The sequence below is a fragment of the Pandoraea oxalativorans genome (genome assembly GCF_000972785.3).
GTDB classification, from domain to species: Bacteria; Pseudomonadota; Gammaproteobacteria; order Burkholderiales; family Burkholderiaceae; genus Pandoraea; species Pandoraea oxalativorans.
This window is the reverse complement of sequence record NZ_CP011253.3, coordinates 2,585,647-2,643,317: the sequence shown is the minus strand read 5'-3', so window position 1 is coordinate 2,643,317 and position 57,671 is coordinate 2,585,647. Positions and strand designations below refer to the sequence as shown.

45 protein-coding genes (1 of these 45 running past the window's edge) are annotated in these 57,671 nt (G+C 64.2%); 23 read left to right on the top strand and 22 right to left on the bottom strand.

Annotation, left to right across the window (positions count from 1 at the left end; translation table 11 throughout):
* Positions 1–72: 72 nt before the first annotated feature.
* The 3 genes from chrA to MB84_RS11825 all read right to left on the bottom strand — a co-directional run bounded on the left by chrA (position 73) and on the right by MB84_RS11825 (position 3,518).
* Positions 73–1,494, bottom strand: coding sequence for a chromate efflux transporter (gene chrA, locus MB84_RS11835; protein WP_046293705.1), 1,422 nt, complete (start codon positions 1,492–1,494; stop codon positions 73–75).
* 101 nt (positions 1,495–1,595) lie between these two features.
* Positions 1,596–2,549 carry a chromate resistance protein ChrB domain-containing protein gene (locus MB84_RS11830; RefSeq protein WP_046291921.1) on the bottom strand — a complete coding sequence of 318 codons (954 nt, stop codon included), beginning with the start codon at positions 2,547–2,549 and terminating at the stop codon, positions 1,596–1,598.
* 318 nt (positions 2,550–2,867) lie between these two features.
* A complete protein-coding gene (locus MB84_RS11825; protein ID WP_046291920.1) occupies positions 2,868–3,518 on the bottom strand; it encodes a carbonic anhydrase in 651 nt (216 codons plus the stop codon).
* 348 nt (positions 3,519–3,866) lie between these two features.
* Between MB84_RS11825 and MB84_RS11820 the strand changes: the two genes are divergently transcribed.
* Positions 3,867–4,835 carry a MerR family transcriptional regulator gene (locus MB84_RS11820; RefSeq protein WP_169835001.1) on the top strand — a complete coding sequence of 323 codons (969 nt, stop codon included), beginning with the start codon at positions 3,867–3,869 and terminating at the stop codon, positions 4,833–4,835.
* A gap of 168 nt (positions 4,836–5,003) precedes the next feature.
* A complete protein-coding gene (locus MB84_RS11815) occupies positions 5,004–5,861 on the top strand; it encodes a class I SAM-dependent methyltransferase (RefSeq protein WP_046291919.1) in 858 nt (285 codons plus the stop codon).
* Here MB84_RS11815 and maiA read toward each other — a convergent pair.
* Positions 5,858–6,511, bottom strand: a complete 654-nt coding sequence (gene maiA, locus MB84_RS11810) for a maleylacetoacetate isomerase (protein WP_052653224.1) — start codon at positions 6,509–6,511, stop codon at positions 5,858–5,860. The two genes, MB84_RS11815 and maiA, sit on opposite strands and share 4 nt — an antisense overlap.
* Positions 6,512–6,617: 106 nt before the next feature.
* On the opposite strand from maiA, the gene MB84_RS11805 reads away from it, so the two are divergent.
* Both MB84_RS11805 and MB84_RS29875 read left to right on the top strand, forming a co-directional pair.
* Entirely contained in the window at positions 6,618–6,812 is a 195-nt protein-coding gene (locus tag MB84_RS11805) for a hypothetical protein (protein WP_052653222.1), read from the top strand.
* Positions 6,809–6,958 carry a hypothetical protein gene (locus MB84_RS29875; RefSeq protein ID WP_157122701.1) on the top strand — a complete coding sequence of 50 codons (150 nt, stop codon included), beginning with the start codon at positions 6,809–6,811 and terminating at the stop codon, positions 6,956–6,958. Before MB84_RS11805 ends, MB84_RS29875 begins: the two co-directional genes overlap by 4 nt.
* On the opposite strand, the gene MB84_RS11800 is transcribed toward MB84_RS29875, so the two are convergent.
* From MB84_RS11800 to MB84_RS11770, 7 genes are all read right to left on the bottom strand, one after another.
* Positions 6,949–7,611: a hypothetical protein gene (locus tag MB84_RS11800; protein WP_046291918.1), complete on the bottom strand. Its 663-nt coding sequence runs from the start codon at positions 7,609–7,611 to the stop codon at positions 6,949–6,951. The genes MB84_RS29875 and MB84_RS11800 overlap by 10 nt on opposite strands.
* Positions 7,612–7,623: 12 nt before the next feature.
* Entirely contained in the window at positions 7,624–9,051 is a 1,428-nt protein-coding gene (locus tag MB84_RS11795) for a BatD family protein (protein ID WP_052653220.1), read from the bottom strand.
* Positions 9,048–10,718 carry a vWA domain-containing protein gene (locus MB84_RS11790; RefSeq protein WP_046291917.1) on the bottom strand — a complete coding sequence of 557 codons (1,671 nt, stop codon included), beginning with the start codon at positions 10,716–10,718 and terminating at the stop codon, positions 9,048–9,050. Before MB84_RS11790 ends, MB84_RS11795 begins: the two co-directional genes overlap by 4 nt.
* Entirely contained in the window at positions 10,708–11,817 is a 1,110-nt protein-coding gene (locus MB84_RS11785) for a vWA domain-containing protein (RefSeq protein ID WP_169835000.1), read from the bottom strand. Before MB84_RS11785 ends, MB84_RS11790 begins: the two co-directional genes overlap by 11 nt.
* Positions 11,804–12,379: a DUF4381 domain-containing protein gene (locus MB84_RS11780; protein ID WP_052653218.1), complete on the bottom strand. Its 576-nt coding sequence runs from the start codon at positions 12,377–12,379 to the stop codon at positions 11,804–11,806. The genes MB84_RS11785 and MB84_RS11780 overlap by 14 nt, the downstream gene beginning before the upstream one ends.
* Complete coding sequence (locus tag MB84_RS11775; protein WP_425415911.1) at positions 12,376–13,281, bottom strand: DUF58 domain-containing protein; 906 nt, start codon at positions 13,279–13,281, stop codon at positions 12,376–12,378. The genes MB84_RS11780 and MB84_RS11775 overlap by 4 nt, the downstream gene beginning before the upstream one ends.
* 165 nt (positions 13,282–13,446) lie before the next feature.
* A complete protein-coding gene (locus MB84_RS11770; RefSeq protein WP_046291915.1) occupies positions 13,447–14,406 on the bottom strand; it encodes an AAA family ATPase in 960 nt (319 codons plus the stop codon).
* A gap of 272 nt (positions 14,407–14,678) precedes the next feature.
* Between MB84_RS11770 and MB84_RS11765 the strand changes: the two genes are divergently transcribed.
* The 5 genes from MB84_RS11765 to MB84_RS11745 all read left to right on the top strand — a co-directional run bounded on the left by MB84_RS11765 (position 14,679) and on the right by MB84_RS11745 (position 22,491).
* The gene (locus MB84_RS11765) at positions 14,679–15,932 is read left to right on the top strand and encodes a formylglycine-generating enzyme family protein (RefSeq protein WP_046291914.1); all 1,254 of its coding nucleotides are present in this window, start codon (positions 14,679–14,681) and stop codon (positions 15,930–15,932) included.
* A gap of 278 nt (positions 15,933–16,210) precedes the next feature.
* Positions 16,211–17,074: an HAD family hydrolase gene (locus MB84_RS11760; protein ID WP_425415896.1), complete on the top strand. Its 864-nt coding sequence runs from the start codon at positions 16,211–16,213 to the stop codon at positions 17,072–17,074.
* 17 nt (positions 17,075–17,091) lie between these two features.
* Complete coding sequence (locus MB84_RS11755; protein WP_046291913.1) at positions 17,092–18,708, top strand: arylsulfatase; 1,617 nt, start codon at positions 17,092–17,094, stop codon at positions 18,706–18,708.
* Positions 18,709–18,793: 85 nt separating this feature from the next.
* Positions 18,794–21,424 (top strand): fused MFS/spermidine synthase, encoded by a 2,631-nt coding sequence (locus tag MB84_RS11750; RefSeq protein ID WP_245725538.1) that lies wholly within the window; start codon positions 18,794–18,796, stop codon positions 21,422–21,424.
* 95 nt (positions 21,425–21,519) lie between these two features.
* On the top strand, positions 21,520–22,491 hold the full coding sequence (locus tag MB84_RS11745; protein ID WP_046293697.1) for a SphA family protein: 972 nt from the start codon (positions 21,520–21,522) through the stop codon (positions 22,489–22,491).
* Positions 22,492–22,556: 65 nt separating this feature from the next.
* Here the strand turns inward: MB84_RS11745 and MB84_RS11740 are convergent, their stop codons facing one another.
* Together MB84_RS11740 and MB84_RS11735 are read right to left on the bottom strand one after the other, a co-directional pair.
* Positions 22,557–23,594 carry an alpha/beta fold hydrolase gene (locus MB84_RS11740; protein WP_046291912.1) on the bottom strand — a complete coding sequence of 346 codons (1,038 nt, stop codon included), beginning with the start codon at positions 23,592–23,594 and terminating at the stop codon, positions 22,557–22,559.
* Positions 23,595–23,826: 232 nt separating this feature from the next.
* Positions 23,827–24,018, bottom strand: a complete 192-nt coding sequence (locus MB84_RS11735; protein WP_046291911.1) for a hypothetical protein — start codon at positions 24,016–24,018, stop codon at positions 23,827–23,829.
* Between MB84_RS11735 and MB84_RS11730 the strand changes: the two genes are divergently transcribed.
* Positions 24,017–24,451 carry a DUF2946 domain-containing protein gene (locus MB84_RS11730; protein WP_052653216.1) on the top strand — a complete coding sequence of 145 codons (435 nt, stop codon included), beginning with the start codon at positions 24,017–24,019 and terminating at the stop codon, positions 24,449–24,451. The two genes, MB84_RS11735 and MB84_RS11730, sit on opposite strands and share 2 nt — an antisense overlap.
* A gap of 141 nt (positions 24,452–24,592) precedes the next feature.
* Complete coding sequence (locus MB84_RS11725) at positions 24,593–26,161, top strand: PepSY-associated TM helix domain-containing protein (RefSeq protein WP_046291910.1); 1,569 nt, start codon at positions 24,593–24,595, stop codon at positions 26,159–26,161.
* Positions 26,162–26,185: 24 nt separating this feature from the next.
* On the opposite strand, the gene MB84_RS11720 is transcribed toward MB84_RS11725, so the two are convergent.
* Complete coding sequence (locus MB84_RS11720) at positions 26,186–27,403, bottom strand: citrate synthase family protein (protein ID WP_046291909.1); 1,218 nt, start codon at positions 27,401–27,403, stop codon at positions 26,186–26,188.
* A gap of 239 nt (positions 27,404–27,642) precedes the next feature.
* On the opposite strand from MB84_RS11720, the gene MB84_RS11715 reads away from it, so the two are divergent.
* Positions 27,643–29,025: a CoA transferase gene (locus MB84_RS11715; protein WP_157122895.1), complete on the top strand. Its 1,383-nt coding sequence runs from the start codon at positions 27,643–27,645 to the stop codon at positions 29,023–29,025.
* A gap of 33 nt (positions 29,026–29,058) precedes the next feature.
* Here MB84_RS11715 and MB84_RS11710 read toward each other — a convergent pair whose 3' ends face one another.
* Both MB84_RS11710 and MB84_RS11705 read right to left on the bottom strand, forming a co-directional pair.
* Positions 29,059–30,834: a GGDEF domain-containing protein gene (locus MB84_RS11710; protein WP_169834999.1), complete on the bottom strand. Its 1,776-nt coding sequence runs from the start codon at positions 30,832–30,834 to the stop codon at positions 29,059–29,061.
* A 212-nt stretch (positions 30,835–31,046) separates the two neighbouring features.
* A complete protein-coding gene (locus tag MB84_RS11705) occupies positions 31,047–33,077 on the bottom strand; it encodes an NADPH-dependent 2,4-dienoyl-CoA reductase (RefSeq protein WP_046291907.1) in 2,031 nt (676 codons plus the stop codon).
* Positions 33,078–33,254: 177 nt separating this feature from the next.
* Between MB84_RS11705 and MB84_RS11700 the strand changes: the two genes are divergently transcribed.
* The 6 genes from MB84_RS11700 to MB84_RS11675 all read left to right on the top strand — a co-directional run bounded on the left by MB84_RS11700 (position 33,255) and on the right by MB84_RS11675 (position 42,289).
* Positions 33,255–33,824 carry a PadR family transcriptional regulator gene (locus MB84_RS11700; protein ID WP_046291906.1) on the top strand — a complete coding sequence of 190 codons (570 nt, stop codon included), beginning with the start codon at positions 33,255–33,257 and terminating at the stop codon, positions 33,822–33,824.
* Positions 33,825–33,963: 139 nt separating this feature from the next.
* Positions 33,964–34,998 carry a YVTN family beta-propeller repeat protein gene (locus MB84_RS11695; protein ID WP_046291905.1) on the top strand — a complete coding sequence of 345 codons (1,035 nt, stop codon included), beginning with the start codon at positions 33,964–33,966 and terminating at the stop codon, positions 34,996–34,998.
* 12 nt (positions 34,999–35,010) lie between these two features.
* Positions 35,011–36,015 carry a sterol desaturase family protein gene (locus tag MB84_RS11690; RefSeq protein WP_046291904.1) on the top strand — a complete coding sequence of 335 codons (1,005 nt, stop codon included), beginning with the start codon at positions 35,011–35,013 and terminating at the stop codon, positions 36,013–36,015.
* Positions 36,016–36,233: 218 nt separating this feature from the next.
* Complete coding sequence (locus tag MB84_RS11685) at positions 36,234–39,011, top strand: cation-transporting P-type ATPase (RefSeq protein ID WP_046291903.1); 2,778 nt, start codon at positions 36,234–36,236, stop codon at positions 39,009–39,011.
* Positions 39,012–39,086: 75 nt separating this feature from the next.
* Positions 39,087–40,160 (top strand): lipoprotein N-acyltransferase Lnb domain-containing protein, encoded by a 1,074-nt coding sequence (locus MB84_RS11680; protein ID WP_084009732.1) that lies wholly within the window; start codon positions 39,087–39,089, stop codon positions 40,158–40,160.
* Positions 40,157–42,289, top strand: coding sequence for an esterase/lipase family protein (locus MB84_RS11675; RefSeq protein ID WP_065225779.1), 2,133 nt, complete (start codon positions 40,157–40,159; stop codon positions 42,287–42,289). Before MB84_RS11680 ends, MB84_RS11675 begins: the two co-directional genes overlap by 4 nt.
* Before the next feature lie 16 nt (positions 42,290–42,305).
* Here MB84_RS11675 and MB84_RS11670 read toward each other — a convergent pair whose 3' ends face one another.
* Both MB84_RS11670 and MB84_RS11665 read right to left on the bottom strand, forming a co-directional pair.
* Positions 42,306–42,950: a putative pterin-binding protein gene (locus tag MB84_RS11670; protein WP_245725536.1), complete on the bottom strand. Its 645-nt coding sequence runs from the start codon at positions 42,948–42,950 to the stop codon at positions 42,306–42,308.
* 133 nt (positions 42,951–43,083) lie between these two features.
* The gene (locus tag MB84_RS11665) at positions 43,084–44,976 is read right to left on the bottom strand and encodes a sulfatase family protein (protein WP_084009731.1); all 1,893 of its coding nucleotides are present in this window, start codon (positions 44,974–44,976) and stop codon (positions 43,084–43,086) included.
* Positions 44,977–45,185: 209 nt separating this feature from the next.
* On the opposite strand from MB84_RS11665, the gene MB84_RS11660 reads away from it, so the two are divergent.
* The 4 genes from MB84_RS11660 (at position 45,186) to MB84_RS11645 (ending at position 50,326) form a co-directional block, all read left to right on the top strand.
* Complete coding sequence (locus tag MB84_RS11660; RefSeq protein WP_169834998.1) at positions 45,186–46,178, top strand: LysR family transcriptional regulator; 993 nt, start codon at positions 45,186–45,188, stop codon at positions 46,176–46,178.
* 277 nt (positions 46,179–46,455) lie between these two features.
* On the top strand, positions 46,456–47,115 hold the full coding sequence (locus MB84_RS11655; protein ID WP_039398505.1) for a response regulator transcription factor: 660 nt from the start codon (positions 46,456–46,458) through the stop codon (positions 47,113–47,115).
* The gene (locus tag MB84_RS11650) at positions 47,094–48,533 is read left to right on the top strand and encodes a sensor histidine kinase (protein ID WP_065225777.1); all 1,440 of its coding nucleotides are present in this window, start codon (positions 47,094–47,096) and stop codon (positions 48,531–48,533) included. The genes MB84_RS11655 and MB84_RS11650 overlap by 22 nt, the downstream gene beginning before the upstream one ends.
* A gap of 65 nt (positions 48,534–48,598) precedes the next feature.
* Positions 48,599–50,326, top strand: coding sequence for a glycosyltransferase family 39 protein (locus tag MB84_RS11645; RefSeq protein ID WP_046291901.1), 1,728 nt, complete (start codon positions 48,599–48,601; stop codon positions 50,324–50,326).
* A 28-nt stretch (positions 50,327–50,354) separates the two neighbouring features.
* On the opposite strand, the gene MB84_RS11640 is transcribed toward MB84_RS11645, so the two are convergent.
* The 4 genes from MB84_RS11640 to MB84_RS11625 form a co-directional block, all read right to left on the bottom strand.
* Positions 50,355–51,692, bottom strand: a complete 1,338-nt coding sequence (locus MB84_RS11640; protein ID WP_046291900.1) for a type II toxin-antitoxin system HipA family toxin — start codon at positions 51,690–51,692, stop codon at positions 50,355–50,357.
* A 3-nt stretch (positions 51,693–51,695) separates the two neighbouring features.
* Positions 51,696–51,944, bottom strand: a complete 249-nt coding sequence (locus MB84_RS11635; RefSeq protein ID WP_046291899.1) for a helix-turn-helix domain-containing protein — start codon at positions 51,942–51,944, stop codon at positions 51,696–51,698.
* A 238-nt stretch (positions 51,945–52,182) separates the two neighbouring features.
* Entirely contained in the window at positions 52,183–53,010 is an 828-nt protein-coding gene (locus MB84_RS11630; protein ID WP_046291898.1) for a family 1 encapsulin nanocompartment shell protein, read from the bottom strand.
* On the bottom strand, positions 53,007–54,128 hold the full coding sequence (locus MB84_RS11625; RefSeq protein WP_046291897.1) for a Dyp-type peroxidase: 1,122 nt from the start codon (positions 54,126–54,128) through the stop codon (positions 53,007–53,009). Before MB84_RS11625 ends, MB84_RS11630 begins: the two co-directional genes overlap by 4 nt.
* Positions 54,129–54,477: 349 nt before the next feature.
* Between MB84_RS11625 and MB84_RS11620 the strand changes: the two genes are divergently transcribed.
* Positions 54,478–57,671, top strand: the 5' portion of a protein-coding gene (locus tag MB84_RS11620; protein ID WP_046291896.1) for an efflux RND transporter permease subunit. It continues 31 nt past the right edge of the window; only the first 3,194 of its 3,225 coding nucleotides appear in the window; its start codon is at positions 54,478–54,480; its stop codon lies off the right edge, out of view.

Below are 57,671 nucleotides of genomic sequence, written 5' to 3'. Positions count from 1 at the left end.
GAAAATAGCCTAGACCTGACATTTGAAAATAGCCTAGACCTCTCAGAGTCCAAAACGGCGCTCAGACGCAGTTCAAGTCGCCCATCCCAGCAAATAGATCGCAACCCCCGCCGCACAACACACGACAAGCGTCGTGATCATTCCTGCCTTCAGACGAAACAACATAAACGTCGCGACGGTAGCGAGTAACAGCGACCACGGGTCAAGGCTCGCGAGATACGGCACCTGAAGCGTGAGACCGTAGGCGTGCCGCACGTCGACCTTCGCAAACAAGGTGTGCAACGCGAACCAGATGGCGAGATTGAGAATGACGCCAACCACCGCTGCCGTGATTGTCGATAGCGTGGCGCTGAGCGCTTTGTTAGTGCGCAAAGCCTCCATGTACGGCGCACCCACGAAAATCAGCAGGAAGGACGGCGCGAAAGTCGCCCACTTGGCGGTGATGCCGCCGAGCGTGCCTGCAAGCACGGGATCCAGCGCCCCCGGTTGACGATAGGCCGCCATGAAACCCACGAACTGCACCACGCTGATGAGCGGCCCCGGCGTGGTTTCCGCCATACCCAAGCCCGCCAGCATCTCGCCGGGCGCGAGCCAATGAAAGTGCTCTACGGCCTGCTGTGCGACGTAGGACAGAATCGCGTACGCGCCGCCAAACGTAACCACCGCCATCTTGCTGAAGAACGCAGCAATGTGCGTATAGACGTTTTCGCCCCCGAGTGTGAGGTACAGGACGACCAATGGCCCCAGCCAGATCGTCAGGCTGATCGCAGCGATCCGGAGCGCTCGCGTATGCGACGGCCTGACGTGCTCCGGAACCTCGACGGCAAACGCTGCGTCGATGGCAGCCGGCGGCCCGTCGTCCTGCGCGCCTGCGCCATGCCCTGCACCGACCTTGATCCCCTTCCACCCCAACGCATTGCCAGCGAGGCCAATGACTGCGGCAGCCGCAATGATTAGCGGAAAAGGTACGCCGACGAAGAAGATGGCGATGAACGAAAGTGCAGCCACACCGACCATCGTGCGAGTCTTCAATGCGCGGCGGCCGACGCGTTGCACGGCCTCCAGTACGACAGCCAGCACTGCCGCCTTCAAACCAAAGAAAAGCGCCTGTACGATCCCGACATTGCCGTAACTGGCATAGATCCAACTCAATACGCCCAAGGCAAGCAGCCCGGGCAAAATAAACAGAAGGCCCGCAACCAGACCACCGCGTGTCCGATGCAGCAGCCACCCTACATAAACCACAAGCTTGTGTGCCTCCGGCCCGGGGACCAGCGTGCAATAGTTCAACGCGTGCAGAAAGCGCGTCTCGCTGATCCAACGCTTTTCTTCGACCAGGATGCGATGCATCACCGCAATCTGCCCCGCCGGGCCACCGAAACTCAGTGCTGCAACGCGTACCCACACCCAAAACGCGTCGCGAAACGAGACCCCGTGGCGCTCATGCGCGGGCACGTCCGCAATAGGTGAAGTGGATGATTTGGTCGGATCCATCGCCTGCGTTTCCATCGGTTTTTCCCGGCGTCGATAATCGTTGTACGCTTCCTGCTCAGCTAAGCGCCGTGGCACGGCGATCGAGAAGTCGCATAGCAGCCCTACGCCGACGCGGGCGCGTCTTCCTTTGCCGAGAACGCCGTCAGCAAACCGTCAAAAATGTGCGCTGCGGCCGCCACCAACTTGTCGTCGTCATCCAGCGCGTGCCGCAATCCGGCAAGCACCTGTTCCACACCCGCCGCTTCCGGCGGCTGGATGCCGCCGATGTCGAGGTAATGCACGAGCGCACCGATACGGTCGAGCGCGGAACTGCCCAACCCGAAGCTCTCGACCAGCACCTCAAAGCTCACCTTGGCGCCTACGTGCGTAAATCGGGCGCCATCGAAATCAAATCCGAGCGCGTCCGGCGGGCAGTCTTCCGGACTTTCTAGCCAGAGCATTCGCGCCTTGCGGTCGATGAACCGACGGATCAGCCATGCACATGCCAGACGATCCACCCAAGGGCGTCGACGGGTTGCCCACGTGCGCCCCTGAAAGTCACCCACCGCAACGCTTGCGATCAGCGCGTCGGCTTTTGCACGCGGCTCGTTGGGCGAGAGCACTTGATTGGCCAACGCTTCGCGCGACTGGAGCGCTGAGTCCGCTTGCCGTCGAGCCTCTCCCGGGAAAAAGTCCAGATCGGAAATCGTCTGAAATCCCTTCCGTAGCTTGCGACACTGCTTCAGCGAGTCGAGTGCGGTTTCGGCGCTCAACGTGCTGCGGGCCTGCGCGACCTCCCCCATCAGCGCCGCGTAGTGATCGCTACGGTCGAACATCGGGATGAAATCGATGCTCTGCGGCGCCTGAACGTCGAGCAGGTAGGCCGTGCCGCCGGACGTCAGGACATCGTTCTCCACCGCCTGAAGCGCCGCACGGCATGACGGCACCCCCGGCAACAGATAGACGCCGTCGCGGAGCACCGCCGCACCGGACGCCTTGAGGGCACGCCATGCACGCATGCGGGCCGTCGCATTCTCAGTCGGCAAGCTGGTGATGAAGACAATCCACGTATTCATGTCGCTTACTCTACCGAGCAGTATCTATCGTTACAAATAATCTTGTGTTATATGGGGAGACGCAATTTCATCTACTTTTCGGGCAGTCTCTTCAAGACAACATCATTCGACAAAACGCCGGTCGGCCCGCATTCCCCTTTTTGGCTGCGGGCCTTTTCTACTTAGTGATTGGTTTGGGCCTCAGCATCGGATGACTTGCCCGGCGAGTTAGGCAGATGGCGTGCGAACCCAGGCAAGAAAGCCACGTCCGGCCTGTCAAGCTTCCGCGATATGGGGGTTGCGCAGCGTCGCACGACGGACGCTGCGCAACCCCCCTCGTTATCGAACGCGAGAGGCGACGGCCACCGTGGTCGGCGAGTCAGCCAGCGGGACGAACTTGCGCGTCTCCCCGTCCAGCGCGTCGATGCCGCCGGTTTCGATGTCGTACACCCATCCATGCAGGTTCATACGGCCCTGCTCAAGCGCCAGGGCCACCGACGGATGCGTGCGAATGTTCGCCAGCTGAGCGATCACATTTTCTCTGACCAGCCCGTCGAGCTTTGCGGCGGGCGTCTCGTAAGAATGCGCTGCATTGATTGCCTTCGCGGCGTCGGCGTGACGCAACCAGTTGGCCACTGCGGGCATATGGTCGAGGCAGGTGCAGCGTGAAATCGCGGCCATCGCGCCGCAGTCCGAGTGGCCGCAGATCACAATGTCCTGGACGCCCAGCACCGACACTGCATACTCGACCGTAGCGGAAACACCCCCCGGCTCCGGTCCGTATGACGGAACGATGTTTCCGGCATTGCGAATGACGAATAGCTCGCCGGGCTCGCGCTGCGTGAGCAGTTCCGGAACGACCCGGCTATCCGAACAGGTCACGAAGAGGGCTTTGGGGTTCTGACTCGTGGCGAGCCGCTTGAAGAGCTCGACGCGCTGAGGAAAGGCCTCCCGCTGGAAACGCAGAAAGCCGTCAATGATGTCACGCATAGCAAATCTCTGAGTTAAGACGTCGGTGCGCGGGCGAGCGTTTTGCATAGCGATGATTCGCCCCCGACCGACGCCCATTATCCCTTATCCGCCACAACAAGCCCAACGGCCGGTCGGGCGAACTCGGCATGGCCGCAGGCTGCGACATCGCACGAAGCGACGCGAATGACGTGCCTTCCCGTGCGACGCGCCCGAACATCCAGTGAGTTACGAGCGAATCGTAATGCACACTCATAATTATCGATAACAGTAATTTTGAGTCCGATTATTGACCCAATCGAATTCATGAACTACGGTTTGAGTCAAAGAATCGATTCGAATCGCAACATCATTGGGAGGAAACGCTCGGTGAGTTCAGCTCGACGTTATCGAAGCGGCGAGGCCGCAAAACTTGTCGGCATGCCCGCCGCGACATTACGGATATGGGAGCAGCGATATGGCGTGATCTCCCCGCCTACCAGCGCCTCGGGACAGCGCCTTTATTCCGACGAGGACGTGAGTCGGCTGAGAACGATCAAGGTGCTGGTGGACAATGGGCGTCCCATCGGTGTCATCGCACGCCTGGATAACGAGCAACTGAAGCGACTGGCGAGCGGCGCTGGCAGCGCGCCTCCTGCCGATGACACTCACGGCGCAACGCTTTTCGTCGTCGGCTTCGGGGGCAGCATGACGTCGGATTTGCCCGCAGGTGTCAGGTACGAGTCGTTCGATAGCATCGAAGAGATTCCGCCCCTTGCCGACAAGGCGGGGGCAGCGAGCGGGCTGGCCGTACGGGTCGAGGCGCTGCGTGAGGACACGGTCCTGTCCATCGTCGCAGTTGCGCAGTCAGCCCATTGCGACCGTATTCTCGTCGTCTACGCATTCGGCACGCGTCAGGCCATCGAACTGGCTCGCCTTGCGGGGATACGACTGGCGCGCACTTTCGATGCCCTGATCCACACATGCGCATTGCTTTCCGATTTCGTGCAGTCGTTAACGCATGAGGATGATGCGTCGTCGGCGGGCCGCCGGCTTCGGTCACGATCACCCCATCGGTTCGATGAAAAGACGTTGAGCAAACTGGCGCGTCAGTCTTCAACCCTTGCCTGCGAATGTCCCAAGCATCTCGTCGAACTCGTACTCCAAATCGCAGCCTTTGAGCGTTATAGCGACGAATGCATGTCCCGCTCCCCGGCTGACGCTCTGCTGCATCGACATCTGGGCGATGCAGCCAACATGGCCGTTGCATTGTTTGAAGACGCACTGGCCGCAGTCGTCGAGCATGAGGGCTGGTCGCTCCCTTTGCCCGTGCCGGACCCACGGCGCGACGACCGCTGACTTCAGAAATCTCGTCAGCGGTGCATCCGCGCCCCATCGCCCATGCGCCGTTACCGGCCGGAGGCGCCCGATAGCGCCATGATCGGTGACATCGGGAGCATGCGCTGCATTTTCGGTAAACTGTCGGTTTCCGGGAGGCATTGCCCCCCGCAGCTTATTCAGTTTCCCATGTCGAATACCCACGAAATCCGTCCCGGCCAGTCCATCGAACTGCTCAAGGAACTCCATATCCTGACGCGCGACGGCAAGATGAATCAGGACAGTCGGCGAAAACTCAAGCAGGTTTATCACCTGTTTCAGTTCATCGAACCGCTTCTCCAGGAAGTCAAGAACGACAACCAGCGCGTGACGCTCGTCGATCACGGTGCCGGAAAGTCCTATCTGGGCTTCATCCTCTACGATCTGTTCTTCAAGGCACTGGCGGACGATTCGCATATCTTCGGCATCGAAACCCGCGAGGAACTCGTCAAGACCTCCACGGCGCTGGCGCGACGCCTCGGCTTTCCCGGCATGTCGTTCCTGAACCTGTCCGTGGCCGATTCGATCACCTCCCCGGCATTGCCCGAAACGGTTGATGTCGTCACGGCACTCCATGCCTGCAATACCGCAACGGACGACGCCATCCGCTTTGCGCTGGCCAAGCAGGCCCGTCACATCGTCCTCGTGCCGTGCTGCCAGGCCGAAGTCGCCGCCGTGCTGCGCAAACATAAGGGTCAGCAGCTGGCGGGCAATCCGTTGACGGAAATCTGGCGTCACCCGTTGCACACGCGCGAATTCGGCAGTCAGGTTACCAACGTGCTGCGCTGCCTCCAGCTCGAAGCCCACGGCTATCAGGTCAACGTGACCGAACTGGTGGGCTGGGAGCATTCGATGAAGAACGAACTCATCATCGCCCAATACAAGGATCTGCCGCGCCGTCGGCCCGCCGAACGTCTGGAAAGCGTTCTGGCGTCACTGGGACTCGAAGAAATGCGTGAGCGTTTCTTCACCACCGACGCCCCCGCCCCCGCCGCCGCCGAAGCCTAAATCGCCACGGTGCGATACCCCGGTTGCCGGATCGGATGCGCTTCGGCAAATTCCGGCATCTCGAAGCAACGCTTCGTCAATTCGGCCACCCGGGGAAATTCGTCCATGTCGACCTGATACAGATCGGCAATGATCTTCTGACCGGCGATGCAAATTTCCGCAAGCGTAGGTGTCGCGCCGACAACGAACGGCGCGGCCGGGCGCGCCATCAGCATCCGCTCGTATGTCGCCAGCCCTTCCCTCCCCCAATGCGCGCACCAGGTCTCGATGGCATCCGTGCCTACGCCGAACGTTTGCGCCAGATGCTTGCGAACACGCGGCACGACAAACGGATGCGAATCCGCCACGTGTACTTGCGCGACCGCACGGACATACGCGCGCTCACGCGCGGTCTGCGGCATCAGTCGCGGCTCGGGAAACACCTCGCCCAGATACTCCATAATCGCCATCGACTGAAAGACCCGGTGGCCGTCGTGAACCAGGGTCGGCACCACGCGCTCGGCGTTGACATTCGCATAATCGGTGTCGAATTGGCGTCCCGCGAGAATGTCGACCTCGATCTCCTCAAACGGGCGCTTCTTCAAGGCAAGCGCAACCTTCACGCGAAACGCAGCGTTCGAACGCCAGAATCCATAGAGCTGAATTGTCATTGCGATAGTCCAATCGTCGTGTTGTCGAAGAGGCGCAAACGCACCGTTAAGGCCTTGGCGCCACACACGATTGCATTTGCAATTCAATCGATAGGCATGATGCCACTTGACGATTGCATATGCAACAAACAGTCCCAAGCAGACACTCTCCTCCGGGGCAGCATTGGCGACAGTCGTCGGCGTGCTGGTCGAAGTCCCGCTGATGCTTGTCGTCGTTCGTGTCGTGAACCGTTCGAAGCATTGGTACGAACGGGCCTCGCCAGATACGTCGTGCGCAGCGGCCTCGGGAAAGCCGGAATGACGGAAATTCATCAGGTTCGAACGACATCGCCCGACGGTGACGGCGAACTACGCATCATTCGACGGCCCCAACGGTCGACCTCGGCGTTCGACGCACGCGCCGCCGCCTTTGCCGACACCGGCCCCGAACCCGCCGGTCAGTCGTAACGCGACGTGCCCGGCTTGTCGGGGTTGTCGGGTTGGCCCCTCGCGCCCGGAGGCTCGGCACCGGGCGCGTCGGACACGCGCCCGCCACTCCCCATCTCCCCTCTTTCACGGTGCCCGTGACGGCTCAGCGCTTCGGCTAATGCCACACGCGCCGCCATCAGCATGGCGGTGAGCTCCTCCGCGCGCACGCGCAACGCGCGATTTTCTCCTTCGAGACGCTGCAACCGCCGGTACGCATCCATCGCGTCGAACGGGGCGTCCGCCGGCGGATCGATCACCGGACGCCCGCTCCCGTCCGGGCTGAGCAGCGCCATGACTCGCGCGACGTGCTGCGCCAGCGTCTGCTGCTCTGCGGCACGCATGCCGAAAGACATTGCATCGCCCGCAGGCGGAATGCCGCCCGCGCCGAGCCGTGCTCGCGTAATCGCCCGCTGCACCGTGCCTGCGCTGGGCAGACGCTCGATGCCCGCACCCGCCAACACGCGCAGGTAGGTTTGTGCGCTGTGCAGACGATGCGTTGCGCCGGTGGCGTCGCGAATGAACTGATCGAGAAATGCCGTGTTCGACTCGCGATGCGCTGCGTTGGCGCGTCGGGCCGCTGCGTGCAGAACGCCCAGCGTGACATCGTCGAAGTGGGGGGAAGTACGTGGCATCGGAGCTCCTCGTCAACTGGGAGAGCGACGGCTGGGGCGGTGCGGCGGCACCGGGGCGTACAACGGCGGCAGATCGTCTGCTTGGGACGACCGGCGCGACGCGCGGATCATTTGTGTACGGACGACTTTCAATCGCTGCGCGAGCTGCGGATCGACGGGGGCCTCATGCGACGCGTCGGGCGCATACCGCGCATACACGGCGCTACGAAGTGCCGCCATGTCCTGCGAGCCGTCCATCGTCAGCCCGCCCGGCGCTGCGGCCCGGCGATCCAGCCAGGCGTATAGCGCCTCCACGAACGCGGGCCATGACGTGCCTCGCGCGGCACGCTTCAACTGGCGCCACGCATGCGGTTCCCCGGTCGTCATCGTCCGCCGCCAGACGGCAGCGCGTCGCCGCGCACGGCGTGCCGCGCCCAGCAGCCGGGGGCCGATCCACACGAGAGCGAACACGAGGGCGAGGCCTGCACCTGCGATCCACAAGTCGGAACGATCCAGCACAATCACGCGATGCGCCGCACGGCCGACGGCATCGACGGGAATCTCGAACAACGGCGTTTCACGGGCCCCTCGGGCACTCAGTGAAATCGCTGGCAACGTGACGTGTTCACGTCGCTGCGCCTTGGTGTTCCACCATTCGATCTCGATGGCAGGCAACTCGATATGGCCGGACCGGTTGACGACGTACATCGCCGAGTCCGTGCGCACGCCGGCAACGAGACCGCGACTGCCTTGCAGGTCGTCGGACGTCTGCGCGGGACGCATATACCGCTGGAGCCCGTCCACGTCCACCAACGGCGCGGGTGGAATCAGGATCGCTTCGGTCGCCGTGGCCCGCTGGGTAATCGTGCGGGTGATGGTGTCGCCCACCTGAAGATGCGACGGCGACGGTTCGATCTTCTGGCTGACGCTCAGACCGCTCGTCGGGAAGAACACCGCCATGCCCTCGGCACCGGGCGGCACCGTTGCGACGAAGGAAAGCGATGGCGTGTGGAGTGCGACCGGCCCCGTTGCGCCCCCCGGCAATACATGGATCGCGAACGACGGCACGGTGTACCGCCGCCCGGCCTGCGGTGCGATGCGATACGCGCGGCTCACGCCGAACCAGCGCTCGTCGCCGATCGTCTCGCTGAGGTTGCGTGCCTGCTCGTCCGGCAATGTGACGATGGCGCCCGGCATGTCGAACAGTGGCCAGTCGGGAGCGTCGCTCAGCCAGGTGGTCGTCAGAATATCGACGACGAGTTTGACTTGCGTGCCCGCGACCACGTTGCCTGCCGGTTCGAGATGCGCGCGAATCATGGTCTTCGGCGGTTCGTCGGCGCGCGCGCCCGGCGCGAAAACCACGCTGACGGCGAGGCACGCCACGCAAAGCCAACGTCCGATGACTGGCCCCGCGATCCGTACCATCGCGCGTCGCACGGCGTGCTGCATGATCTTCGTCATGGTGCAGCCCCCTTTGCACCGCCGCTCGGTGCAGACGCGCCGCGCGCCACGGGCTTCACCGACGGCGTCGCAGCCTCCTGTTCGAAGCGCTGACGAAGGAACATGGCGGGGGACGTGTTGAGTCCGCGCATCCAGACGTCCTCCGTCGGCGCCATCGACACCACGGTCTGCGGCGCCCCCTTCCCCTTTTTCGTATCTTCCTTGTCCTGCCCCTGCGACGGCTGCTGGTGCGCCTCCTCCGTCTGCTCGTCGGCCTTGAGCAGGTCTTTCATCAGCGCGATGTTCGCCGTCGCTTCGGCCCAGCCGGGATGCAGCTTCAGCGCGATCTCGTAGGCCTTGACCGCGCCCTCATAGTCGCCCAGATGCGCCAGCGAATTGCCCATGTAGAACGCGGCGGTCTCGTTTTTCTGCTGCGTGAATAGCTGCGAGAACGTCGCAAGCGCGTCGTCGTAGTCCTTCGCCGCGTATTGGGCGCGACCTTTCCACATCGGGTCTTCGAAGCGCGCGGCGGCCGTCGCGAAGTCGCCTCTTTCGTAATACCAGCGGCCCTGCTGATCGCGCGTTGCGAAGGCGTCGATCCATCGCCAGCCATCATGTTGCGGCGCTGTATCGGCGGCGCGAACGGCATCCGGCGTTGACGCAAACACCAGCGAAAGCACCACCACCGGCAACCACTTCACCGTCCATCCGCGACGAAACGACACCAGCACGAGCAACAGCACGGGGATGACCAGCCAAAACCCGTTCTCTTGCCAGCGCGGCTCGCGATGCGCTTCGTCCATCTCCGCGAGATACGTCTGCGCGCGACGCTGCACCCACACGACGTCGTCGCCGTCCGCTCGCAAGCTCGCCAGCGGTATGCCCGCGTCGCTCGCCAGTTCGCGGATGCCATCGGCATCGAATCCGGCGGTCACCGGCACGCCGCTGGCATCGGTTGCGACGGTGCCGTCTGCGTTGCGCACAGCACCGCCCTTTGACGTCCCTGCCGCGAGCCACAGCAGTTGCTGCTTCGAGGCTTTCGCGCGTGCGATGAAGGCCTCGCGCGACGCCGCGTCGAAGCCGTCTCCGATGAACACGATCGTCCCGGCCGCCGCGTCATGCGAGAGCAGTCGCTCAGCCACGTCGAGCGCAAGGTCCATGCGCTTGCCGTCCTTGTGCACCAGCCCGGTGGCCAGTGCGGGCACATAGAGCTCGAGCATCGCCGGATCTTCCGTCGGCGGTACGACCAGATGCGACGTCCCCGCATAAACGACGAGTCCCGTGCGTGCGCCTTTGCGCGAGCGCGCGATGTCCAGTACCTTCGCCTTCGCGCGTTCCAGCCGCGTGGGCGGCACGTCGGCAGCGTCCATCGAACGGTTCAGGGCGAGTGCGACGACCATCGGCGCCTTGTCCTGACTAAACGGTGGCCGTACCTGCTCCCACGTCGGTCCCGCTGCAGCCACCGCGCCGAGCGCCAGCAACACCGCCAGCGTATGCACCGGCTGAAGGCGGTACGTCCGCGTATCGCCGACGAGCAAATGCTCCAGCAGTTCCGGCGCGATGAACTTGCGCCAACGCGCGCGAACGTCGCTGCGCCGTCGCCAGACCAGCGGCAACAAGACAGCGGGCACGAGTCCCCACAACCAGAGCGGACGCAGAAAGTGGAACGCGCTCAGGTCAATTTCCATGTGCGGCTCCTGCCATGACCTCGGGCTTCGCTTCGGATGTCGGCGGGTTCACCGGTAAGGAGGGCTTATCGGTGTCGCTGTCGATCTCCCTGTCCGTCGGCAACCGCCGCTGTGCCGCGCCGCAGAGGATCGCGATGAGCAGCGCGCACAGGTGATACGCCGTCATGATCACCAAGGCCGGGCCCAACGTCATCCAGAAATACTCTGTCTGCGGCCGGTAGACCTCCTGCTTGATGCGCTCGGGCGTCAGACGGTCAAGCTGGGTGTAGACGTCGGCCAGGTCCTGTTCGCGACCGAACGCCTGATACGACCGGCCACCGGTCGCCTGCGAGATGCGCTGCAAGGCCGCCAGATCGACGCGATCTTCACCTGTCGCGTCGACGTCGCCGATGCCGATGGTGTGGATCACCAGCCCGTGCTCCTTCGCGATGCGCGCAGCCTGATCCGGGGGAATCTTGCTGGCGGTGTCGTTGCCGTCCGTCAGCAAAATCAGCACCTTTTCCGGTGCTTTCGAATCGGCCAGCAGCTTGACGGTCAGCCCGATGGCGTCGCCAAGCGCCGTGCGTGGACCGGCCATGCCGATCTGCATCTGATCGAGCAGGATCATCACGCTGTCGTGATCCAGCGTGAGCGGCGCTTGCGGGTATGCGGCGTCGCCGAACACCACCAGTCCGATGCGATCGCCGCGTCGTTTTGCAATGAAGTCGGCCACCACGTGTTTCACGGCCGTCAGCCGGTCCGTCCGCTCGCCCGTGGCTGCGCTGACGAAATCCGTCGTGCCCATCGACTGCGACAGATCGATGGCCAGCATCAGGTCGCGCGCCGGTGTTTCGTGCGTAATCGGCGCTTCGACATGCACCGGACGGGCCGCCGCCATCACCACCAGCAACCAGACAAGCGGCAACAGCAGCCATTGCAACCAGTTGCGCCGCAAGCGTACGCCACCCGGCGACGGACGCTCGCCGGCAGCATCCGCCATCTCGTGAAAGAACGGCGTGCGCAGCGCAAGCGCCATCGCCCGGTACGGCGGCACCAGCCACGCGACCAGTATCGGCAGCGGCAACAACGCCAGCATCCAGGGCAGATCAAACTTCCACATGGTGGTCACGGATCCAGTCACGGGCGCGCTGCATCAGCGCATCGATATCGCCCTGCGGGGTGTCGTCCACGCCACGCGGCGCGTAGCTGGCCATCGCCAGGTAATGCCCGTCGGCCACCACGAAGCGGCCACGATGCGCGTTCAGGAAGTCGATCCACGCGACACCGCGCAGGCGACCGACACCCGCGCCCGGGTACGCGGCCAACGCCGTGCGCTTGAGCAACGCAGCAAGGGACGCAACGGCTATCGTGCGTCGGGCCGGATCACGGGTCATCGACGCCAGTGTTTCCAGTTCTCCCAGCGCCAGACGGCGATATCGATCGCGGCGGTATCGCTGCCAGGCGCGCCAGCCGCACCACAGCAGGCCGAGTAGCAAAAGCAGCGCCACGACGCCCCATCCCCACGTCTGCGGCGAATACGACACGGCCGGCGGGAGCGAGAGTTCGTCCAGCCCGGTCAACGCGAGCGAGGCGTCCATGGTGTCCGGCACATCGTCCGGCATGTCGTTCGGCATATTGGGCGGTTGCGCGGCCGTCTGGGCGAGAACCCACGTAGTGCTCACAATCCACCTCCGTGCGTGCCCGAATGACGCGCGCCCAGCAACCGGCGCACCTGATCGACCGCCGCTTCCGCGCTTGAGAGCGGCATCCACGGCACGCCGCTCGTGCGCAGCAGTTCCGCGACTTCGGCCGTGCGTCCCTTGAAAAACGCGGCGACGGGTGTACGCACCCGTTCGTTCGCGACGCGCAGCTCGACCTGCAAATGTCCTTCGCTCACGACCAGCGCACTGCGCTCGTCGACGTGATGCCACAGCGGATCGAACACCAGACCGGCCACGACGTCGTTATGCACGCTCAGTTGCCGTAGCAACGCCCGGGTGCGCGCGTCGGCACCGGCGAAGTCGCTCACGATGCAAATCAGATGATCGTGCGGCGCCATATGGAGTAACTGACCCAGCGCCTGATTCAACTGCGCGTAGTCGGTCCGCACCGGACTGTCCGCGCGCAATTCGGCATTCATTTCAGCGATGGCGCCAAACAGCCGGGCGATACGGCTCAGACTTCGCAGGGGACGCACCCGCTCGATGCGCACGTCGTTGAAGACCACGCCACCGACACGATCCCCCGCCGCATAGCCCATCCACGTCGCCAACGCCGCAGTTTCGGCTGCGACGACCGACTTGAACGCACGTTGCGATCCGAAATGCATGCTCATGCGCTGATCGACCACCACCTGCACGGGCCGGTCGCGCTCTTCCGTATAGGCACGCACGAGGGGGCGCGCCACGCGCATCGATGCGCGCCAGTCGATGTGCCGGATGTCGTCACCCGGCACATAGCCGCGAATCTCGTCGAAATTCAGCCCTCGCCCGCGCAGCCGCGAGGCGTGATTACCGGACAACACGCTCCTGACCGGTGCAGGCGCGACGAAGCTCAGTCCGTGCACGCGAAACCGCAGCCGCATCAGATGCGGCACGTCGACATGCACCGTCCCGAGCGTGTCGACGGGAACTTCGCGACGGCTGGCTGGCAACGGCGGCGATGCAGGCATGAGCACGCTCCAGGAAGGTGTTCTGCTACCGGCGCAACGGCGAGGTCGATGCGCCCGATTCACTCGTCACCCACGCTGTCAGGCGGGCACGGGTGTCGTCTCCACCAGACGGTCGACGACGCGATCGGCGTCGATGCCGTCCGCGTTCGCGTCGTAAGACAACACCAGTCGATGGCGTAATACCGGATGCGCGACGGCCCTCACGTCGTCCGGCGTCACGAAATCCCGGTCCTCCAGCCACGCGTGCACACGCGCCGCGCGGTCGAGACCGATGGCCCCGCGCGGACTTGCGCCGACCTCGATCCAGCGCGAAAGATCGGCATCGCTGGCGATGCCGTGACGCGTGCCGTTCACCAGCGCGACGATGTAGGCGTCCACCGCAGGCGATACGCTGACGTTCTCGATTTCCCGTCGCGCGGCGAAGACCTCCTCCTGGGACAGCGTCCCGCCCGCAGGCGAAGTCTGCTTCGTCTCGCTTCTGAGCAGTCGCAACATCGCCTGCTCGCTTTCCGGTGTCGGATACGTAATGAGTATTTTTAAAAGAAAGCGATCCATTTGCGCTTCCGGCAAGGGATACGTGCCTTCCTGTTCTATCGGATTTTGCGTAGCCATCACCATAAACAGATCGGCCATCGCATGTGTCTTTCCCGACACCGACACCTGCCTTTCTTCCATGGCTTCAAGCAGTGCCGACTGCACCTTGGCGGGCGCACGGTTGATCTCGTCCGCCAGAATGAGATTGCCGAAGATCGGCCCGGGCTGAAACTGAAGGACGCGTTCCGTCCCCGATTGAAGCAGCGTGTCGCCCCCGGTGATATCCGATGGCAGCAGGTCCGGCGTGAACTGAATACGACGCATCGTGACGGCCAGCCGGGCCGCAATGGCCTTCACCGTGCGGGTTTTGGCAAGCCCCGGCAAGCTTTCCAGCAGGACATGCCCGTCAGCGAGCAACGCGATCAGGATCTGACGAACCACCGTCTCCTGCCCGACGACCGCATCGCCGATATGTTTTTCAAATTCAAGAATGGTATTTTTCATAGTGCCGATAATTTAAATTACTTTAAAAATAACTCGGCAATTCCCAAGCAAATCAAAGCCCACATGAACCTTAAGCAAACAAACGAATCGCGTCAAAGGTTAATTTCCAACTGCAACAAAAATTTCAATTGAGTTTACGCAAATTAGATAATAATCTTTAAGCCACTTATCAGGCTGGCACCTCTCTCTTTCCATCGCAAAGGCATTTGCCTCACGTGCCACCCCGTGAAAAGAGCCAGGTACGCCAGCGCGTATTGCGGGAGCTTCAACACATGTCACGACGCAAGCGAATCGCGCAACACGAAACCTCATCCGGCAAAGTCCCCGCCGCCTCGCCGCCGACGCGCGGTCGCCGGACGTTCCTTCTGTGGGCCGGCGCGGCGCTTGGCGTCTCGGTCGCCGCCGGTGGCGCGATGTCCTGGGCGATGACCCGCAACGACGCTGCGAGCCCGCGCGATATCAAGGTCGTCATGGGCGACGGCGTGCGTGGGCCCGAGGGCATGGCGTGGATTCCCGGGGGTGGATTCCTGATGGGCAGCGACAGCCGCATGGCGCAGCCTAACGAGAAGCCCGCCCATCCTGCGCGCGTGCACGGCTTCTGGATGGACGCGCATCACGTCACGAACGCGCAGTTCCGTCGTTTCGTCGCCGCGACGGGCTACGTCACGACCGCCGAGCGCAAACCGGATTGGGAGACGCTCCGGGTGCAGTTACCGCCGGGCACGCCGCGTCCCCCGGAGAGCGCGCTGGTCGCCGGGGCGATGGTGTTCGTCGGCACGGACAAACCCGTCCCGCTGCAGGACTATTCGCGCTGGTGGCGTTTTGTGCCGGGTGCGGACTGGCGGCATCCGGGGGGACCGGACACCAACATCGCGGGCAAGGACGACCACCCTGTCGTGCAAGTCTCGTTCGAGGACGCACAGGCCTATGCGAAGTGGGCAGGCAAGCGGCTGCCGACCGAGGCCGAATGGGAATTCGCCGCGCGCGGCGGATTGGAACAGGCCACCTATGCGTGGGGTGAATCCTTCGCGCCGAACGGCAAGCAGATGGCCAACGTCTGGGAAGGTGAACAGGCGCAGCCGTTCCCCGTCGTCAATCCGAAGGCCGGTGGCGCCGTCGGCACGAGTCCGGTCGGCACGTTCCCTCCGAACGGGTACGGCTTGTCCGATATGACGGGCAACGCCTGGCAGTGGGTCGCGGACTGGTATCGCGCCGATCAATTCCGGCGCGAAGCGGCAGCGGGCAAACTTGCGGACAACCCGACCGGCCCGTCCGACTCATGGGATCCGGCCGATCCTGGCGTACCCGTGCAGGCCCCCAAGCGCGTAACGCGTGGCGGCTCGTTCCTGTGCAACGAAGCGTATTGCCTGAGCTATCGCCCGAGCGCGCGACGCGGCACCGACCCCTACAACAGCATGTCGCATCTCGGCTTCCGGCGGGTGATGGACGAGAGCGCGTGGCAGGCGTCGCGCCGGGCATCGCAGCACCAACTCGCATCGACGACATCGGATAAGCCTTCGCGCTGACCCTTCACCGCTTCGTCGTTTTACCGCTTTACCGCTTCACGCCCACGGACCCGCACCATTACAACGATCAAGGATTGGGGGATGGAGAGACTTCTCTCGCGTTTTAGTCGGGCTGCGGCCGCCGCCGTCGCGGCGCTGTCGCTTGCAGCGCCTGTGCACCACAGACACCGACACCGCCCGAGCTGCAATCAGCCGCCCCTGCATCCTCGGCCGTCCGCACGGCCGACGCCCTGCCCTCATGGCGTGACGGCGCGGCCAAGCAGGCCATCGTGCGCTTCGTGGCCGACGTGACCCGGGACGGCTCGGCCAGTTATGTCCCACCGGCCGAACGCATTGCCGTGTTCGATAACGACGGCACGTTGTGGAGCGAACAGCCGCTGTACTTCCAGTTCGTCTTCATGATCGACCAGGTGAAGGCGCAGGCCGCGGCGCACCCGGAATGGAAACGCAATCCGGCGTTCCAGGCCCTGATGGCGGGCGATCTGCGCGAACTGAGCGCACAGAAGAAACCGCTGTTGCAATTGCTCGCGCAGGCGAACAGCGGCATGAACGTTGCCGACTACGACGCGCGCATCGAGGCATGGCTTGCCTCGGCAAAGCACCCGACGCTGCATCGCCCCTATACGTCGCTGGTGTTCCAGCCGCAGCTTGAACTGCTGACGTACCTGCGCGCGAACGGCTTCAAGACGTACATCGTCTCCGGCGGCACGACACAGTTCATGCGTGCATGGGTCGAGCGCGTGTACGGCGTGCCGCCCGAACAGGTGATCGGCACCGACGAGGGCCTCAAATACGAAAGCCGTGACGGTCAGGGGGAATTGGTCCGTGAACCCAAGGTCGACTTCGTCGACGACGGTCCGGGCAAACCGGTCGGCATCTACCGCCGCATCGGGCGCAAGCCGATCCTCGCGTTCGGCAACTCCGACGGTGATCTGCAAATGCTCGAGTACACGACCACGGGCCAGGGCCCGCATCTGGCGCTGCTTGTGCATCACGACGACGCTGCCCGCGAGTTTGCCTACGACCGTCAGTCGAAAGTCGGCCGACTCGACCGCGCGTGGGACGCCGCCGTCGCCCGAGGCTGGACCGTCGTGAGCATGAAGGACGACTGGGCCACCGTGTTTCCGCTTTCCTCCCAATGACCTCACCGGAGACGACGATGTCATTTTCACTTAAACGAGTCTTCAGCTTCACCAGCACAGCGGTCCTTGCCGTTACGGCCGCTTACGTGCTGGTTGCGCCCGGCGACGCGCCAGCGCAAAGCGGTACCAAACCCCCGAACATCCTCGTCATCTTCGGCGATGATGTCGGCCAGACGAACATCAGCGCCTATTCCAACGGGCTGGTCGGCTACCGCACGCCGAACATCGACCGGGTCGCCAAGGAAGGCATGATCTTCACCGACTATTACGCCGAAAACAGTTGTACGGCGGGACGCTCCTCGTTCATCACAGGGCAGTCGCCGCTGCGCACGGGCTTGTCGAAGGTCGGTGCGCCGGGCGCAAAGGTGGGCCTGCAAAAGGGCGACATCACCATTGCAGAAGCCCTTAAGCCACTAGGTTACGCAACCGGCCAGTTCGGCAAGAACCACCTTGGCGACCGTAACGAGTATCTGCCGACCGCACACGGCTTCGACGAATTCTTCGGCAATCTGTATCACCTGAACGCCGAAGAAGAACCGGAGCGACCGTACTGGCCGAAAGACCCCAACGATCCGTATGTGAAGAACTTTTCGCCGCGTGGCGTGATTCACAGTACGGCGGACGGCAAGGTTCAGGACAGCGGCCCGCTCAACAAGAAGCGCATGGAGACCATCGACGACGAAACGGGTGCCAAGGCGGCCGAGTTCATTCAGAAGCAGGTCAAGGCGAACAAGCCGTTCTTCGTCTGGATGAATTACACGCGCATGCACATCTATACGCATGTGCGGCCGGAGTTCAAGGGCAAGAGCGGCATGCCCGGCAACGAGTACGCCGACGGCATGTGGGAACACGATCAGGACGTTGGCAAGCTACTCAAACTGCTTGACGATCTGAAGATCACGGACAACACCATCGTGATCTACACGACGGACAACGGCCCGAACATGTTCACCTGGCCCGACGCGGCAATGACACCGTTCCGCAGCGAGAAGGATTCCAACTGGGAAGGCGCGTTCCGGGTGCCGGCGATGATTCGCTGGCCGGGCAAGATCAAGCCGGGTAGCGTGTCCAACGAGATCTTCTCCGGTCTCGACTGGTTCCCGACGCTGCTCGCCGCAGCTGGCGACGACGGCATCAAGGATCGTCTGCTCAAGGGCTGGACGCCCAAGGGCAATAAGACCAAATTCCGGAACCACCTCGACGGGTACAACCAGTTGCCTTACCTGACCGGCAAGGCGCCGAAGGGCGCGCGTGACGAGTTCTATTATTTCAACGACGACGGTGAACTGGTGGCCATGCGTTGGGGCAACTGGAAGGCCGTGTTCTGCGAACAGCGCGCGCAGGGCCACTTCAACATCTGGCAGGACCCATTCGTCTGCCTGCGAGTGCCCAAGCTCTTCAATCTTCGAATGGATCCGTACGAGCGAGCCGATATCACTTCGGATACGTACAACGACTGGCTCGCTAAGAATGCCTACATGACCGGCATTGCGACCATGAAGGCGTCGGCATTCCTCGAGACCTTTGTCGACTACCCGCCGAGCCAGCGCCCGGCAAGCTTCAGCATCGATCAGGTGCGCAAGCAGGTCGACAAGAAGATCGATCAGTCCTTCAAGAACCGCGGACTGGAGTAAATCCGACCGCAAACCCCGCCGTGCCGGAAGTTGAAGTCTCTGCGGCCCGGCGGGGTTGTTTCACCCGACTCACCTTCGACATCCAATGCGCGATATGACCGATACGCTGGCTTCACCGTCGATTCCCGCGCCTCGCGGCCGCAGCAAAGGCGCATCGCCGTCTGCGTCGCCCGCCATGACCTTGCCCGCCTCCCCCGCCGTCCCGACAAGCGCGCCTGCGCCATCGCTTGCATGGCCCGCGTTGCTACTCGTGCTCTCGGGCGCATCGGCGCTCGTCTTTCAGATGGTCTGGATCCGGCAGCTTTCGCTCGTCGTGGGCGTCGAAGTGCATGCCGTGTCCATCGCGATCAGCGCCTTCTTCGGCGGTCTGGCGTTCGGTGGCTGGTATTTCGGACGGCGCGCCGATCGCGTCGCCAACCCCATGCGGCTCTATGCGGCGCTTGAAGCCGCCGTGGCACTGACGGCTATCGTCAGTACCCTCATTCTCGCGCGCGCCGCAGTGCCCTTTGCCTGGCTCGAAGCCCATGTGGGGCTCGCCGCGTGGGTGCTGCCGTTCGTTCTTGTTGGCGTGCCCGCCGTTTTCATGGGCGGCACGTTGCCGGTCCTCATGCGCTCGCGTGGCGCCATCGACGGCTACGTCGGGCATGCAGGTGCGCGTCTGTACGCGGCCAATACCGTCGGCGCAGTCGTCGGCGTGCTGGCGGTGCCGTTCTGGCTGATACCCTCGTTCGGTATGCAGGGTACGGCGGGTGTTGCGGCCGGTCTGAACTTTCTGCTGGCACTGGCGGCAATCGTGGCGTCGCGACGCACGTCGGCGACGATTTCGGTGGCCTCGGCGCCGGTCGAAACGCTTACCGACACGACTGACGCAGCCACCTCGCTTGCGCGTCGTCGGAGCACGCTCGCCGTCTGGTTGTATGCGCTCGCCGCGGGTGTCGCGCTCGGCTACGAAGTCATGTGGTCGCAAGCCATCGTGCAATTCGTCAGCACCCGCGCGTTTGCTTTTGCCATCGTGCTCGCTACCTATCTCTGCGGGCTGACGCTCGGGAGTGCCCTCGTATCGCGACGCGTGGAGCGTTCTCGTGACCCGTGGGGCGTATTCGCGCTGCTGATCGCCGGTGCAGGTGTTGTCGCTGCCGTCACGCTGTATGGGCTGGGCGACTGGATTTTCATCGCTCAGGGCAAGTTCGCGAGCATGGTCTACGCGACGACGCAAAGCGCCACGCTCGCGATGTGCGCCCGCTTTTTCGTCGCGGGCCTGGGCATCGTCTTCCTGCCAACGCTGCTGCTCGGTGCGGCCTTCCCGTTCGTGCTGCGTCTGGCGGTCGACGCCGGTTACGTCGGCCATGGCGTCGGCCGGGTCGTCGCGCTGAACACGGCGGGCGGCATCGTCGGCTCGCTCGCGACGGGCTTCTGGCTGGTCCCGTCGTTCGGTCTGGTGCGAACGCTGGGCGTGCTTGCAGGCATTGCGTGCATCGTGGCACTGGTTGCCGTCTGGCGCGGTGCGGGTGTCGGCAAGGTCGCGCGCGGTGCCGTCATCGGACTGGCCGTGCTGCTTGGCGTCGCCACCCTCGCCACGCCGCCCCAGCGGCTCGCGACCTTGCTGACCGACGCGCGCGGTGGCGAACTGACTTTCTACGAGGAAGGCCGGGGCGCGACGGTCGCCGTGTTGCGTCAGTCGTCCGGTTCGAACCGGTTCGAGCGTCTCTATATTCAGGGCGTGTCGAATTCGGGAGATGCGATGACGTCGCTGCGATACATGCGGCTTCAGGCGCTGCTGCCGCTCATCGTCGCCAAGACGCAGCCGCAAAGCGCACTGGTCATCGGGCTCGGGACCGGCATCACGGCGGGCGCGCTGTTGCAGTACCCGGGACTCACGCACCGTGTGACGGCAGAACTTCTGCCTGCCGTGGTCAAGGCGTCGTCGCATTTCAAAGGCAATTATGGTGTGGCCGACGACAAGCGCATGGACATTCGCGTACGCGACGGCCGTCGTGAACTGCTTCGCAGTGCGGATCGCTACGATCTCATCACGCTGGAGCCGCCGCCGCCGAGCGCGGCGGGCGTCGCCAATCTCTACTCCACCGACTTCTACAAGCTCGCATCGTCACGGCTGAACGACGGGGGCGTCGTCGCGCAATGGCTGCCGTTACCCACGCAGAACGAGGCCGAAACGAAGGCGCTCATCGCCAGTTTCATTGCCGTCTTCCCGCACGCCAGTCTCTGGACGACCGAACTGCACGAAATGCTGCTCGTGGGCGGCCAGTCGCCGTTAGTCCTCGACGCCGCGTCGATTCGCCAGCGCTTCGCACAGCCGGGTGTGGCGCAATCGCTTCGGGAGGTCGGCATCGATTCGCCGGGTGCGCTCCTGGCGACATGGATGACGGATCGCTCGGGGCTCGCCTACTACGTGGAAGACGCTGCGCCTGTGACCGACGACCACCCCCGTATCGAATACGCGCCGTGGGTCGGACGGCAGGCCTTCGCCCCCACGCTTCGCAATCTGCTGGCACTGCAAAGCGAGCCGCCGGTGACCGGTGCCGACGAGGCGCTTTCCGCCGAGATCGCCCGGTCGCGACAGGCATTGCTGGCGTTTTACGGCGCATCGCTGGCCGCCCTCGACGGCGACCGCAGCACCTGGGCCCGCCAGTTGGGTCAGGCGCTGCAACTGGAAAGCGATAACCCGTACTTCCGCTGGTTCGCCGGACAACGATAAGACACCGACATTCGTTCCCACCGATGACACCCGACGCCAACACCATGCAGCCTTCGCGCCCCTCGCCTGCTTCGTCGACGCGCAACACCTCCGCCATGCGCGGCCGACGCCGCCGTACCCCGCTGGCGCTCGCTGCGGCACTCGTCGCACTTGCGGTCGTCGTACCGCACGCCAACGCCACGGAAGGCGCGCTCGGGCGTCCGGTCAGCGGCACAGGCGTGCAGCCGAATGCGGGCGTCGTCTCACCGGAACCGATCTGGGCGGTCAATTTCGCGGAAATCTACTTCGACGGGAACATCGGCGGCAGCCGTCAGGCGCCGATTGCCGGGACGACGTCGCTCGGCCTGAACGGCGAACTGTCGTTCACGCTCGCCACGCTGATGAAGACGTGGAAGACCGACACCGGCGCGTGGAACTTCGCGTCGAGCTTCACGCTGCCTTACCTCTGGACCAAAGCGACGGCGACGCTGAGCGGCGGCCGGGGCAACTCGGCGGGCACGTCGCAGACCGCATCGAACCTGTTCGACATCACCTTCACCCCGATCATCGCTGGCTACCACTTCTCGAAAACCGATCACATGTCGTTCTCGGTCGCAATCTGGGCACCGACCGGCCGTTACGATCCCAATGCGCTGGCGAATCCGAGCCTGAACAACTGGACGTTCATTCCTCAGGTGGCCTACACGAAGTTCGTGCCAGCGTACGATCTGGAGTTCGATGTCATCGCCGGCGTGCAGTTCTACACGCGCAACACGGCGACCAACTACCAGAACGCCCCGCTCTTCACGCTCGACGTCATGGGCCTGAAGAAATTCTCGAACGGACTGGGGGTCGGGCTGGTCATGGGCACCACCCAGCAGTTGGGCAGCGACAGCGGCCCGACCGCCGATCAGCTCAACGGCTTCCGGGGCCACGACTTCGCGTTGGGCCCGATCGTGACCTACGACACCAAGATCGACGGCAAGCACCCGTTGTCGTTTTCCGCCCGCTGGGTGCCGACGATCACGGCGACGAACCGTCTCAAGAGCACGAAGACGTTCATGGCGACAGCGACGCTGGTTTTCTGATCCTACGATTCGCACACTGGCTTCACCGTCGCCGATCATCGAGCCGACGGCGAAGCCATGCCCTCTTACAGCGAGACGACTTCCAGAATCGCGTCGGCGAACGCCTTCGGGGCTTCCTGCGGCAAGTTGTGACCGATCCCGCCGCCGATGTCGCGGTGCTGATACTTGCCGGTGAACTTCTTCGCGTAAGCGGCCGGGGCCGGGTGCGGCGCGCCGTTGGCATCGCCTTCCATCGTGATCGTGGGTACGGTGATCGCCGGGGCCGTCGCCAGACGTTTCTCCAGTGCATCGAATCGCGCCTCGCCTTGTGCGAGACCCAGACGCCAGCGGTAGTTGTGAATCACGATGTCCACGTGATCGGGGTTGTGGAACGCAGCGGCCGAGCGCGCGTACGTCGCGTCGTCGAACTGCCACTTCGGCGACGCCAGTTGCCAGATCAGCTTGTTGAACGCGTCCGTGTTGGCGGCGTAGCCCTTCGCGCCGCGCTCGGTGGCGAAGTAGAACTGATACCACCATTGCAACTCGGCTTGCGGCGGCAGCGGCACCGCGTTGCCCGCCTGGCTGCCGATCAGATAGCCGCTCACGGAGACCATCGCCTTCACGCGTTCGGGCCAGAGGGCCGCGACGATGTTCGCCGTACGCGCCCCCCAGTCGTAACCGCCGAGAATGGCCTGATCGATCTTCAGCGCGTCCATCAGCGCGATGACGTCGGCCGCCACCACGGCTTGCTGACCGTTACGCGGGGCGCTGGCCGAGAGCAGACGCGTCGTGCCATAACCGCGCAGGTACGGCACGATCACGCGGTAACCGGCGGCGGCCAGCAACGGCGCAACGTCCACGTAGCTGTAGATGTCGTACGGCCAGCCGTGCAGCAGGATGACGACCTTGCCGTTCTTCGGTCCGGCTTCGGCGTAACCGACGTCCAGGTCGCCCGCATCGATCTGACGGATGACGTCGAACGACGTGTGCGCACCGACCGAACCCGACGCAGCGGCGGACGACGCCGCGTTAGCCAGTTGCGACAGCCCGAGTTCGGCGAGCGTGACGCCTGCGAGCGTGGTGCCAAGAAGACGACGACGGCGAAGATTGACCGGATCCGACATGACTGATGACCTCTCTGAGTGATATTCCGGCGGCTGCCGGGGGGAGCTTCAACCTCACACCTGCGGTGCGTGCGGAGCGCTTACCCCTAGTTATATCGGCGAGTTCATCGTCGTTTATGTCCGAATGTATCTGGCCGGAGAAGTGACACATACGGATTCAAAAAACCCGGTTCCCCGGGGTCATTCGAGGGGCGGAGCGACGCTGGCCGCCCCGTCCCCCGAACGATGCGTCTTACTTGACGCTGGCGACCGCGTCGTGAATCACCTTCGCCACGTCGGACGCGTTCGAAACGTTGCTCGCGACGCGTCCGTGGCGGCCAGCCCACACGTTCGACGAGGCGGCGGGCATGATCTGACGCTTCGCGTGATAGCATTCCGGCTGCAGCGCCCACAGCCCACCGCAATTTACGGTTCTCCGACGCATGTCATCGTCTTCCCGCAAACGTCTCACTGCATGGCTCGGCCTCGCCGCCATGTGGCTGGCGATTTGCATGCCGATCGTCAGTCAGGGACTCGCGGCGCATCGCGCCGGACAGGCGCGGGTGCTGGACGCAGCGTTCTGTACCATCGACGGCGCCGCGCACACGTCGGCCGCTATGCTAGTGGCGGCCACGACTCACGGGCACGACGATGCGACGCACGGTGCAGGCATGTCACATGCCGCGCATGAGAATCAGGGCGACCTTTGCGGCTACTGTTCGCTGCTCGCCAATCATCCGCCGCTCGTCATGCCCGCGCTCGCCGGAGCGATCTCGTTCGCATGGGTGGCGCGCGCCGGACCGTTCGCGGATGCCGTCCCGTCCAACATCCCATTCGCTTACACGCCGCCTGCGCGTGCCCCGCCTGCCGTTTCCTGATCTCGCGTTCAGTCCGATGCCTCGCCACACCCGGTGACGGCGTCGCTCCCCATTCGCGCCCAATGCCTGTCTGACGCTTGCGCCAGCAGCATGCGCGCGCCGCTGCCATGCAGTGGCGACACGAGACGGAATCGTCGCAACATGCAGACCTCTCATCCGCCCTACTCCCCGACGCCTCACGCCCGTGACGCGCAATCGACGACCGCCGCCGGTCAATACCGCACCCTCTGGCGCTGGCACTTCTATGCCGGTCTCTTCGTGATGCCCTGGCTCATGGTGCTCGCCATTACCGGCACGATTTACGTCTTTCAGCCGCAGATCGAAGCATGGCTCTATCACGACCGGCTGATCGTCGCGTCGTCTACCGAACCGCGTCTGGCCGAGCAGGCGCTGATGGAACGCGCGGCGGCGGCGCTGCCCGCAGGCGCGAAGGTCAGCTCCGTCGAAGTCAATCGCGATCCGACGCGCAGCGCGGAATTCATCTTCCGTTTGCCCGATGGAGCGCGTGAGAGCGTCTATCTGAATCCGTACACCGGCGCAGTGCTCGGCACGCTCAGCGTCGAACACCGGCTGATGGCGCAGGCGCGTGCGTTGCATCGCTCACTCATGCTGGGCAAGCCCGGCGAATGGCTCATGGAGCTGGCCGGGTGCTGGACACTCGTCATGCTCGTGACCGGTCTCGCGCTCTGGTGGCCGCGTGCGGGCGCAACGTGGGCGAACGCATTGCGTCCGCGTTTGCAGCTGCGCGGACGTGCGCTGCTGCGCAATGTGCACGGCGTCGCGGGGTTGTGGCTCGCCGCCGGTGGACTCGCGTTCGTGCTCTCCGGGCTGCCGTGGTCCGGCTCGTGGGGGGCACAGTTCAAGGTGCTGACGTCGAAGATCGGCATGGGCTCGCCACCCGGCGTATGGGGCGAAGCACCCGTGCGTTCGCAGGTGCCGGTCAAGCCCATGAAAATGGACGACCTGCCTGTCGCTCAGATTCCATGGGCGGTGGGGAACACGCAGGTCCCGCAGTCCACGCCACCTGCACGTGCCGATGGAATGGCCGGAATGTCGGAGATGGCCGGGATGACGACCATGCCCCGCATGAACCCTGCCGCGCATGACGCCAAGGAAGCGGCCGACGAGCATGCTACCCACAATGGGCACAGCGCCGCGGGTGACGCAGGCCTGTCGCCCGCTGCGTTGGGCGCAGAAGGTGCGCTGTCCGTCGACGACGTGATGGCCATTGCCTCGCGTCTGGGTGTGCGAAGCGGCTATAGCCTCGTCGTACCGAAGCGCCCGGATGGCGTCTATACCGTGTCGTACTTCCCTGCCGATCCAAAGGCCGAGCGCACGATTCACATCGATCAGTACAGCGGTCGCGTGCTTCGCGACATCGATTACAACGCTTACGGAGCCATCGCACAGGCGGTCTCGTACGGCACCGCGCTGCACATGGGCCGGTACTTCGGCGCGGCCAATCAATGGTTGTGCGCAGCGATTTCGATGGGGCTGTTTGCCATGGCGACGACGGGCGCGATCATGTGGTGGATGCGCCGTCCGGCACGCACGCTCGGCGCGCCGTCGCGCCCGCAAACGCGTCCGCCGATGCGCGGATGGACCGTCGGCATGGTGGCGCTCGGCTGCGTTTTCCCGCTCATGGGCGCGACCATGGCGCTCGTCTGGGCCGGTGACCGGGCAGTGTTCGGGCGACGTTCGGGCGCTTAGGGCGATTAGGGCGCTTAAGTTCACTTAGGCCCCCTCGGCGAGCGACGGGGCGGGCCTCGCGCCGACATAGGCGGCACGCGGCCGAATCAGTTGCGTACTCTCGCGCTGCTCTCTGGCGTGCGCGATCCAGCCGAGGGTGCGTCCGAGGGCGAAGAGACCGAACGCGGCCCCGACCGGTAATCCCAAGTGTCGGCGCACCGCCACGAGGGCGAAATCGAGCGACGGGCGTTGACCGATCAGCGCGTCCGCCGCGTCGAGCATCGTTTGCCACGCGGGATGCGCAGGCAACACCCGCGCGAGCATCGCACTCGCCCGCACGTCCCCCGCCGGATAGAGATGATGGCCGAAGCCGGGCAACTTCTCTCCCCGCGCGAGCCGCTCGCGCATACGCGCAGCGGTATCGATCTCACCGACTTCATCCCACATCGCTTCATTGCGGGCGGTGGTGCCACCGTGACGGCCACCGGTCAACGCAGACAGGCCCGCGACGATCGCCGCGCGCAAGCTCGCGCCGGTCGATGCCACGCAGCGAGCGGTGAAACTCGATGCGTTCAACTCATGGTCCGCGCACAGCACCAGCGCCATACGGATGAGGTCGGCGCCCTCAGCATCTTTCACACCCCAGGCGGCTGCGCACTGTTCGTGGATCGGTGCGTGGCTGGGTAATGTGCCCAACAAGCAGGCCGTCATCGTACGCAGCAACTCGGCGCTGCCCTGCGCAACGCGCACGGGATCGCGTTGCCAGATCGCGGTGGACGCGTCGTCGCTTGCAACGGTGAATGCAGGCAGCAGTGCGTCTTCGGCACGGCGCTCGCGATACCGCTCAAGCAGCATCACGGGCCAGTCGGCGACGAGGCGCTTGAATGAGGCGGTGGCATCGTCCCCAAATGCCGACGCCTCATCGCATTGCCACAGCCACGCCGCGGCGGCTTCGACACTAGCCGTCTGCGCCATCTCCAACGCATCGCGGCCGCGGTAATAGCATCGCCCGTCTTCGATCAACGTGATGGACGACTCCAGCACCGGCATGCCCCAGTCGAGCGCGGCTTTGACCACCTCCTTCGGTTTGCGTCCGCGCGTGCGTTGCGTCGCCAGACGTTCCACATCCGACGCCCGATAGCGACGGTCACGATGCGTCTTGCCCGGCTCGGCATGTAGCAGGCCACGACTGACGTATGCATAGAGGGTCTGGAGCGACACGCCGAGATGCTCGGCCGCTTGTTTCGCAGTGAAGTATTGCATCGTGGAAACCGGTGGAAGACCAACAGATTGATTAAGTTAATCAATATTGACAACAAAATCCATCGGCTTAAGCTTCAATGCGCCGGCAGTCTTGCATTGCGACTCATTGCGATGCCGCGTATCGAATCGTTCGAGGACTTCCCATGCGTTCCCCTGTTTCAGAGACTTCCCCCGCGACATCCAATCTTGCGCTCCCATTGGCGGAAGACACCGGTGTCGTCGCGTCCTACCTGTGCGAGATGCGCCATGCCGTCGACGGCGGCAAGCATGCGGCGACCGCTCTGACGCTCAGTGGCGCCGGTGCATTGCCTTGCACATTTCCGTACACCGATTTCGCGACCGCCTCGATCGCTACGGCGACACTCGCCGTCGCCGGTCTGACGACAGGCGCTGCGGGCGACTACGGCCTGAGCCCACACACCGCGGCACCGCAAGTCAGTGTCGACCGGCGACTCGCGTCGTTCTGGTTTCAGACGTCGTTGCGCGCACAGGGCTGGTCGTCAGCGCCTATGTGGGATCCGATTGCGGGCGACTATCGGACGGCCGACGGTTGGATTCGACTGCATACCAACGCCCCGCATCATCGTGCGGCCGCACTCGCGGTACTGGGTGTGGAAGCCGACAGAGACGCCGTCGCCCGGATCGTCTCGACGTGGCAGGCCGACGCGCTCGAAGCGGCCGTCGTGACGCAAGGCGGTTGCGCTGGCGCCATGCGTTCGCTCGCACAATGGCGTGCGCACCCACAAGGGATGGCCGTCGCCAACGAACCCTTGCTGCATTGGGAGACGTTCGACGCCGGATGCGCTGGCAACACGCGACGCAGCACGTGGCAGCCGATGCGCGAACGGCCGCTGAGCGGCATTCGCGTGCTGGATCTGACTCGCATCCTCGCAGGGCCGACGGCCACACGTTTCCTTGCGGGCTTCGGCGCACAGGTATTGCGCATCGACCCGCCCGGCTGGGACGAACCCGGCACGGTGCCGGAAGTCGTGCTCGGCAAACGCTGTGCACGGCTCGATCTAAAGCAAGCCGATGGGCGCGAAGCCCTTGAGCGATTGCTGCGTGACGCAGACATCGTCGTTCACGGCTATCGTCCCGACGCATTGGAACGGCTCGGACTGGGCGCCGCGCGCCGCCGCGAACTCAACCCGACGTTGATCGACGTTTCGCTCGACGCCTATGGCTGGCAAGTGCCGTGGTCCGCGCGACGCGGCTTCGACAGTCTGCTGCAGATGAGCGCAGGCATTGCCGACGCGGGGATGCATGCTGCCGGTGCCGAACGTCCGGTGCCGTTGCCCGGGCAAGGCATCGATTACGCAACCGGCTACCTGATGGCGGCGGCGGCCGTGCATGCGTTGGCGCTTCGTCAGACACAGGGGGTTGGAAGTTCGGTGAAGGCGTCGCTGGCCAGAACGGCCAGCTTGCTTGTGAGGCACCGTACGGCGGAGAACGCGCCACCACCGTTGGCCGCCGAGACGGCAGGCGATTTGTCGCCTCGCGTCGAGGACACGTCGTGGGGGCCGGTCCGACGCGTCGCCACGCCGATGTCGGTGGCGGGTACGCCCGTCGACTGGGCATTACCTGCGCTGGCCCTGGGAATGGCAACGCCGCAGTGGCCGTAATCGTCTGTGACGGGGGGGTGCGGGCGTCGGCGCTTACCCCGCCGCGTGCCGCTTTACCTGACGTGCCGCGTGTAACTGGCGTTCCGCCTGACTCAGCAAAGCCGACACGCTCGCCGGTGCACCGGTGCCCGTGCCGGTGACGTCGAAGGCGGCGGGATCTGTCATCGCAATGCCGAAACTGGCGGTCAGCGTCAGCGTCTTCCCGTTCGGCAAGGCGAGCGTCGTGGCTTCGATGCGTCCGCGCAGCAATTCCGCGAACTGCCGGGCGCGCGATTCGTCGAGCACGCGTGCCAGAATCACGAACGCATCAGCGCCCAGCCGCGCCACGACGTCCCCCGGTTGGCACGTATTCAGACAGACGGCACCTACACGGCGCAACACGTCGTCGCCCACGCTGTGGCCCCACGCGGCATTGAGTTGCGTGAAGTTGTCGATATCGAACTTGATCAGTGCAATGTGGCCAGGCGTACGCATCGCACACAGCGCATGCGCCTGACGCTCGAAGGCGCGCCAGTTCATCAGGCGTGTGAGCGGATCGGTATCCGAACTCATCTCCAGTTCGCCAACGAGTCGCGCGCGCTCGCGGCGCAATTGCACCAGTTCGACGGCGTTCAGCCGCAGCACACGCAACGCGTCGAACACGGCGCGCACCTGTGCGCGCTTCATCGGCACACCGTCGACCGGCACCGTTGCATCGAGATTACCCTGTGCGAGATCGTCGACGAAGCGAGTTGCCGACTCAAACGGCAGCACCACGGTGCGCCGGAAGTTGCGCATCGCCACGATGATGACGAACACCAGTACCGTTTCCGCCAACGACGTCAGGATCAGCCAGCGCAGCGCCCGGGCGCGTTGCGACTCGACCTTGCGTTGCGCAAGCCGCAGCATGCGGTCGCGCAGGTCCGTGATGGCGCGCATCGTCGGCACGTACCGGCGGGCGAACTCCGCCGTTGTGAGCACGGGCGGCTTGGGCTGCGCGGCCAGCGTGCGGACCGTCGCCACGTAATGCAGCCCCGTCGCGACGAATTGGGCGTTCAGCGCGCTCAGCGAGTCGGGCCCCAGTTCCGGCGGTTCGTTGACGCGTGCAACGATCATGTCGCGCAACTGATCGATACGGCCGAGCGTGCGCTCGATGGCGCGTTGATCGGCTTCGGTCAGGGTCTGTCGGGTGGTGAGTGCGGCGGTGAAGTGCGATCCGAGTTGTCCGGCGTACTCCCGGAGATCGGCCGCAAGACGCGCAAGGATGACGTAATGCAGTGCGTCCGGTGCGCCGCGCGACACGATATCGATGCGCGACGACGCCACGGGCGTGAAGTCGGCGATGACGCGAACCATGCGCTCGACGGCATCGCGCACGGCGGCGTCGCTGCGCATTTCGCGCGGACGCTGCACCAGCAGATCGACGTTCGCACTGGCCGCAGCGAGATCGAGCCGCGCGCGCTCGACGGCGCGCAGACCGCTTGCACATTGGTTGCAGTCGTCCGAAGACAGCGCCGAGAGCAGTTCCTGAAGTCGTTCATTGGTCGCTTCGCGCGCGTTGCGCAAGGCAGTGACAGACGATGCGGGCAGCGGGAGATCCGCGCCCAGAACGGCATTCGCCGGCCCGCGCTCGGCGGACGCCTTCTCCATCGCAAGCAACGTCGCGCGCAAGGCGTCGAGCGCAAGCGCTGCGTCGCTGGCCTGCCGGTACGTTCCCCACGTCACCCACAGCAGCCCGCTGCAAAGCACGACGACGGCGCAGACGATGGCGAGATTCTGTAACCGGAGACGGCCCGTGAGCGAAATGGCCGAAAGTAACTTGCGCTTCATTGACGATGACACCGTCGGCCACACGGTACGGAGTTCCACTGAAGCCGCGACGGATGCCCCGTGACGGCGGCAATCCGGGGCATGCCTCGGAAACGTCGTGCCCGGCACTCGGCACATACGCTTGGCATCGCGAAAACCGCCTGAGCAAGGCAGGAATTGCGAGGCGCCATTGTCGCACAACGGTATGACGCGCCCCGCGCAGCTCCCTAAACTTATAGGTCGACCGCCAGCTCCGTGCCTTGCTTGATGGCGCGCTTCGCGTCAAGTTCCGCCGCCACGTCGGCCCCGCCAATGACATGCACACGCATACCCGCCGCCTGCAACCCTTCCGCCAATTCCCGCAGCGGTTCCTGGCCCGTGCACAAAACTACGTTGTCAACGGGCAGCACGTGCGGTGCGTCGTCAATGGTGACGTGAAGCCCCTCGTCGTCGATACGCCGATAGGTCACGCCCGGGATCATTTCCACGCCGCGATGTTTGAGCGACGTACGGTGAATCCAGCCGGTGGTTTTCCCCAGACCGTCGCCGACCTTCGAGGTCTTTCGCTGCATCAGGAAGACTTTGCGGGGCGAGGTCCCGGGAACGGGAGGACGCAGCCCACCCGCATGGGCGTACGACGGATCGATGCCCCACTCGGCGTAGAACTTCTCAGGCACCAGCGTGGCGCTCTCGCCCGCCTGCGTGAGGAATTCGGCCACGTCGAAACCGATACCGCCCGCACCGAGCACCGCAACGGTTCTGCCGACCTTGGCACCGCCGCGAAGCACATCGATATAGCGCAGCACTTTCGGATGGTCCACGCCTTCGATGTCCGGCGTACGCGGCAGAACGCCAGTCGCGAGGACCACGTCGTCATAACCGCCACTGCGAAGGGAATCCACCGTCGCACGTGTGTTCAATCGAACGTTGACGCCGCTGGCGTCCAGCTCGTGTCGGAAGTAACGCAGCGTCTCGAAGAACTCTTCCTTGCCGGGAATGCGCTTGGCCATATTGAACTGGCCGCCGATCTCGGCATCGGCTTCGATGAGCGTGACGTCGTGTCCGCGTCTCGCGGCCACGGTGGCCGCCGCCAATCCTGCAGGCCCCGCACCGACGACCGCCACGCGGCGACGTCGCCCGGCCGGCTCGATGCGCAACTCCGTCTCGTGACACGCACGCGGGTTGACCAGACACGAGGTGATCTTCCCGCTGAAAGTGTGGTCGAGACATGCCTGATTGCAGCCGATGCACGTGTTGATCGTCTCCGCACGGTCTGCGGCCGCCTTGTTCACGAATTCGGGATCGGCCAGCAGCGGGCGCGCCATCGAGACCATGTCGGCCTCGCCGTCCGCCAGAATCCGCTCGGCCACATCCGGCATATTGATGCGGTTGGTCGTGATGAGCGGAATGCCCACGTGGCCCTTGAGCTTGCCCGTCACCCATGCGAAAGCGGCGCGCGGCACGCTCGTGGCAATCGTCGGAATACGGGCTTCGTGCCAGCCGATGCCCGTATTGATTAGCGTTGCACCGGCCGCCTCGATCGCGCGGGCGAGCCGGACGACTTCGTCGAACGTGGAGCCGCCCTCGACCAGATCGAGCATCGACAGACGGTAGATGATGATGAATTCGCGCCCGACGCGCTCACGTACCCGGCGAACGATTTCCACCGGGAAGCGCATGCGGTTCTCGTAACTGCCGCCCCATTCGTCGGTGCGATGGTTGGTGCACGCGGCAATGAACTCGTTGATCAGATACCCCTCGGATCCCATGATTTCGACGCCGTCGTACCCCGCGCGCTGCGCGAGTGTCGCACAGTGCACGAAGTAGTCGATGGTCGCCTCGACCTCGTCGCGCGTGAGCTCGCGAGGTTTGGCCGGTGTAATGGGGGCCTGCAAGGCGCTCGGGGCGACGAGATCGGGATGATAGGCGTATCGACCGAAGTGCAGGATCTGCATGGCGATCTTGCCGCCGGCGGCATGAACGGCGTCGGTCACGACACGATGCTTGTCCGCTTCCTCTTCGGTGCTGAGCTTGGCGCCCCCCGCATACGGACGCCCGGCCTCGTTGGGTGCGATACCGCCCGTCACCATCAGCGCCACGCCGCCACGGGCGCGCTCGGCGTAGAACTCGGCCATCCGGGCGAAGCCGTTACGTGCCTCTTCCAGTCCAACGTGCATCGAACCCATCAGCACGCGGTTGCGCAACGTCGTAAAGCCCAGATCCAGGGGCTGCATCAGGTGGGGATAGCCGGTTGTCGCGCTCATGGTTGTCTCTCTCGTCGTCCGGCCCGGCGATAACGGGCCGTGGGGCTTGTGGGATGGGGGTGACCACGTGTATGACCGGTTATGCAACCGGTTGCATAGTTCGATGGCGATTCTAGCGTGTCCCGACCACTATGCAACCCGTTGCATAGTGCGATTAGAATCCCTAGACTACCGGGCATGCCGCTCGCCCATGCCCTGATGACCTCCCTGCTGGAGAAATCCTCCTCGGGGTACGATCTCGCCCGCCGCTTCGACAAGTCCATCGGCTTCTTCTGGCACGCCACGCATCAGCAGATCTATCGCGAACTGGCGCGCATGGAGACCGCCGGGTGGATCGTCTCGACGGCCGCCCCGGACGGGGGACGCACACGCAAACGCGTCTACAGGGTGCTCGACGGCGGCCGCGACGAACTCCTGGCCTGGGCTGCCACGCCGACCGAGCCGTCCGACTTGCGCGACGACCTCATGGTCCGGTTGCGCGCCGACGCCGCCATCGGCTCCCTGCGGCTTCAGCCCGAACTGGCGCGGCGCGCAGCGCTTCACGCGCAGAAACTGGCGGCCTATCAGGCCATCGAAGCACGCGACTTCCCGGCAGACGCGCCGGTGACACGCGAAACCGCGTTGCAACGTCACATCCTGCGACTTGGCGTGCATTACGAACAAGGATGGCTGGACTGGACACGCGAGGCACTGGCCCTGCTGGTGCAATGGGACGGGCCCGCGACCGTTGCGCCTGAGGAAGCCTGATCAGGCCACCTGATGCTATCGTGCGCGGCCGCGAATTCGTCCCATTTTCTTGTCAACGGACGGGGTGTCTGGCGCGTTTAACGTGAGAATCGACGTTAAGCTTACCGGCGAACGTCACGTTTTTCGACCCTAGGCATTCATGGTGTTTTCTTCCAAGCGCTCCAAGCTTTCCCGGCTGGTCGGCCGCGCCCGTGTCGCGACGCTCTCCCTGCTGGCAGCCGCCGTACTCCCGCTGACGTTCTCGTCCGCCCACGCGGGCACGGTCATCGTGCTCGACTCGGGGGCGGCGCAGCTTTCCCTCATCGATCAGGCATCACACAAGGTCATTGGCACGATGCCCACGGGCAAAGAGCCGCATCACCTGATGATTACGCCCGACAAACGTTCGCTGATCGTGGCCAATTCGGTCTCGAACAGCCTGATGTTCCTCGACCCGAACACCGGCAAGTTCCAGCGTCAGGTCGCGGATATCGACGATCCCTACCAGCTCGGCTTCTCTCCTGACCACAAGTGGTTCGTGACGGCAGCGTTGCGCCTGGACCGCGTCGATCTGTATCACTACGACGGTGAAAACGTCACCGTCGCCAAGCGCATTGCGCTGGCCAAGACCCCGAGCCACATGACGTTCTCGTCCGACAGCAAGACGGTGTTCGTCACGCTGCAGGACTCGGGCGAGCTGGCCGCCATCGATCTGGCGACGCAGACGGTGAAATGGCGCATGCCGGTCGGCAAGACGCCGGCGGGCCTGTGGATGACGCCCGGCGACAAGTATCTGCTCGTCGGCATGACGGGCGAGGACGACGTGGCCGTGGTCGACTGGCGCGCGCAGAAGGTCGTCAAGCGCATCCAGACCGGTCGTGGCGCACACAACTTCCGCTCGTTGTCCGACGGCCGCCATATCGCGGTCAGCAACCGCGTGGAAAGCACCATCAGCATTCTCGATTACGAGTCGCTGACCAAGGTGGCCGACCTCACCGGTCTCATGCCGGGACCCGACGATATGGAATTGTCCGCAGATAAACGCTATCTTTGGGTAACGTTCCGATTTGCCCGCCACGTTGGCGTGATCGACCTGACGACGCGCAAGCTGGTCGACACCATTGCTGTGAACCGTTCGCCGCACGGCATCTATTTTGCCGACCGCGCCCCGGTTCTCTCGCCGAATCCTGACTGATAAGGCCGACAGATGATTCAGGAAGCCCTCAACTGCGTCGACAGCGGCATTTCCGCCGTCCAGACGCTCGTCTATGTGGATGTGGTGCAGCCGCTGCTGTTCCACTTCAACCTGATGGGTTACGACGACGATATCTACGATGCCCTCTATCTGGTGATCATCGGCGTATTGCAGGTCGGCCTGACGTACATGCTGTTGCGCCCGCTCGAAGCGCTGCGTCCGGTCGAGCAGTGGCAGGACCGCAAGCAGGTACGGGCGGACGTCATCTACACGTGGATCGCCAAGCTCGGCATTCTGAATCTGCTGTTCTTCGTGGTGTTGCAGCCGTTCTTTAACGAGTTGCAGAGCCAGATGGTGATTCACGGGCTGCCCAGCGTCGATCTGGACGGCCTAGTTCCTGGCGTGACCGACCAGCCCATCGTGTCGTTCCTGCTGTATCTGACCGTGCTCGACTTCGCGGGCTATTGGTATCACCGCTGGCAACATCGCTTCGGCGTGTGGTGGGAACTGCATGCCGTGCATCACAGCCAGCAGCAGATGTCGCTGTGGTCGGACGACCGCAACCACTTCCTCGACGACATCTTTCAGGCCGCGTTCTTCGCCGCCATCGCCTTGTTCATCGGCGTGCAGCCTGCGCAGTACGTCGTGCTGGTGGCCGTGGGCAACTTCCTGCAAAGCGTGCAGCACGTCAACGCCCGCCTGCCATACGGCCCTGTGCTCGAGCGCCTGATCGTGAGCCCGACGTTCCATCGTCGCCATCACGCCATCGGCTACGGACACGAAGGCACACGCTATGGCTGCAACTTCGGCGTGCTCTTCCCGTGGTGGGACATGCTGTTCCGCACAGCATCGTGGGAAAAGACGGTGGAGCCGACCGGCATTCGCGACCAGTTGCCCGCCCCCGCGGGACGTTCGCGCCGCTACGGTCTGGGCGTCGTTGCCCAGCAGGTCCATGCCTTCGGCCGCATCATCAAGCGTCTCTCACCGCGCCGGACGTCGCCCCGCCAGCCGGTCTGAACCGGCCTCCCCGGCCGGGCAGCGGCGAAGGCCTCAGCGCCGACGCGCTGACCTACCGGGGCTTGTTCGCGGCCGGACCGAGGTCCGGATCCGAGCCGAACGTCTTGCCTTCCCTCGGAGACCTAACTTACGCTATGCTGCGCGGAAGTCACCATCGTCTCGCCGATCCACGCGCAATGCCGTGAGCCAGTTCGCGGCCATCGCCGCTCCGAGGGCCCATGATGCACCGCGACGACAACGCCCCCCAGTCACGCCCGTGGCACACGTTTCCCGTCGAAAAAACCCAGCTCGAACTCCAGACTGGCCCAGACGGGCTATCCGACACCGAAGTGCAGTCCCGCCTTACCCGTTACGGTCCCAACCGGCTGGCCGAGCCCGCCCGGCGCGGGCCACTCATGCGACTGCTGTCCCAGTTCCACAACGTCCTGCTCTACGCCATGATGGGCGCGGCGGTCATCACCGCGCTGCTCGGTCATTGGCTTGACACGGCCGTGCTGATGGCGGCGGTCGTCGTCAATGCGCTCATCGGATTCATTCAGGAAGGCAAAGCCGAAGCGGCACTGGCAGCCATTCGCGGCATGCTCGCGCCACACGCCACGGTCGTGCGCGCAGGCAAGCGCAGTGAGATCGACGCCACCACCCTCGCGCCCGGCGACGTCGTGGTGCTCGCGTCCGGCGACCGCGTGCCTGCCGACCTGCGCCTGATCGCCTCGCGCGAGCTGCGGGTCGACGAAGCGGCACTGACCGGCGAGTCGGAGCCGGTGCAGAAAGAACCGACCACCGTCAAGGAAGACGCCGCCCTCGGGGACCGCTGGTGTATGGCCTATGCGGGCACGGTCGTGGTCTATGGGCAGGCGACCGGCATCGTCGTGGCGACGGGCGCGCACACGGAACTCGGTCGCATCAACCATCTGCTGACCGATGTCGACAGCGGCACGACCCCGTTGCTTCGGCAAATCGACCGCTTCGGTCATGGGCTGGCGGGCGCTATCGCGGTCGTGGCCGTGCTGACGTTCCTCCTCGGCTGGCTGTGGCGCGGTGAGCCGGTCGGCGAGATGTTCCTCGTCGTGGTGGCGCTGGTTGCGTCGGCCATTCCCGAGGGGCTACCCGCCATCATGACGGTGATTCTGGCGCGTGGCGTGCAGCGCATGGCCCGCGAAAAAGCGATTGTGCGCCGCCTGCCTGCGGTCGAAACGCTCGGCTCGGTCACCGTCATCTGTTCGGATAAGACCGGCACGCTCACGCGCAACGAGATGACCGTGCAGCGCGTTGTCGCGGCCGGTCATGTGTATGACGTGAGCGGCGCAGGCTATGTGCCCGAAGGCCATTTTTCGCTCGATGGCGCCGACGTCGATCTGCACGGGCATCCCGAACTGGCGCTCACGGCGCGCGTAGGCGAGCTTTGCAACGATGCCCGTCTGTTGCAGGACGCCGAAGGCCACTGGCGAATCGAGGGCGATCCGACCGAAGGCGCGCTGCTCGTGCTCGGCGCGAAGGCAGGCCTCACGCGCGACGCCTTACAGGCCCATTGGCCCCGGCTGGACGCGATTCCGTTCGAGTCGCAGCACCGCTTCATGGCGACGTATCACCTCGACAAGTCGGGGAATGCGGGCGACAGCGACGACAGCAATGGCAGTGGCACCCCATGGATCTTCGTCAAAGGCGCGCCCGAGCGCATCTTCGAAATGTGCCGCACGCAGATCGTCGCGCCCGGCGGCCAGCCGCGTGCGCCCCTCGACGTCGATTACTGGCGACGCATGGTGACCGACACCGCGGCACAGGGCCTGCGGGTCCTCGGGCTGGCGTACAAGCAGGCCAAGCCTGCCGGTGAACGGCTGGAATTCAGCGACGTGGAAGACGGCTTCACCCTGCTGGCGCTCGTCGGGATCATCGACCCGCCGCGCCCCGAAGCCATTGCGGCCGTGGCCGAGTGCCATCGCGCGGGCATTCGCGTGAAGATGATCACCGGCGATCATGCGGAAACCGCCAAGGCCATCGGCGCACAGCTCGACATCGGGATCGGCAAACCGGCCGTGACCGGGGCCGAAGTGGCGCTCATGGACGACGCCGAGCTGCGACGCGTTGCACTGGACATCGATGTCTTCGCGCGCGCCAGTCCCGAGCACAAGCTGCGCCTCGTGCAGGCTTTGCAGGACGACGGCCAGGTGGTCGCCATGACCGGCGACGGCGTGAACGACGCCCCGGCGCTCAAGCGCGCCGACGTCGGCGTGGCGATGGGATTCAAAGGCACCGAAGCGGCCAAGGAGGCGGCCGATATCGTGCTCACGGACGACAACTTCGCCAGCATCGCCAAGGCTGTCCGTCAGGGACGCGGCGTCTACGACAACCTCAAGAAGTTCATCCTGTTCATGCTGCCGACGAACGGCGGCGAGGCGCTGGTGGTAATAGCCGGGGTCATGCTCTCACTGGGCGTCGTCGCGCTCACCCCCGCGCAAGTGCTGTGGATCAACATGGTGACGTCGAGCACGCTGGGCATCGCGCTGGCGTTCGAGCGTGCCGAACCGGGCATCATGGCGCGCACCCCGCGACCGCCCGGCGCGTCGCTGCTCTCGTGGTTCTTCGTCTGGCGAGTGACGCTCGTCTCGATACTGATGATGATCGGTACGTTCGGGCTGTTCTACCTGGAATGGCGCAACGGCGCGAGTGCGGACGCGGCGCGTACGATGGCGGTGAATGCGCTGGTCATGGCCGAGATGTTCTATCTGATCAGCAGCCGCTCGATCTTCGCGACGTCGCTCAGTTGGCAGGGGTTGTTCGGCAATCGCATCGCACTGATCACCATTGCGGCGTGCCTGGCGCTCCAACTGTTCTACACCTATGTCCCGTTCATGCAGGCGACGTTCGGCTCGTCGCCGCTGAACGCGCGCGAATGGCTGGAAGTTTTGGGCGCCGGTCTGCTGGTATTCTTCGGCGCTGAACTGGAAAAATGGGTGGTACGCCGCGCGGGTTGGGCCGAGCGGCTGGCTGTGCAGTAAAGCGGTCGCCTTAGCCGTTGCGAGGTGGCCGCAAACCGTTGCGACGCGGCCGCCCCGGATCGAACTCTGCGAAATATGGTGCAACTGCAATCCCATGCTGGCGACGCGCTCGCCAGCCATCACATCGCGTGGTACGTCTATGTGCTGCGCTCGTTCCTCGCCTTGCTCGTGCTGGGCGCGTGCGCCTGGGGGGCGATGGCCCTCGCCCACCGTTGCCCCGGTCCGGCGCTCGTGCGCTACCTCGTGACCGCCGTGTGGGCACTGCTCGGGGTCGTCGCGATCGTTGCGCTATTGCGCGTGCGCGCCGGGATGCCGCTGCAGGGCTGGCCGCTCGCTTTTCTGATCGCGCTGCTGCTGCTGATCGGTTGGTGGCAGACGATCCGTGCGTCCAACGACCGCCTCTGGGCGGCCGATGTCGCGCAATTGCTCGATTCGCGAATCGACGGCGAACACGTCACGCTGCACAACGTGCGCAACTTCGAATGGCGCACGGAAACCGACTTCACGCCGCGCTGGGAAACCCGCGAGTACGAACTCGACAAGCTGGAGAATGCCGATCTGGTCCTGTCGTACTGGATGGGCCCGGCCATTGCCCACACGCTGGTGTCGTTCGGCTTCTCCGACGGCCGCCGCGTGGTGTTTTCCATCGAGATTCGCAAGAAGCAGGGTCAGAAGTTCTCGGCCATCAGCGGGTTCTTCAAAGACTTCGAGGCCACGCTCGTAGCCGCCGACGAGCGCGACATTCTGCGCGTTCGCAGCAACGTGCGCGGCGAAACGACCTACCTGTATCGACTCAACATCCCGCCCAAACAACTGCGTGAAGTGTTCCTCGGCTATCTCGCCCGCGCGCGCGAACTGCACGATACGCCCGCCTGGTACAACACGCTGACGAGCAACTGCACGACCATCGTCTTCGAGATCGCCCGCCTCATCGCGCCGGGATTGCCGCTCGATTACCGGTTACTGCTGTCGGGCTACTTCGCCGAGTACGCCTACGATCAGGGCGGTCTGACACCGGGCTTCACCTACGCGCAACTGTATGAACGGGGCAATTTCGTTGCGCGAGCGCTGGCCGCAGGCGACTCGCCCGAGTTCTCCACCCTCATCCGCGAGGGCGTGCCGGGCGACGATCCGAAGGTCAAGCCATGAACCCGTCGACCGGCATGACACCGCAGAGCAAGGCGATCGCGCTGCGGCGTACGGTCATGCTGATGGCTGCCGTATGGCTGACGGCCCTGTCCGGCTGTGCGATGGTGGAAGCGCGCTCGCTCGGCCCCGAGCAGTACATCGCCATGAAGCGCGGCGACATTCTGTCGACCGGCAAACTCAGCGCGTCGACCGACGAGACCGTTCGCGTGGCGGGCCTCGACGACACCGTTTGCGCCAAATCGTCGCTCGACTGTATCGACGCGTTAGGCCGTGCGAAGGAAATCGACGTCGACCGACGGCGCGCGGCCATGGCCGAGATGTCGATGCAGCTCGCCATCGCCCAGACACCCACTGGCGAGCGACAATGGAACGATGCGCAATTCGATCTGTGGCTGCGCTCGGCACGCTACGCTTACGCGTACCTGTTCTACAGCGAACGTCCATCGAGCGAACGGGCCTTCGAAGACCGTCAGACGCAGGTCCGCGACTACTACAACTATGCGGTGCAGAACTTCTCGGTCGCGTTGTTCCGTCGCGTGCAGCAAACGGGCAGCGACAAGATAGCGGGATGGCTCCTCCCGGTCGATGCGAGTAGTGTGCGATTCGCCGATAACCGCATCCAGCCACGGGAAGTCTTGCCCGCGTCCACACTGTCCTTCGCGGGACTGCGCAGTCCGTACCGACGCGACGGTTTCGGCGCCGAGCTGGTGGCCGTGCTCGACGAGAAGTCTGCCGCCGAGGCGCTCGCCGACGCCGGTCAGAACCCAACGCCCCGGGGCGACGCCGCAACCGGTCCGGATAACCGCGACACAAGGCCGAACCCACGCGAAAGCCGTGCCTCGCGCGATTTCCGGCGCGCCACCGACCCGAACGCCGGGCCGGTATTCAGCGAGATGCCCTCACCGTCGCTCACGCTGCTGCTGCGCTTCGACGGCACCACGCTCGAACAGGTCCTTACGACGAAGGTCGCCACGCTGGTGGTCTACGACCCATACCGGCAGACGTCCGTCGAACTGAATCGCCAGACGGTGCCGCTCGCGGGCAACTTCACGGCCGGTTACGGTCTGTGGCTGGCGCGCTCGGGCTTTGCCGAGCAGTCATTGCGCACGCTGTTCGGACGCGACCGCGGCATCGTGCGTCCCCACATCTACCTGATGCAGCCCTTCGACCCGGGACGCCGCGTCATTCTGATGCTGCACGGGCTGGCCAGCAGCCCGGAGGCGTGGGTGAATCTCGCAAACGAAATTCAGGGCGATGCAACGCTGCGCGAGCACTTCCAGGTCTGGCAGGTTTATTACCCGACGAATGCGCCGATTCTCGTGAACGCGATGGCCATACGCAACGCGTTCGGCACGACGCTTAAGCACTTCGACCCGGACGGCCTGTCCGCCGCATCGCATGAGGCCGTCGTCATCGGGCACAGCATGGGCGGCGTGATCGCGCGCCTGATGGTGTCCAGCTCGGACGATCAGCTCTGGGACACCTTCCAGCAGGAATACCACCTGGACGAAGATCAGGTCGACCGTGCCCGCGACCGACTCGATCCGCTGTTCAGCTTCAAGCCGGTGCCGCAGTTCGAGCGCGCCGTCTTCATCGCCGCACCGCACCGGGGCACGCCGTTCGCCCGTAACCGCATCGGACGCTGGGTGTCGAACCTGATCAAGCTGCCGGTCACGCTGCTCTCGGGGATCGACGACGTGCTGCACTACGCGACAGGGTCGGAAGACAGTCCGTCGGAGGGCAAGACCCGCTACGTGCCCAACAGCGTCGATCAGTTACGTGACGACGATCCCTACGTTATGGCTGCCGCCGGACTGAAGATCTCGCCGTCCGTGCAATACCACTCGATCATCGCGCGACGCGATGCCAAAGGGCCGCTGGAGGCATCGAGCGATGGTGTGGTGCCGTACACGAGCGCGCATCTCGCGGGCGCGCAGTCCGAGCGCGTCATCGTCGCCGGACATAGCGTGCAGGAGACGCCGCAAGCGATTCTGGAGATCCGTCGCATCCTGCACGAGGACGTCGACGAACTCGATCCGGTCAAGTTGCCCGGGCGTCCGAACCCGTATCAGGCGATCGATCCGCCGCCGCGTGCGACGTCAACGCCGGGACGCCCGACCTCGTACTGAGACAGGATCTGCCGCATCAGGAAACGGCGTTGATCTGAATGTGATACACGCCCCACGGACACAGGGCGAACTGCGCCTTGAGCGGCTTGCCCGCCAGCGCCGGAATCGCGGCCGGGTCGTATACGGCCCACAGCGGCCCGAGACCGCCCAGCGCGAGCGGCTTGTCGTCGACACGCGTGGCGAGCAGGAAACCGTACTCCCGCACCTGCCCAACCGTGGTCGCCACGACGTAACCGTCGATGGCGCGCAGCAACACCTGCGTGAGCGGATTCGACGGTGCGCCCGCCTGCACCAGCACGTCCGCCAGACGCGGACCGCGCAACGTATGCGGCCTTGCGTCGTACTCCAGCGTGGGGCGAATCGTCTGCGCGGGCATGCGCGTGAGCATGGCGAAGTCGAGCGCGTACGCCGCGTCGAATTGCACGAGTTGTTTGTGAAACAGTTGGTCGAGGGCTGGGTCGACCGGCTCCCGGTTGTGACGTGCAATCGCGCCGCTGAGCGTGACGAGCGGTGTCGACGCTGGTGCGGCAGTGACGGGGTTACCCGCAGCGCCCGGCTTGGCAAGGACAGGCACCGATGCGCCCAGTGCCACGGCACCGGCAAGGAATTCACGTTTCTTCATGGCGTTGGCGATAGCGAATGACGGAGGCGGCAGACTCATGCGGGAGGAGCCTCGGCGCGCTCCCATGAGGTCGCAAGAGCGTACCACCGATGTCATCCGGCGCACCAACGGCAACGGCGTGGTGGCCGTGCCGTCAGGTCAACGCCCGATTGAATCCGGCCAGACGGTGGACTCAGCGAGACGGGGTCTCGAACGTGAAATACACGCGCCCGTCGCGGATCGGCAGGATGTCGGCGCGATCTTCGCCCACTTCCGCGTCCAGCCGTTCGTTGAGCAGCGTGTTCATCGCCATCAGCAAAGCCCCGTTGCTACGTGCGTCGAGCGCCAGATTGCGCGACTCCGTCGGATCGGCGTGCAGATCGTAAAGTTCGACGTCGTTACTGGCGAACAGCGTCTCCAGCGACGTCGGCCGGTTGAACGCCTTCGGCGAAAAGTAGCGCGAGAAGCGATAGCGGCCGTCGAACACGCTGCGAATCATGCCGCGATGCCGGAAGTCCGGCTGACGTGCGATCACCCGTCGATGGATCTCGTCGACCGACAGGCCCTTCTCACGCAGCGTCGCATATTCCTGCGCCAGCCACTCGCTGTCGTAGAACAGCAGCATGGCGTAGTTGAACAGGGCGGCCGGACGCAGCGCATCGACCGCCTGCCGCTCAGGGCGTCGCAGCAGCGGTGTGAGGTCATGCCCATGCGCGGCCTTGCCAGCAATGCGGGCCACGCTGTCGGCGTCTAGCCCCGTCAACCCGAGCAATGTCGGCGTGATATCCACGTGCGAGCTGAGCGCGGCGCATTGCTTCCCGCCCGGATACGCAGGGTGACGAATCACGAGCGGCACGTGATTCTGCTCGCGATAGGTCGTCGGGCCCTTCCCTACGAGCTTGTGCGCACCGACGTGATCGCCATGGTCGGCACTCATCACGACGATGGTGTTCTTGTCGATGCCCAACTCGCGCAGCGTATCGAGCAGCGTCACGACATGGGTGTCGCAGTCGCGGATGCAATTGAAGTAATAGTCCTGATAGACCTGAAGACGCGCGTCGTCGAGCGGATAGTCGCCGACGAGCACGCCCTCGGACGCGTTGTAGACGCCGTGTGCAGCGGGTCGCCCGGGGGCGTCGTAAGCCTGCTTTCGCGTGGCGGCGAGCGGCACGTCCCAATGCTTGTCGTAAAGACTGTCCTTCGGCGCACGGGCGTTGCCCAGCGTCGGCTTGCTGGCGTTTTGCGTATCCACGCCCGCCGGATCGGTGTTCAGGAACATCGCGTCGTGCGGGTTTACCAGATTCACCGCCATGAACCACGGCTTCTGTTCGTTCGCCAGTTGTGCGCCGCGTCCGCGCAGCCACGACACGGCGGACGACGTCGTCAATCCGTCGTAGGTATAGCCACCGCGCACGCGCCCGATCAGATCGCCCACGCCGAAGTAGTCGTCGAAGCCGTACGCGCGGATCAACGCGTTGTATTCCTGCGTCGGGGTGTCGTAGGGCGTGTGGTTGTGATGCAGTTTGCCGCTCAGATGCCATTCGCCCAGATACGCGGCGTAGTACCCTGCGTCGCGCATCATGTGGCCGATCGTGCGGATATCGGTCGACATATCCGGCTGCCACGGAATGCCGCAGTTGTCGAACACGCGCGTGTGCTGGATGTGCTGGCCGGTATAGACGACCGAGCGCGACGGCGAACACACACACGCGGCAATCTGGTGATTCATGAACGTCACACCCTCGCGGCGCAGCCGTTCGCGGCCCGGCACCGGAAACGGCCACTTGTCGAAGTGCCGCTCCTGATCGGTGAGGATGAACAGGATGTTGTAACCCTTGGGCGCAACGGCCGGGGCCTGCGTCGGCATGACGTAGCCGTCGTCGGCCGCGTGCCGGGTCGCGGATGCGGCGCCAGTGGCCGATATAGCCGACGGCGCGAGCCCCGCCGATGCCATCGCAACACCGGCCTGCTTCAGAAAATCGCGCCGTGCGTTCCGGCTGGGCCGGCCTGGCTGAGCAGCGGACGCGCCGTCAGTCGGCGTCGCATCGTCGGAAGTCGTGGGGGATGAAGGTTTTCGTGTCGTCATGCGTCTCGCTCCTGATGAGGTGCCAGCGTCGTGTCGTGCGCCGACTACCGGATGGGAGTCTCATTATTCGGTTGAATTCTGAACGGATCGATGAAAAATCATGCCGCATTCATTACCCTGATGACATCAATAATGCGGTAACGTATCGCAACTCATCAATGCATTGCCTCGCCCACATGACCGAAGATTCCCCCACGGACCGAGATCCCGTGCTTCCGTCTCCTTTGCTTTCGTCTCCCTTACCGCCATCCCAACTCGCCCGCCACATTCCGGCCGTCCTCCGAAAACTCCGCATCCGCGATCTCGAGACGCTGCGCTGGCTGGGCCGCACTCGCAGTTTTGCCCGCACGGCGGAAGCTGCTGCGATCACCCAGCCCGCACTGTCGAAGTGGTTGCGAGAAATCGAGGACGCGCTGGGCGTGTCGTTGTTCGAGCGCACCACGCGCCGCGTGACCCCGACGTCGTATGGCGACGCGCTGCTCGAACGCGCCGAGCGCATGCTGACGGACCTGGCGGGTGTTGCCCCCGCCATGCAGGCGTTGCGCGACGGACTTGCGCAGCCGGTCAACGTCGGCATCTTGCCGGGCATGGCGAGCGTGCTCATGCCCCAAACGCTCGCGCGGCTGGAGCGCGCCGGGCCTGCACTTCGCATCAATCTGTTCGAAGACACGCTCGATCGTCTGCTGCCCCGCGCGCGCTGGCACGAGATCGATCTGCTCATCTGCCGGTTGGACGAAACCGCCATGAATGCGGGCTTCGGCACCGTGCCGCTATATGAAGACGACGTGCGGGTGTTCGGCGCACGAAACCACCCACTAGCTTCGCACGCGTCGCCCGGCTGGCCCGACGTCGCACGCTATCCGTGGATCGTCCCGCCGCCCGGCACCCCCATGCGACGCGCCATCGACACCGAATTCGCCCATCACGGCCTGCCGCTGCCGCGCGTCGTCATGGAGTCGGTCACGCTCATGACCAACGCGAGCGTAGCGCAGGCCATGCCGTGCCTCTTCCTCGCGTCGACGCTGGGCGTGGTGCGCTCGCCGCTCACGTCGGCGCTTCATGACTTCGGGCTGCCGTTCTCTCACGTCGCGCCGACCGTCGGCGTCCTCCACGGGCACGCGCCGAGTGCTGCAACCCTCGCGCTCATCGAGGTCTTGCAGGATGTCTCGCGCACCCTCGCTGCGCGCATTCCCACGGATTAGCGCACTAGGAAAGTACTTCAAGTGAATGGGCCGGCGAAATGCCGGCCCATTCACTTTGGGGGCGCAGAAACAGCCCCAGCGATCACATCACTTGAAGAAACATCGCTAAGTCATTGATTGCTTAAGTGTTTGCATGGCATAGTCGCGCGAATGCACACGCGCACGAGCTAAGTTTCTCCTAAGTTTCGCGCGCTATCGTGCGCCCGTGCCGTCCTCCACGGACGGCAAGGATTAGGCGTAGGCTGATCGCAGCCCGCCAGAATGCGTACGGAAAACCATGCGGATATTGCTTGTAGAAGACGACGCCATGATCGGTGAGGCCATGATGCAGGCGCTCAAGGACGCCTCATACGCCGCCGATTGGTGTCGCGACGGTGACGCCGCGCTCGCCGCCCTCGCCGCTCACGCGTACGACCTCATGCTGCTCGATCTCGGCCTGCCCGGCCGGGACGGCTGGGACGTGCTGCGCGCCCATCGCGGCGCTGGCGGGCGCACGCCGATCATTGTCGTCACCGCCCGCGACGGCGCTGAGGACATCATTCAGGGCCTCGACCTCGGGGCGGACGACTTCGTCGTCAAGCCCTTCGAAGTGGGTGAGTTGCTCGCCAGAATGCGCGCGGTCATCCGACGTCACGCAGGCGTGGCCGTACCGGTGCTGACCAACGGTGCACTTGCGCTCGATCCGGCCACGCATCAGGCGACGTACGGCGAGAACAGTTGCGTGCTGTCCGCGCGCGAATACGCGCTGCTCCACGCACTGATGCTGCGCCCCGGCACGATCCTCTCGCGCGACGCGCTCGAACATCGCCTGTACGGCTGGGGCGAAGAGATCGAGAGCAACATGATCGACTTCCTGATCCATTCGATTCGCAAGAAGCTCGGCGCCGACGTCATTCGCAACATCCGCGGCGCGGGATGGCTGGTGCCCAAGGCATGATGCGTTCGTTGCAGTCACGGCTCGTCGTTACGCTCTCGGCCTGTGCGCTGGGACTGGCCATCGTCGCGGGCTTCGTTTCGTACGGCGCGGCCTTTCGCGAAGCCTATCGCTTCCAGGACGACCAACTGCTGCAACTCGCCGCGCTCGTCGACACGCGCAATCTGGCCCGTGCCGACTCTGCGATGCACGGCCTGCCGATTCAGGATCATGACTACCGTCTCACCGTCCAGCGCCTTGGCGGCACCTTTCCCGTGACGCTGTCCGACGGTTTTCACACCGTCAACACCGGCGACCACACTTGGCGGGCCTTCGTGCGCACGATCGAACCGGACCTGCGCATTGTCGTGGCGCAGCCGACGGAAGGCCGTGACGAGATCGCGCGCAATAGCGGACTTCGCACCGCAATGCCGTTCGTCGGGTTCTTGCCGCTGCTCATCGCGGCCATTGTGTTGACGGTACGCCGCGCCTGGCGTCCGGTGCAACAACTGGCTGCCGAAGTCGACAAGCGCCGCGATACGGATCTGCGCGGCCTCGATACACAAGGCGCACCCACGGAAATCGAGCCGTTCATCGTGTCGATCAACCGCTTGCTGGCAAGGCTGGCCAAGGCGCTCGACGAGCAACGCCGCTTCGTGGCGGACGCCGCGCACGAACTGCGCTCACCGGTCACCGCGCTGGTGATTCAGTCCGAAAACCTTGACCGTGCGCTCGCACCGGCGGCACTCGACGCCGAAACGCGTCATCGGCTGACCAAGCTCAAAAGCGGGCTGCATCGCACACGCACACTGATCGAACAGTTGCTGACGCTGGCCCGTGCCCAAAGCGCGCCGGCGGTCCCCGCGAGTCCCCTGACGTTGCTTCCCGCCGTGCACGAAGCGCTAGAAGATGCGTTCGTGCTGGCGGATCGCAAGCAGATCATGCTCGATCTGACTGACGCGTCGACCGGTGTGCCGGGCCGCTCCGGCTTGCCCGGCCTGCCAGGCCTGCGTGTTGCAGGGTCGAAGCGCGACATCGTCACATTGCTGAGCAATATTGTCGGCAACGCCGTGCGCTATACGCCCGCCGGTGGCACGGTCTCCGTGCAGTTGTCGGCCAAGGGAGCCGACGTCCTGATCGACGTGATCGACTCAGGCCCCGGGATCGACGTCGACAAGCGCGAGCGCGTGTTCGACGCGTTTTACCGCGCCACCGATCACCGAGAACCGCGCGAACACGGTGGCGACGGGACCGGCCTGGGGCTGGCGATCGTGCGGGCTATCGTCGACCGCCTCGGCGGGCAGGTGCATCTGACAGACGCGCACCTGTCGCCGCCGCGCGGGCTGCATGTCCGGGTGACGCTGCCTAATCCCGATATGGCCGACTCACCGCATGCGCCCGACGTCCACTCCAGTGGACTCGGCCAGCCGCGTCAGTCCTGAACCGAACACTCAACGCCCCCGACTTCGACCCCAACTTCATCCTCAAGACCGGAAGCCTAGTATTCATGTCTACACGTCCTCAACGTGACGCCGGGTTAGAACCCTGGCCGATTTCTCCCACCGCCCTGCTCTGGCTGATCGCCACGTTCGCGCTGGTCTGGTTCGGTGTTCTGAACCTGCGCCATCTGATCCCCAGCGACGAAGGCCGCTACGCCGAGATGGCGCGCGAAATGCTGGCCACCGGCGACTGGGTCACGCTGCGTTACAACGGCTATCTGTACTTCGAAAAGCCCCCGCTCCAGACCTGGATGAACGCCCTCACGTTCATGGTCTTCGGACTGGGTGACTGGCAGGCACGTCTGTGGACGGCACTGACCGGCTTCGGCGGCGTGTTGCTCGTGGGTTACACGGGTCGGCGCGTGTTCAGCGCGCGTGCAGGTCTGTTCGCCGCACTGACACTGGCAAGCGCCCCGCTGTGGAGCCTGCTCGGCCACTTCAACGTGCTGGACATGGGCCTGTCGTTCATGATGACGCTGGTCCTGTGCGCACTGCTGCTGGCACAGCGCCCCGGGCTCACCGACACGCAGACCCGCAACTGGATGTGGCTGTGCTGGGCGGCGATGGGCCTGTCGATTCTGAGCAAGGGGCTGATCGGTGTGGTCCTGCCGGGTGCCGTGCTCGTCATCTACACGCTGATCGCGCGTGACTGGGCCTTGTGGAAGCGTCTGCACATCGTGAGCGGCCTGATCGTGATGCTGGCCATCACGGTGCCGTGGTTTGCTGCGGTGATGTCGCGCAATCCGTCGTTCTTCGATTTCTTCTTCATCAACGAGCACTTCAACCGCTTCCTGAAGCCGGACCACCATCGTCCGGGCGCGCTCTGGTACTTCGTGCCCGTGCTGCTGATCGGTTTCCTGCCGTGGCTGTCGACGATTCCGCGCGCCATTGCCGGTGCGCGCGCCGTGCCACGTCAGTCGAACGGTTTCCGTCCGGTGCAGATGATCACGGTGTGGGCTGTCTTCATCTTCTGCTTCTTTTCGATGTCGCACTCGAAGCTCATTTCGTATGTGCTGCCGATCGTGCCGGCCATCGCGATGCTGTTCGGTCTCGGTCTGGCCACCATGACGCGCGAGTCGCTACGCAAGCACCTCATCGTGTCCATCGTGCTGTTCATCGCGACGATCGTCACGTGTCTGGTGTTCCTCTCGCATCACTCGGACAGCCGTAATCCGGTGCAGGCGTACCGTACGTTCTCGTACTACGTGTATGCGGCGAGCGCCGTCGGCCTGATCGGCATCGGCATCACCCGTTGGCTGAGTAAGCGCAGCACCAAGCAGGCGTTGGTGGCGTTCGCGGCCACGTGGCTGGCCTTCGTGATGATCGGTGGCTCGGGGCACGAGGCGTTCGGACGCGGCAGCTCCGGTATCGATCTGGTGCCCGCCGTCCGGGCGGAGATGGATCGACTCGGACCAGACACGCCGTTCTACTCCGTCGGCACGCTCGACCACACCATGCCGTACTACCTGCGTCAGCCGATGATCATGGTCGCGGTGCAGGACGAGCTGGAGTTCGGCATCTCGCAGGCCCCGGACAGCTGGGTGCCGACGCTTGAGAAATTCGTGGATGTCTGGATGGAAGCCCCCAAGGCGCTCGCGCTGGTCGATCCGGACAAGTTCGCCGTGCTGGAGACGCTGAATCTGCCGATGAAGGTGATTGCGCGCGACAACCGTCGTGTGATTATCGAAAAGCCGATGGCGGACGGCGCGAGTGCCAAACCTGCTGGCGCAAACTGACCGGGATACGGGTCAACACCGAGGCCAATCAGGGGGATGCAGGCGCTGCCAAGTGATCGGCGGCGTGCTGCAACCCCGAAAAAATGCGCTCCGCCACGCGTTCAGGGAAATCGGAGGGTAGTCTGCCCGCAACTTCAGCAATAGCCCGCGGGACGCTCGCGAGCAACGCATCGAGGATCGATGCCGCGCCAGCGCCGAGATAACACTTCGCCGCCATTGCATCGAAGTGCCGACGCTGAATCTCGCGAAGTCGATAGTGCCGGTGCTTTCCGGGCACCGCCATCGCCAGCTTGGCACGTTGCCATGGCACCTGATTCGGCCCGTCGCCGATAATCGGCCACATCGACAGCACATCATAGAGCGGGGCAAGACGGTAACGTCCGCCCGGCAAAAGGTGGATGCTGAAGTTCTTTGCGTGACCGTCCGTCGCCGCCAGCATCCAGAACACGACCTGCGTGCGAAACACCGTTTCGAGGTCATCGTCCGATGTCTGCGATTGGCGCAAGGTGGCCGCCAGATCGGCAATGCCGGGGCCACCGTCTGCCTCATACCTGAGATGGGGCGGCAGCCCGAATACCTGGCAGAAGTCCTCCTGCGGCAAGCGCATGATCCACGTACCGCTGGAATGCATCTGACGATCGAAGCGCGTCACCGACAGCACTTTCTGATCACCGAACGTCAGCATCTCACTCGCCGCCGTCGGCAAACCGAGCGCCGCGCACAGTTGCATGCAAAGCCACTCGTTCTCAACGGACGTTGACAGGTCTGCCCGCCGGTTGCCCACGAGCCCTATCGGCAACTTCAGGATATGGGTCGTTGGCGTGGCGCCATGCGGCATACACCAGCGCCCTTCGTGATGCAGCAGGGCCGTCTTTTCCTGTGCCCCCGCGATCGAAAGCCGCAAGTCGTCGTGAGCATATCGCCCCGGCAACGCATCGCCAGCGGCTTTGCGCAGATGCTCGGCGACAGCTTCCTCGGACAGGGGACTCGCTTCAATGGTTTGCACATTGCCGGGTACGTCGTCTTCGCCAAGAAACTGAATGGCACCGACACAATCGCGTCCGATAGCCTCAAGCAAATCGAAACCATCGGTGGATGGCGTGCCATACCGCCCTGCGAGCCGACGCCGGATGACATCGCTATCCGGTAGAAGATTCTCGAAGTAGTGACCGACCCGGTCCCCGGTCAGCGGTGTCGAATCGATGCCGAACGGCAACGAGAGCGAAAGCGGACGCCCTGCCGCAGAATCGCGCCACGCGTCGTCGTACTGCAATGCCATCCGGTTTCGTGACTGCACACGCCACGTGCCGACACGCTGATTATTCGCCCAGATGGACAATGCCCGGGCATGTGACCTGCGCCCCATCGATTACCACTCCGTGTTGGAAGAAACAGGAGCAACATCGCGTGACTGGACGACGAGGTCAAGGCGGTAAAGGCCCAATAGCGCCAGTAACTGCTCGACCGAAATGATTTTCGGATCAAGCTCCAGCGCGGACAGACGACTCTGACTCAGTCCCAGCCGCGTAGCCGCCTCAAGCTGCGTCATCCCCGCCGAGCGACGGGCCGACCGCAAGATTTCGCCGAGGTGTGTTGACGAAGCAATGAGCTGGTTCATCAGAAATTTACCTTATATGCAGGTAATGTGAATTTTAGCTGATATTCGCGTAAATGCGAAATAGCTGAATATAGCGTAAATGTGTTTTACCTGCTATTTAGGTGAGAATCTCGCAATCGCCGTAGGGAGCGCTTTGGGCATGTGTATGCCGTCGGCATCGGGAACCCCCGTAAACAGAAAAGGGCTGAGGAGACCGCTCGCACGGTCCTCAGCCCTTCCCGTTTCGCCACTTCAGGCTTTACTTGCCCTTTGCCGCCTTAGCCGCCGCACCCGGCGCGACCGACACACTCGCCTCAGCCGTAAGCATCAGGAACGTAAACGTCTCTTCCAGATACAACCGCACCGTTTCGGCGTTGTGGTCCAGATAGCCAATCGACAGGTCCTGACCGATGTGCATCTCGTAGTCGCCGCCACGCGTCGAGACGATGGCACCACCGTCGATAGCCGGCGCCCAGATGATCTCGCCGCTCACGATGTGACCGATATGTTCGAGAATCGGGTAACCCTGGTCGTTCGCCTCGGCCACCGCCGTATAAGCGTCCGCGCCCAGCAGCACGCTGTACGGGCCATCAACGCCTTCAAGCCGCAATTGCTCCAGCGCCTTGGCGATCACCGTCGGGTAGTCCGCAATGTCCTTGGGCAGCGGCAACACCGGGTTCGACGTGCCTTCACGCACCCCAGTGATCTGCGCCGCCTTATAGCCGTCGAAAATCGCACGGTCTTCGGCATAGGCCAGCTTGATCGCGGCATCCTTCGCCGGTTGCCAGTCGGAATCGTTCGCGCCGCGCTCGACATCGTCAATCGCTTCGCGCGACAACTCGAACGGCACGCGCAGCACCACCAGCGGCAGCACCTGACGTTGACGGGCGTCCACGCCCTTGAACGGCGATGCAATCGATGTCTGATGGCCGGTGCCGACACCAGACAGCGCCAGACCGCCCGGCCCTTTCACGTCGACCACGCGGCGCGCGGCAACGGTGCGTTTGAACGTGCGGGCCACTTCTTCTTCGATTTGCGCCCATGCGGCGCTCGAAACGGGGGCCAGTTCGCGATGCAGGTTATTCATGCCTGAGAAACTCCTTTGAGCGATCCGATTTGCAGCGAGCCGTCCGCAACTGCGGGGCTCGCCTGATGAGAAGCAGTAGCGGCGTCGAACACTTGCACGCCCGCAGGCTGTGCGTCGATCAACGTCTTGATGACATGGCTGGACTCGGTGGCGGCCGCTTGCGGCGCACGGTCGGCGAGCGCTTCCAGTAACGTGGCCGACGGCACGAAGAACAAACCGCCGGTCACCGCCGTGCTGAAGTCCAGCAAGCGGTCGTAATTACCGGGCGGCTTGCCAACGAACATGTTCTCGAGCATCTGCTCGATGGGCCACGGCGAGCGCGCGTAGCCAATGAAGAACGTGCCGAACTCGCCCGAGCCGGGACGACCGAACGGCATGTTGTCGCGCAGGATCTTCACTTCCTTGCCATCCACTTCGAGCGTGGTCAGCGCGCTGTGCGAATTACTGGGCTTCACGTCCTCGTCGAGTTCCACGTCCGAGAACTTGGTGCGGCCGATGATGCGCTCCTGCACTTCCACCGGCAGCGCGTTCCAGCCCGTCATGTCGTGCAGGTACTTCTGCACCAGCACATAGCTGCCGCCAGCGAACTCGGGGTCTTCGTCGCCCATGACGGTGAAGTCGAGCGCCTCCTGACCTTCCGGGTTTTCTGTGCCGTCGACGAAGCCGATCATGGCGCGCATATCGAAATAGCGGAAGCCGTGCACTTCGTCGACGACGCTCACCGCGTCGCCCAGCTTGTTCAGCAGGAGCGTGGCGAGGTCGAAGCACAGGTCCATCTGTTCGGCACGGATGTGCAGCAGCAGATCGCCGGGCGTGGCCGGGGCGTGGCGCTTGCCCGCGCCGAATTCACGGAACGGATGCAGCTCGGCCGGGCGCGGATCGCCGAACAGGCGGTCCCAGGCGCTGTCGCTGAAACCGGCCACACAGGTCAGATTGCCGGTCGGCACACGCTTGCCCACGGATCGGACATACGCGGCCACATCGGCACACCAGCCCCGCACGGCGGCGTGCGCGGCCTCGTCGTCGCGAATCGTGGCGACGAGGAAGATAGCGCTTCGGGTGACTTTGCCGGAAACCGGCTGCGGCTCGGGAGGAGGAGACGTCGGACGTTCGGTCATTGCTTGCCTGCGTGGGACTGGAGTTCTTGACGCTGTCGGCCGCCAACGCCCGGTCCTCGGGTGGACCCCAGGCTATCGGACGGCGACTTTTAGTGTGACAACGTTATAACGCAACACGCCGTAATATGCCACTCTCATCGATATGGCGGTGTGTCGGGCCTTGTGCAACGGGGGTTTCCGGGCGATGTCGCGAATTCTGTCAATTTCGCCATATTCGCGCCATTTTGGCGTTGGGGGTGCGCCCATACCATGGCGGCGTTCCTTCCGGTACCGGTGACGCGCCCGCGTGTGCGTCGTTGGCGCCGCCCTTGTCCGTACGCCTGTGACTGCGCCCGAGCGCGTCTGAATCATGTGGATTGTCAACGTTGCGCTCAAACGGCCATACACGTTCATCGTGATGGCCATTCTGATCCTGCTCGCCACGCCGCTCGCGCTGTTGCGCACGCCCGTGGACGTGCTGCCGGAAATCAACATCCCCGTCATCAGTATCATCTGGACCTATAACGGTCTGTCCGCACAGGACATCGCCGACCGGATGATCTCCGGCAACGAGCGCGGCTTGACGACCACCGTCAACAACATCGAGCACATCGAGTCGCAATCGCTGCCGGGCATCGGCATCATCAAGATCTTCCTGCAACCGACGGCCAATATTCAGACGGCCATTGCACAGGTCGTTGCGGTCGAGCAGGCGCAGGTCAAGCAGATGCCGCCCGGCGCGACGCCACCGCTCGTCATCAGTTATTCGGCTTCGTCGATTCCAGTGATGCAGTTGGGCCTGTCGAGCCCCAGCCTGTCGGAACCGGCGCTTAACGACACGGCACTGAACTTCCTGCGCCCACAACTGGTGACGATTCCCGGTGCCGCCGTACCGTATCCGTATGGGGGCAAGACGCGACTGATCTCGGTGGACATCGACTCGCGCGCCCTGCTCGCGAAGGGCCTGACGGCGCAGGACGTGGTCGCGGCCGTCAACGCACAGAACCTGATCCTGCCGACCGGTACAGCGAAGATCGGCCCTCGCGAATACACCGTCGACATGAACGGCTCGCCGCCGAGCGTCGAGGGCCTAAACAATATTCCGGTACGCACCGTGAATGGGGCGACCACCTATCTGCGTGAAGTGGCCCACGTGCGCACGGGCTTCTCGCCACAGACGAACATCGTGCGGCAAAACGGTCAGCGTGGCGTGCTGATGTCGATCATGAAGACGGGCGATGCGTCTACGCTGTCCGTCGTCGACGCCATGAAGGCGCTGCTGCCCGAGGCCCGCGCCGCCCTGCCCGCAGACCTGCACGTCTCGGCCTTGTTCGACCAGTCGGTCTTCGTGAAGGCCGCCGTGCAAGGTGTGATTCACGAAGCGCTGATCGCCGCCGCCCTCACAGCGGCCATGATCCTGCTGTTCCTCGGCAACTGGCGCAGCACCTGCATCATCGCCATCTCGATTCCGCTCTCGATCCTCTCGTCGCTGCTCGCGCTCCATGCGCTCGGGCAGACCATCAACATCATGACGCTGGGCGGGCTGGCGCTCGCGGTGGGGATTCTGGTCGACGATGCGACCGTCACCATCGAGAACATCGAGCGACACCTCCACATGGGGACCCCACTACATCAGGCGATTCTCGATGGCGCCGGGGAGATCGCGGTCCCGGCACTGGTCTCGACGCTGTGTATCTGTATCGTCTTCGTGCCGATGTTCTTCCTGACAGGCGTGGCGCGCTACCTGTTCGTGCCGCTGGCCGAGGCGGTGGTGTTCGCGATGCTCGCGTCGTATGTGCTCTCGCGTACGCTGGTGCCCACGCTCGCCATGCTGCTCATGGGGCACGCGCACCCCACGGATCCGAACGCGACGCCCGGCGTTTTCCGCCGCATCTACCTGCGCTTCGACGCCAGCTTCGAGCGTATGCGCGCGGCGTACATCGTCGTGCTGTCCACCCTGCTGGTGCGCCGCCGTGTCTTCGCCACGGGCTTCCTGGCGTTCTGCGTGCTGTCGATGGGACTGGTGTTCGCATTGGGGGCCGACTTCTTCCCGTCGGTCGACGCGGGCAACATTCGCATGCACATGCGCGCACCGACGGGCACACGCATCGAAGAAACCGCGCGTCTGGCCGATCAGGTCGAGAAGGTCGTGCGCGAGGTCGTGCCCGCCAACGAACTCGAAACGATCCTCGACAACCTGGGTCTGCCGTACAGCGGCATCAACCTCTCTTACAGCAACGCGGGGACGATCGGTACGCTCGACGGTGAGATCCAGATTGCGCTCACGCCCGAGCATCGTCCGAGCGCGGAGTACATCGCCAAACTGCGCGCCTTGCTGCCGCAGCGCTTCCCCGGCGTGGAGTTCTTCTTTCAACCGGCGGACATCGTCACGCAGATTCTCAACTTCGGTCTGCCCGCCGCCATCGACATCCAGATCAGCGGCAATCAGCAACGGGCGAACTTCGATGTCGCGACCAGGCTGCTCAAGCAGGTGCGTCAGGTGCCGGGCACGGTCGACACCCATATTCAGCAACGGGTCAACGCACCGACGATCCACCTGAATATGGACCGCACGCGCCTGCAGCAGTTGAATCTCAACGCCAATGCCGTCGCACAGAACGTGCTGATTTCGCTCTCGGGCAGCTCGCAAACGTCGCCCGGCTTCTGGTTCAACGAACAGAACGGCGTGGAGTACAGCCTCTCGGTGCAATCACCGCAGTACCGTATCAGTTCCATCGACGATCTGTTGCGCCTGCCGGTGGCGGGCACGGGCAACAACGGCCAGCCGCAGTTGCTCGCCAACTTCGTGAAGGTGGAGCCGACGCAGCAATTCGCCGTGGTCAGCCACTACAACATTCGTCCGGTCATCGACCTCTACGTGAGCGTGGAAGGCCGGGATCTGGGCAGCGTGGCGAACGATATCGACAAACTCGTCGCACAAGCTCGCAAGGATCTGCCACGCGGCAGCCAGATCGTGGTGCGCGGTCAGGTCAGCACGATGCAAAGCTCGTACATGGGGCTGGGTATCGGTGTGGCCATGGCCATCGTGCTCGTCTACCTGCTTATCGTGGTGGATTTCCAGTCGTGGGTCGATCCGCTCATCATTGTGAGCGCCCTGCCCGCCGCGCTGGCCGGCATCGTCTGGATGCTGTTTTTCACCGGCACGCGCCTGTCGGTGCCCGCGCTCACGGGGGCCATCATGACCATGGGGGTCGCGACCGCCAACAGTATTCTCGTGGTGGCGTTCGCGCGGCAACGGACGGAATCGGGCATGGCGCCGCTCAAGGCGGCGCTCGAAGCCGGAGCGAGCCGGATTCGTCCGGTGCTGATGACGGCGCTCGCGATGATCATCGGCATGGTGCCGATGGCGCTCGGTCTGGGCGAAGGCGCAGAACAGAACGCGCCGCTCGGGCGCGCCGTGATCGGCGGGCTGATGTTCGCGACGGTCTCGACGCTCTTCTTCGTGCCGCTGGTCTTCGCAGGCGTACACACGCGACTGGTGCGTCGCAAGGCCCGTCGCGAAGGGAACACGGCCATGCCGACGCATGGCGACCCTAGTGATGA

What these genes read in the sequence shown, in the direction of transcription:
- chrA (WP_046293705.1), bottom strand. Translation starts at nt 1,494, where the DNA reads ATGGATCCGACCAAATCATCCACTTCACCTATTGCGGACGTGCCCGCG.
- MB84_RS11830 (WP_046291921.1), bottom strand. Translation starts at nt 2,549, where the DNA reads ATGAATACGTGGATTGTCTTCATCACCAGCTTGCCGACTGAGAATGCG.
- MB84_RS11825 (WP_046291920.1), bottom strand. Translation starts at nt 3,518, where the DNA reads ATGCGTGACATCATTGACGGCTTTCTGCGTTTCCAGCGGGAGGCCTTT.
- MB84_RS11815 (WP_046291919.1), top strand. Translation starts at nt 5,004, where the DNA reads ATGTCGAATACCCACGAAATCCGTCCCGGCCAGTCCATCGAACTGCTC.
- maiA (WP_052653224.1), bottom strand. Translation starts at nt 6,511, where the DNA reads ATGACAATTCAGCTCTATGGATTCTGGCGTTCGAACGCTGCGTTTCGC.
- MB84_RS29875 (WP_157122701.1), top strand. Translation starts at nt 6,809, where the DNA reads ATGACGGAAATTCATCAGGTTCGAACGACATCGCCCGACGGTGACGGC.
- MB84_RS11800 (WP_046291918.1), bottom strand. Translation starts at nt 7,611, where the DNA reads ATGCCACGTACTTCCCCCCACTTCGACGATGTCACGCTGGGCGTTCTG.
- MB84_RS11795 (WP_052653220.1), bottom strand. Translation starts at nt 9,051, where the DNA reads ATGACGAAGATCATGCAGCACGCCGTGCGACGCGCGATGGTACGGATC.
- MB84_RS11790 (WP_046291917.1), bottom strand. Translation starts at nt 10,718, where the DNA reads ATGGAAATTGACCTGAGCGCGTTCCACTTTCTGCGTCCGCTCTGGTTG.
- MB84_RS11785 (WP_169835000.1), bottom strand. Translation starts at nt 11,817, where the DNA reads ATGTGGAAGTTTGATCTGCCCTGGATGCTGGCGTTGTTGCCGCTGCCG.
- MB84_RS11775 (WP_425415911.1), bottom strand. Translation starts at nt 13,281, where the DNA reads ATGCGGCTGCGGTTTCGCGTGCACGGACTGAGCTTCGTCGCGCCTGCA.
- MB84_RS11770 (WP_046291915.1), bottom strand. Translation starts at nt 14,406, where the DNA reads ATGAAAAATACCATTCTTGAATTTGAAAAACATATCGGCGATGCGGTC.
- MB84_RS11765 (WP_046291914.1), top strand. Translation starts at nt 14,679, where the DNA reads ATGTCACGACGCAAGCGAATCGCGCAACACGAAACCTCATCCGGCAAA.
- MB84_RS11755 (WP_046291913.1), top strand. Translation starts at nt 17,092, where the DNA reads ATGTCATTTTCACTTAAACGAGTCTTCAGCTTCACCAGCACAGCGGTC.
- MB84_RS11750 (WP_245725538.1), top strand. Translation starts at nt 18,794, where the DNA reads ATGCGCGATATGACCGATACGCTGGCTTCACCGTCGATTCCCGCGCCT.
- MB84_RS11745 (WP_046293697.1), top strand. Translation starts at nt 21,520, where the DNA reads ATGCGCGGCCGACGCCGCCGTACCCCGCTGGCGCTCGCTGCGGCACTC.
- MB84_RS11740 (WP_046291912.1), bottom strand. Translation starts at nt 23,594, where the DNA reads ATGTCGGATCCGGTCAATCTTCGCCGTCGTCGTCTTCTTGGCACCACG.
- MB84_RS11730 (WP_052653216.1), top strand. Translation starts at nt 24,017, where the DNA reads ATGTCATCGTCTTCCCGCAAACGTCTCACTGCATGGCTCGGCCTCGCC.
- MB84_RS11735 (WP_046291911.1), bottom strand. Translation starts at nt 24,018, where the DNA reads ATGCGTCGGAGAACCGTAAATTGCGGTGGGCTGTGGGCGCTGCAGCCG.
- MB84_RS11725 (WP_046291910.1), top strand. Translation starts at nt 24,593, where the DNA reads ATGCAGACCTCTCATCCGCCCTACTCCCCGACGCCTCACGCCCGTGAC.
- MB84_RS11720 (WP_046291909.1), bottom strand. Translation starts at nt 27,403, where the DNA reads ATGCAATACTTCACTGCGAAACAAGCGGCCGAGCATCTCGGCGTGTCG.
- MB84_RS11715 (WP_157122895.1), top strand. Translation starts at nt 27,643, where the DNA reads ATGCGCCATGCCGTCGACGGCGGCAAGCATGCGGCGACCGCTCTGACG.
- MB84_RS11710 (WP_169834999.1), bottom strand. Translation starts at nt 30,834, where the DNA reads ATGAAGCGCAAGTTACTTTCGGCCATTTCGCTCACGGGCCGTCTCCGG.
- MB84_RS11705 (WP_046291907.1), bottom strand. Translation starts at nt 33,077, where the DNA reads ATGAGCGCGACAACCGGCTATCCCCACCTGATGCAGCCCCTGGATCTG.
- MB84_RS11700 (WP_046291906.1), top strand. Translation starts at nt 33,255, where the DNA reads ATGCCGCTCGCCCATGCCCTGATGACCTCCCTGCTGGAGAAATCCTCC.
- MB84_RS11695 (WP_046291905.1), top strand. Translation starts at nt 33,964, where the DNA reads ATGGTGTTTTCTTCCAAGCGCTCCAAGCTTTCCCGGCTGGTCGGCCGC.
- MB84_RS11690 (WP_046291904.1), top strand. Translation starts at nt 35,011, where the DNA reads ATGATTCAGGAAGCCCTCAACTGCGTCGACAGCGGCATTTCCGCCGTC.
- MB84_RS11685 (WP_046291903.1), top strand. Translation starts at nt 36,234, where the DNA reads ATGATGCACCGCGACGACAACGCCCCCCAGTCACGCCCGTGGCACACG.
- MB84_RS11680 (WP_084009732.1), top strand. Translation starts at nt 39,087, where the DNA reads ATGGTGCAACTGCAATCCCATGCTGGCGACGCGCTCGCCAGCCATCAC.
- MB84_RS11675 (WP_065225779.1), top strand. Translation starts at nt 40,157, where the DNA reads ATGAACCCGTCGACCGGCATGACACCGCAGAGCAAGGCGATCGCGCTG.
- MB84_RS11670 (WP_245725536.1), bottom strand. Translation starts at nt 42,950, where the DNA reads ATGAGTCTGCCGCCTCCGTCATTCGCTATCGCCAACGCCATGAAGAAA.
- MB84_RS11665 (WP_084009731.1), bottom strand. Translation starts at nt 44,976, where the DNA reads ATGACGACACGAAAACCTTCATCCCCCACGACTTCCGACGATGCGACG.
- MB84_RS11655 (WP_039398505.1), top strand. Translation starts at nt 46,456, where the DNA reads ATGCGGATATTGCTTGTAGAAGACGACGCCATGATCGGTGAGGCCATG.
- MB84_RS11650 (WP_065225777.1), top strand. Translation starts at nt 47,094, where the DNA reads ATGGCTGGTGCCCAAGGCATGATGCGTTCGTTGCAGTCACGGCTCGTC.
- MB84_RS11645 (WP_046291901.1), top strand. Translation starts at nt 48,599, where the DNA reads ATGTCTACACGTCCTCAACGTGACGCCGGGTTAGAACCCTGGCCGATT.
- MB84_RS11640 (WP_046291900.1), bottom strand. Translation starts at nt 51,692, where the DNA reads ATGGGGCGCAGGTCACATGCCCGGGCATTGTCCATCTGGGCGAATAAT.
- MB84_RS11635 (WP_046291899.1), bottom strand. Translation starts at nt 51,944, where the DNA reads ATGAACCAGCTCATTGCTTCGTCAACACACCTCGGCGAAATCTTGCGG.
- MB84_RS11630 (WP_046291898.1), bottom strand. Translation starts at nt 53,010, where the DNA reads ATGAATAACCTGCATCGCGAACTGGCCCCCGTTTCGAGCGCCGCATGG.
- MB84_RS11625 (WP_046291897.1), bottom strand. Translation starts at nt 54,128, where the DNA reads ATGACCGAACGTCCGACGTCTCCTCCTCCCGAGCCGCAGCCGGTTTCC.